This is a genomic window from Xylanibacter brevis P6B11, from assembly GCF_000621825.1.
GTDB classification, from domain to species: Bacteria; Bacteroidota; Bacteroidia; order Bacteroidales; family Bacteroidaceae; genus Prevotella; species Prevotella brevis.
The window spans coordinates 173,014-230,684 of the sequence record NZ_KK211352.1; the positions used below are offsets into that span (position 1 = coordinate 173,014).

The window sequence follows — 57,671 nt, forward strand, 5'->3', positions numbered from 1 at the left end:
GTTGCCCATGGAGACAAAGAGACCCACCCCCTGCCCCTCCCTGTGAGGGAGGGGTGTTGATAGATTTGGGGTGAATAATTTATCGTCCTCTAAAACCGGTTCGCCCATATCCACCGTGACGCTCTCCACGCTCTCGTTGACAATGTGGAGATGGAGCCGCTTGATACCCGACAGCGTGAGCAATCGAATCTCGGCCTCCAGGTATCCATCCGCCTCTCTTACAGGGAGGGACCAGGGGTTGGCCTTCTCATAAAGATATTTGCCGATGCACCTCGAGGCATTGCCACACATCATCGCCTCGCTGCCGTCGGCATTGAAGATGCGCATGGTGAAATCGGCTTCGGGGATGGGCGACTTGCCTATCAGCACCAGTCCGTCGGAACCGATGCCCTTATGACGGTCGCTCCACTGGATGGCAGCTGTCACGGGGTCGGCAATGGGATACTGCGTGGTGTCAACATAGATGTAGTCGTTGCCACAACCGTGCATCTTGGTGAATTTGATCTTGCGCATAGGATAAACGGGGGATTAATGGGTGTTCTGAGCGAGGAAGTCATGCACCTTCTGTGCTGTCTGTCGGCCGCTGGCCAGCGCACGCACCACGAGCGAGGCACCATTGGCTGAGTCGCCACAGACGAAGACATTCTTGGGATATTCGGGATGCTCGGGTTTGAGGAATCCCATGGCCAGCAGGCAGAGCTCGGCCTTGATAATCTCGGGTTTGCCCTTCTCCACCATGATGGGGCGACCACCCTCGGGATTGGGTTTCCAGTCAATCTCCTGCACCTTGACGCCCGTCAGTTTGCCGTCCTTACCCAGGAACTCCAGCGTGTTGATGTTCCAGCGGCGCGTACATCCTTCTTCGTGCGAAGAGGTGGTCTTCAGCGTGCGGGGCCAGTTGGGCCAGGGGTTCTGTGGGTCTTCAGGACCTTCCACGGGGCGAGGCATAATCTCAATCTGGGTGACACTCTTGCAACCCTGACGGTGGGCCGTACCGATGCAGTCGCTACCGGTGTCGCCACCACCAATCACCAGCACATCCTTACCCTTGGCGCTGATGCGCTCGTCTTTCGAGAACTCGATGCCAGCCAGCACACGGTTCTGCTGCGCCAGCAGTTCGAGGGCATAGTGCACGCCCTTCAATTCGCGGCCGGGGGCTTTCAGATCGCGGGCGGTGGGGGTGCCTGATGCGATGACAATGGCGTCGAAGGCCTCCCCAAGCCCCTCCGAAGGAGGGGATGTTTGATTACCTGAAGCATCGGAATTGTTCCCTGAAACATTGGATAAATGTATCTCAACACCCCCTCCTTCGGAGGGGCTTGGGGAGGCTTCAACGTTGTACTTAAACTCGATGCCCTCCTGCTCCAGCAGGGCGATGCGGCGGTCGATCACTGCCTTGTTCAGCTTAAAGTTAGGGATACCGTAGCGCAGCAATCCGCCTGCAGCTTCGTTTTTCTCAAATACGGTGACGGTATATCCCATGTGGTTCAGGTCGTTGGCGGCAGCCAGTCCGGCAGGACCAGCACCAATCACAGCCACCTTTTTTCCGTTGCGAACGATATCGGTCTTGGGCTGGATAAAACCCTCCTGGAAAGCCATCTCGATGATGGCACACTCATCTTCGCGGTTGGTGGTTGGCTCGTGGTTAAAGCGGTTCAGCACGCAAGCCTTCTCGCAGAGGGCCGGACAGATGCGGCCGGTGAACTCGGGGAAGGGGTTGGTGCTGCTCAACAGCTTGTAGGCCAGTTCCCAGTCGCCCTTATACAGAGCCTCATTCCACTCGGGCGCCTTGTTGCCCAGCGGACAGGCCCAGTGGCAGAAGGGCACACCACAGTCCATGCAGCGTGAAGCCTGCAACTTACGTTCGCGGACGCTGAGCGTCTGTTCCACTTCACCAAAGTCGTGTATTCTATCGTTGATAGGACGGTAGCCCGCCTCCTGGCGATGTATCTCTAAGAATGCTTTTGGATTTCCCATTTTTTTAAAATTTAAAAGTTGAAAGATTGAAAAATTGAAATTCTCTTTAATTCTTCCATTCTTTAATTCTTCAATTTTTTTTTGGATTTCCCATTTTTTTAAAATTTAAAAGTTGAAAAATTGAAAAATTGAAATTCTCTTTAATTCTTCCATTCTTTAATTCTTCAATTTTTAGTAGTCGCGCTGGATGTCGGCAATCTTTTCGTGCAGACGTGCCATCTTCTCCTCTTCGAGCACACGCTTATACTCGATGGGCACCACCTGAATGAAGTCCTCGATGTGGCGATGCCAGTCGTCGAGCATGCGTCCGGCCAAGGCCGAACCCGTGTGCAGGTAGTGCTGACGAATCAGCTCGAGCAGTTCTTTGCGCGACACAGAGTCCTCTACCAGCGAGAGTTCCACCATATCCATGTTGCAGAAGTAGTCGAACGTATGGTCGGGGTCATAGACATAGGCCACACCGCCACTCATACCTGCAGCGAAGTTGCGACCGGTCTTGCCCAGCACCACCACGCGACCGCCAGTCATATACTCACAGCAGTGGTCGCCGGCACCCTCGATAACAGCGATAGCTCCCGAGTTGCGCACGCCAAAGCGCTCGCCCACCTTACCGTTGACGTAGAGTTCGCCGCTGGTGGCTCCGTAGAGACCGGTGTTACCTGCGATGATATTGTCTTCGGCCTTGAAGTCGTTGCTGCGACGGGCGGGTGGCAGGATAGAGATACGTCCGCCAGAAAGGCCCTTACCGAAATAGTCGTTACATTCTCCCTCGAGTTTCAGGTTCACGCCATGAACGGCAAACGCGCCGAAGCTCTGACCGGCCGAGCCTTTGAACTTGATGTTGATCGTGCTGTCGGGCAGCCCGGCTTCGCCATATTTCTGGGCGATGACACCAGAGAGCATCGTGGAAACGGCACGGTCGGTATTCTTGATGGCGTAATCGAGTGTTATCTCCTCGCCATCGTTGATAGCCTTCTCTGCAGCCTTGATAATCTCCTCATCCTTCACACCGGTAACCTTGGTATATGCGCCACGGTCCCAATAGAGGGCCTTGTCTGTGTCGGGCTTATGCAGCAATCGGGCAAAGTCGATAGACTTCTGCTTGTCGGTAGCGTTCTCGGTGTTCACCTCTATCAGTTCGGTGTGTCCGATAATCTCCTTCAGCGAGCGAACACCGATCTCAGCGAGGTACTCGCGCACCTGCTCGGCCAGGAAGGTGAAGTAGTTCACCACATACTCTGCACGACCCTCAAAGTGCTTGCGCAGCTCTGGGTTCTGGGTGGCCACACCCATCGGACAGGTGTTGGTGTTGCACTTACGCATCATCACACAGCCCAGCACAATGAGCGGCAGTGTGCCGAACGAGAACTCGTCGGCACCGAGCATCGCCATGATAATCACATCCTTGGCGGTCTTCAACTGGCCGTCGGTCTGCAGGCGCACCTGGTTGCGCAGACCATTGACCACCAGCGTCTGCTGGGTCTCGGCCAGACCAATCTCGGGCGAGATACCTGCAAAGCGCATACTTGATGCGGGCGAAGCACCCGTGCCGCCCTCGGCACCACTGATCACGATGAGGTCGGCCTTTGCCTTAGCCACACCAGCGGCAATAGTTCCTACGCCACTCTCGGCTACTAACTTCACACTAACGGCAGCCGTGGGATTGATGTTCTTCAGGTCGAAGATGAGCTGTGCCAGGTCTTCAATCGAATAGATATCGTGATGAGGTGGTGGCGAGATGAGCGAGATGCCGGGAATGGCATTACGGGTCTTGGCAATGATGTCGTTCACCTTGAAGCCGGGCAACTGTCCGCCCTCACCAGGCTTAGCGCCCTGTGCCACCTTGATCTGTATTTCTTCTGCATTCACCAGGTATTCAGCAGTCACGCCAAAGCGTCCTGATGCGATCTGCTTGGTCTTTGAACTGAGGCTCACGCCGTCCACCTCCGTGTGGTAGCGGGCGTTGTCCTCACCACCCTCACCGGTGTTAGAGCGGGCGCCCAACTTGTTCATAGCCAGTGCCAGCGCCTCGTGGGCCTCGATGCTCAAGGCACCAAACGACATGGCACCCGTCACGAAGTGCTTCACGATGCTCTCTACGGATTCCACCTCGTCGAGGGAGACGGAAGGCCCTCCCCCCTGCCCCTCCCTGTCATGGAGGGGAGTAGTAACTTTCTTGAATCGAAGGAAGTCACGCAAGAAGATGGGAGATTCTTTCTCGTCAACCAATTTTGACCACTCTTTAAACTTCTCGTACGAGCCTTGTCGACAGGCCAGTTGCAGTTTGGCGATAGTCTCTGGGTTCCAGGCGTGCTTGATACCATCCTTGCGCCATGCAAAGAGGCCCTGGTTCTGCAGCATGGTCTGCTCCTTGGCAGCCTCGTGCAGCGCAATGGCGTCGCGGGCAATCTCCTTCAGGCCCACACCACCGATGGTGCTCACCTCTGTACCGAAGTAGCGGCGCAGCAGGTCTTCGCCCAGTCCGATGCTCTCGAAGATCTTGGCTCCACGATAAGAGCGGATGGTAGAGATACCCATCTTCGACATGATCTTCTTCAGACCCTTATCCACAGCCTTGATGTAGTTCTTCTCGGCAGTAGCATACTCCTCTTGAATCTTGTGTTTCTTCACCAGATCGTCGAGCACGGCAAAGGTCATGTAAGGACACAGGGCGCTGGCACCATAGCCCAGCAACAGGGCTGCGTGCATCACCTCGCGAATCTCGCCGCTCTCCACAATCAGAGCTGTCTGCACGCGCTTACCCACGCTAATCAGGTAGTGGTGAACAGCGCTGACGGCTAGGAGGGAGGGGATGTAGAAACCTCCCCCCTGCCCCTCCGAAGGAGGGGTGATTTCAACCTTGTCAGTTAGGATGATGTAGTTTACGCCCTCATCCACGCTTGCCTCCGCGTCCTTGCACAATTTGTCAAGCGCATTGCGCAGCCGCTCCCCTCCTTCGGAGGGGCCGGGGGAGGTGACCATTGGCAATTTCTTGGTCTTGAATCCCTTATACCTTATATTACATAATATATCGAGTTGTGTGTTGGTCAAAACGGGCTGGGGCAGGCGCACCATCTTACAGTTAGAGGCATCGGGCGTGAGGATGTTGGTACCTACGGCACCGATGTATTCCGTCAGACTCATTACCAGCTCCTCGCGGATGGGGTCGATGGCGGGGTTGGTGACTTGCGCAAACTGCTGACGGAAGTAGTTGAACAGCACCTGCGGACGGTCGGAGATGACTGCCAGCGGCGTGTCGTTACCCATCGCAGCCACGGGCTCTTGGCCGGCAGTGGCCATGGGGATGATGGTCTTGTCGATATCCTCCTGTCCGAAGCCAAACTGCACCAGCTTAGCGTTCAGATGATCCACACCGTTGTCCACCTTGCGTCCGCTCTTCAGCTTCTCCAGCTGCACGCGGTTCTCGTTCAGCCACTCGCGATAAGGATGGGCCTTGGCGAGTTGTTCCTTGATCTCGCCATCGTAGTATATCTTGCCTTCCTGGGTGTCGATGAGCAGGATCTTACCTGGCTGCAGACGACCTTTCGATACCACGTCGCCGGGCTCGAAGTCCATCACGCCTACCTCACTGGCCACTACCATCATGCCTTGTTTGGTGATGGTGTAGCGACTGGGGCGCAAGCCGTTGCGATCCAGCATACCGCCTGCATAGCGACCGTCGCTGAACAGCAGGGCGGCAGGACCGTCCCAGGGCTCCATCAGGATAGAGTGATATTCATAGAAGGCTTTCAAGTCTTCAGAAATGGGGTTCTTGTCGTTGAAGCTCTCGGGCACCAGGATAGCCATGGCCTGAGGCAACGAGAGTCCGCTCATCATCAGGAACTCAAACACGTTGTCGAGACTGGCAGAGTCGCTCATGCCGTCCTGCACAATGGGGCGCAGGTCCTTGATGTCACCCAGCGCCTCGCTCGAGAGCACACTCTCGCGGGCCTTCATCCAACCGCGGTTACCACGGATGGTGTTGATCTCACCATTGTGGGCCAGCAGGCGGAAGGGCTGTGCCAACTTCCATTTGGGGAAGGTGTTGGTAGAGAAGCGCGAGTGAACCAGTGCCAGTCCGCTCGTGAAGTAATCGTTAGACAAATCGGGGAAGTAGCGACGCAGCTGTCCGCTGGTGAGCATACCCTTGTAGATGATATTCTTAGAAGAGAGGGAGCAAATGTAGAAATCGGACTCTCCCCCCTGCCCCTCCCTGTGAGGGAGGGGAGTAGATAGTTCTTCCATTTTGGCTACCCTATTCTCGATTCTCTTCCTTATTATATATAATGTGCGCTCGAATGTCTTCTCCTCTTCGTCTGGAGTGTAATCACTCCCCTCCATTACAGGGAGGGGATGGAGGGTGGGTCCCCTCTTCACGAAAATCTGCTTGATGTCTGGTTCCACCTCACGTGCAGCCACACCCAGCACCTCGGGGTTGGTGGGCACCGTGCGCAGATGCATCAGTGTGAGTCCCTCGCGCTCAATCTCCTCGATCATCACGCTCAGTATCTGCTGCTGTGCCTGCGCATCCTTAGGCAGGAACACCAGTCCTGTGCCATACTTTCCTTTCTCGGGCACGGGGATGCCCTGAAGCAGAATAAACTCGTGGGGGATCTGCACCATAATACCAGCACCATCGCCGGTCTTATCGCGTGTCTCAGCACCGCGATGCTCCATGTTCTCCAACACCTTCAGTGCATTGTCCACCAACTCATGACTCTTACCGCCATGAATATTAACCACCATGCCTACACCACAGGCATCGTGCTCGTATTCACTTTGATAGAGACCTTGATTGTTTAGTTTTCGTTGTGTCATATTATCCTCTATTAATCTTACACTTTTTAAAAATTTGCGTGCAAAGATATTACATTTGTCAACAAACTAGCCAATACTGCTGACGTTTTTATCTACTTTTTACCCAAAAGTAACAATCTGTAAGTATTCGGCGTTATAAACTAACAATTTGTAATTTACCCAACAAAACGACCTTCTATTTGTCTTTTTCTGCCGTTTTAAGACGGTTAAAAGCCGATAAAAAGGGGATTTGTATATAGTTTTTTTAGCACTCTGACGCAGTATTATCATTACATCATGATAATATTTCAATCCGAAAGAAAATCATATAATTTCCTTTCGAATTATCAGTTTGGGCAAAAAAGTAGATAAAAAGTTGGGCACCTCGCGGGACTAATCGCATGAGAAAGCGTAATTTTGCAGTCCATAAAATAGATAAGTTTTATGGAAACAAAGTACATTTTCGTAACAGGAGGCGTGGTGTCTTCATTAGGTAAAGGCATCATTTCAGCCAGTATTGGAAAACTGCTGCAAGCACGCGGCTATAAGGTAACCATCCAGAAGTTCGACCCCTACATCAACATAGACCCAGGCACACTGAATCCCTATGAGCACGGCGAGTGCTACGTGACTGAAGACGGATTCGAGACCGACCTGGACCTGGGACACTACGAACGCTTTACCGGCATTCACACCACGCGAAACAATTCTATCACAACAGGACGTATCTACAAGACGGTCATCGACCGCGAACGCCACGGCGACTATCTGGGCAAGACAATTCAGGTAGTGCCACATATCACCGATGAGATTAAGAGGAGGATGCTGAGGACCTCCCCCGACCCCTCCGAAGGAGGGGAGAATGGTTCCTCCCCTTCGGGGAGGTTAGGAGAGCCCTTCGACTTCGTCATCACCGAGGTGGGCGGCACCATTGGCGACATTGAGAGTGCTCCTTTCATGGAGGCCATTCGCCAGTTGCGCTACCAACTGGGACGCAATGCCGTATGCGTACACCTGACGTACGTGCCCTATCTGAAAGCGGCCGACGAGCTGAAGACCAAGCCTACACAGCATAGTGTGAAGGAGCTGCAGGGCATGGGCATCCAACCCGACATTCTGGTGCTGCGCACCGAGCGCCATCTGGACGACGGCATGCGCATGAAGGTGGCCTCGTTCTGCAATGTGGACCTGGAGTGTGTGATACAGAGCGAAGACCTGTCGTCTATCTATGAGGTGCCTGTGAACATGCAGCACCAGGGACTAGACGCCGCCATCATGCGTAAGATAGGTATCCCCGTGGGCGAGACACCGGCCATGAAGCCTTGGCACGCCTTCCTCGACAAGCAACGCAACGCCACCACCGAGGTACACATCGCACTGGTGGGCAAGTACGACCTGCAGGATGCCTACAAGAGTATCCGCGAGAGCTTGAACCTGGCGGGCATCTACAACGACGTGAAGGCGCGCCTGCACTTTGTAAACAGTGAGGAGATCACACAACAAAACATCGCTCAGAAGTTGAAGGGCATGCAGGGAGTCATCATCTGTCCGGGGTTCGGCAGTCGCGGTATTGAGGGCAAGATCATTGCTGCCGAGTACACGCGCACCAACGACATACCCACCTTCGGCATTTGTCTGGGCATGCAGATGATGGTCATCGAGTTTGCTCGCAACGTGCTGGGCTATAAGGATGCCAACAGTGCCGAGATGGACACCGAGACACCACACAACGTGATCGACATGATGGAGGAGCAGAAGACCATCACACAGATGGGCGGTACCATGCGACTGGGTGCCTACGGCTGCGAACTGGTGAAGGGCAGTCGCACCTACGAAGCTTATGGCGAGGAGACACTCATCAAGGAGCGCCACCGCCACCGCTATGAGTTCAACAATGCCTATCAGGAGGAGTATGAGGCTGCGGGCATGAAGTGCGTGGGCATCAACCCCGATGCCAATCTGGTGGAGATCGTCGAGATACCCGAGAAGCGCTGGTACATCGGCACACAGTTCCACCCCGAATACACCTCTACGGTGCTGAATCCACACCCCCTGTTTTTGTCATTCATTAAGGCATGCCTTTGAGAATTCTTTTAGTCGGCCTATGGCCTTTGTAAAAGCGTCACAAGTGCTGAGCGGAGAATTGATAATTGATAATTGACAACTGATAATTAATGGAGCAACTGAAGCATGAATGCGGCGTGGCGATGATTCGCCTGCTGAAGCCGCTGGATTATTACGAGAAGAAATATGGCACCTGGGCCTACGGATTCAATAAGCTCTACCTGATGATGGAGAAACAGCACAACCGCGGACAGGAGGGTGCTGGATTTGCCACCGTGAGCATGAGCAAGGAGGCAGGAACAGAATATATGTTCCGCGAGAAGGCCGAAGGCAAGAATGCCATCACTGAGATATTTGGCAGAGTGACCGAAGAGATGGCGGGCGAGCTTTATATGGGTCATTTGCGCTACTCTACCACGGGCAAGAGCGGACTGCAATACGTGCATCCTTTCTTGCGCCGCAACAACTGGCGAGCCAAGAACCTGTGTCTGTGTGGCAACTTCAACATGACCAACATCGACGAGGTCTTTGACTATATCACAGCGCAAGGTCAGTCGCCACGTATCTACAGCGACTCGTACATCACACTCGAGCTGATGGGACACCGACTGGACCGCGAGGTGGAGAAATGCTTCGACGAGGCAAAGGCTCAGGGACTGGAGGGACTGGACATCACCAATTATATAGAGGATCACATGAAGATGGCCAACGTGCTGCGCACCACCATGAAGCACTATGATGGTGGCTTCGTGATGTGCGGACTGACGGGCAGCGGCGAGATGTTCTCGGTGCGCGACCCGTGGGGCATACGTCCAGCCTTTTACTATCGCGACGATGAGATCATCGCACTGGCCAGCGAGCGACCCGTGCTGCAGACCACCTTCGACCTGCAGGCTGAAGACATCCACGAGCTGATGCCGGGCGAAGCGCTTATCGTGAGAAAGAATGGCGAGAGCCACTTGGAACAGATCATGCCGGCACAGCAGTTGAGTGCCTGCTCATTTGAGCGCATCTACTTCAGCCGTGGTTCCGACTGCGACATCTATCAGGAGCGCAAGCGCCTGGGCGTACAGCTCACGCCGGCCATCCTGAAGGCCATCGATAGCGATGTGGAGAACACGGTGTTCTCGTATATCCCCAACACGGCCGAGGTGGCCTACTATGGCATGACCGACGGTTTCCGTCAGCAGGGCTATAATGTGCGCACCGAGAAGGTGGTGTGGAAAGACATTAAGTTGCGCACCTTTATCTCTACCAACAACGAGCGCAACGACCTGGCTGCCCACGTCTATGACGTCAGCTATGGTTCGCTCAAGGCGCATGTGGACAACCTCGTGATCATCGACGACTCCATCGTGCGCGGCACCACGCTGAAAGAGAGTATCTTCAAGATTCTGGACCGCCTGCACCCCAAGAAGATTGTGATGGTGTCCAGCTCGCCACAGATTCGCTACCCCGACTACTACGGCATCGACATGGCCCGCCTGGAGGAGTTCTGCGTCTTCCGCGCCACCATGGCACTACTCGAGGAAACCACCCGCATCGACGGACAAGCACTGATACAGGAGGTATATAAGGCCTGCAAGGAGCGCCCCATGGAGGCCAACCACGTGAGAAAGCTCTACGAGCCCTTCACGGTGGACGAAATCAACCAGAAGATTGTAGAGATGCTGCGCCCGAAAGATATGCAGGCACCCATCGAACTGGTGTTCCAGAGCATCGAAGGTCTGCACGAGGCATGCCCCAATCATCCGGGCGACTGGTACTTCACGGGCCACTACCCCACTCCGGGTGGCATGCGACTCTGCAACAAGGCCTTTGTGAACTACATCGACAGCCTACAGAAATAGCTTATAACAACAAAAACAACCAAAATAAACTAGAAAAAAGACTATGTGTGGAATCGTTGGAATATTCCGCTCGGCAACGCCAGAAGGGGTTTGCCAGAGCAACAGTGAACAGGAACAGACGCCAGCGCTGCGCGAAAAGGCGCTGAGAATGAGTCAGAAGATACGTCACCGCGGACCCGATTGGAGCGGCATCTACTGTGGCGGTTCGGCCATCTTGGCCCACGAGCGTCTGAGCATCGTCGATCCCGAGAGTGGCGGTCAACCGCTCTTCTCGCCCGACCGCAAGCAGGTGCTGGCCGTCAACGGCGAGATATACAACCATCAGGAGATTCGTCGCCGCTATGCGGGCCAGTACGAGTTTCAGACGGGTAGCGACTGCGAGGTGATCCTGGCGCTCTACCGCGAAAAGGGCATCGACTTCCTGGAAGACCTGAGTGGCATCTTCGCCTTTGCGCTCTACGACGAGGAGAAGGATGCGTTCCTCATTGCCCGCGATCCCATTGGCGTGATTCCTCTTTATATCGGTTACGATGCCGACGGCACCGTGTATGTGGCCTCAGAGCTGAAAGCCCTCGAGGGCCAGTGCGAGCGCTACGAGCCTTTCCTGCCCGGCCACTACTACTGGAGCTGTGACCCTGGCATGAAGCGCTACTACCAGCGCGACTGGTTCGACTATGACGCAGTGAAGGACAATGGCGCCAGCGTAGAGGCTATCCACGATGCACTCGAGAGTGCTGTGAAGCGCCAGCTGATGAGCGATGTACCCTACGGCGTGCTGCTCTCGGGCGGACTCGACTCAAGCGTCATCTCGGCCATCGCTGAGAAGTTTGCTGCCCACCGCATCGAGGACAACTCGCAGACCAAGGCCTACTGGCCCCGCCTGCACTCGTTTGCCGTAGGACTGAAGGGCGCCCCCGACCTGGCTAAGGCGAAGATGGTGGCCGACCACATCGGCACCGTACACCACGAGATCAACTACACCATACAGGAAGGCCTCGATGCCATCCGCGACGTCATCTACTTCATCGAGACCTACGACGTCACCACCGTACGCGCCTCTACACCTATGTATCTCTTGGCACGCGTCATCAAGTCGATGGGCATCAAGATGGTGCTCAGTGGCGAGGGCGCCGACGAGATCTTTGGTGGCTACCTCTACTTCCACAAAGCGCCCAACGCCAAGGAGTTTCACGAGGAGACTGTTCGTAAGCTCTCCAAGTTGCACCTCTACGACTGTCTGCGTGCCAACAAGAGTCTCTCGGCCTGGGGCGTAGAGGGCCGTGTGCCCTTCCTCGACAAGGAGTTCCTCGATGTGGCCATGCGCACCAACCCCGAGGCCAAGATGTGTCCAGGCTCGGTTGTTGAAAAAAAGATTGTCCGCGAAGCCTTTGCCGACATGTTGCCCGAAGCGGTGGTCTGGCGCCAGAAAGAGCAGTTCAGCGATGGTGTGGGCTATTCGTGGATTGACACGCTGAAGGCCGTCACCGCTGCTGCCGTGAGCGACGAGCAGATGGCGCACGCCGCCGAGCGATTCCCCATCAACCCTCCCAAGAACAAGGAGGAGTACTACTATCGCTCCATCTTCGCCGAGCACTTCCCCAGCGACTCTGCTGCACTTAGCGTGCCCAGCGAGGCTTCCGTAGCCTGTTCTACGGCCAAAGCCCTGGAGTGGGACGAGGCTTTCAAAAACATGAACGACCCCTCGGGTCGTGCCGTTAAAGGCGTGCATGAGCAGGCCTATTAACGGAATGTCCACACATTGCAAAGGCGTGCATGAGCAGGCCTATTAACGGAATGTCCTCACATTGCAAAGGCGTGCATGAACAAGCATATTGATATTCACTTTTTATAGGTTTTATTATTGCTACGGCGGCAGAGGCTTGTGAAAAGCATCTGCCGCCATTTGCTTTCTCTCATAGTCAATCGTTACGCTCGCTAACGGGCATTGACAGGAAGGCTGCATGCTTTTCCTTGTGCTCGTAACTCACTGCTTTTTGCGCAACAAAAGGGGCGGAATGGTGATGCTATATGAGCCCAAAAGAGGGGGAATATGGCAGCTTTCAGAATGTAATACGGGAAGTATGGGATTTATTCTAGACTCTGGAATGAACGATTCTAGAGTCTGGAAGAGGGGAATCTAGACTCTGGAATGGAGCGGTCTAGACTTTAGATCTGGGTGTTCTAGAGTCTAGAACGGATGCAAAAGTGGCACTATTGCATGGTAAAAGTGGCACTATTGGGAGATCATACGGGCACTATTAGGGCACTAAAGTGATGTTTGGGGATGGTCCTTGCGACATTATGACTGGCCGCCAGACTTCAGTTGTTGAAGATACTCGGACGGCGAACAGCCTTTGTGCTTCTTGAAGTAGCGCGAGAGGTGGGCCTGCGACGAGAAGCCCAGGCGCTGGGCAATGTCTTTGAGGGGACGATGGGTGGAGGTGAGCAGCGAGGTGATCTCGCTGATGATGCGCTCGTCGATGATGGCTTTGGGCGAGCGGTTGGCGGTGCGACGCGTCACCTGCCCCAGGTAGCGGGCGCTGACATTAAGCTGTTCGGCATAGAAAGCCACGTCGGCATAGCGGTGGAAGTAGCGCTCGACGGTGGCTAGGAACTGATTGTAGAGTTCGTCGCTGCGGGTGTTGCCCTCGGCATAGTCGGCAGGCAGCGTACGGAGATAGGTCTGAGCATGGAGCATGGCGTCTGCCTCTGTTTCGCCCAGACTGAGATAGTAGGCCAGGGCCGAGGCCAACTGGTTGGCATGTCCGTGACGACGAGGGCCAGGGGGCAGGTCGGAAGGCGAGAGGATGATGGTGCACAGGGGCATCAGCAGGCGCTGGATGACCTCATAGACACGCGGCAGCACCAGCAGTTCGCCCTTGGCCGAATGCAGCACTGGGGCGTAGATGACGTGCTGGGGGCGGTATTTGCTCAGCACGCCGGCCAGCACTTCTACCACGTCTGTGCGGCGCAGCAGACCGATCTTGACGATTTGAGGCTGAAGGTCATTGACGATGGCCTCTACCTGCTGCTGAACGACAGCTGCGGGCAGGTCGTAGAACTCCTGAATACCCAGCGTGTTCTGCACCGTGATCGACGTGATGACTGATGCCGCCTTGCCTCCCAGCGCATGTATCAGCTGAATGTCGGCCTGTACGCCCGACCAGCCAGTGCCGTCGCTACCGGTGATGGTCAGTATGGTCTGTCTGTTGTTCATCTCATTTTCCTTTTCTTGGTTAAAATGAAAAGTGCCGCAAAGTTTCCCTTGCAGCACTCCATGCTTCTTGAGCTTTTGTACCCAGACCCGGGGTCGAACCGGGACGGGTTGCCCCACTGGTGTTTGAGACCAGCGCGTCTACCGATTCCGCCATCTGGGCTCTTAAAGCGGGTGCAAAGATACAACATTTTTTTCATTCCCGCAAAATATTCTGAAAAAATCTGCATTTTACTTGGTGCTATCATGATTATTTCGTATCTTAGCACCCAGGAATCATAAACTTTCTAATCTGATGTATGGAAAAAAACAGCAATAATTATTGTGTCATCTTAGCAGGAGGCCGCGGCAAGCGCCTATGGCCATCGAGTAGGACCGACCGTCCGAAGCAGTTTATCGACTTTTTTGGCACCGGAAAAACACTCTTACAGACCACCTTCGACCGCATGGCAGCCCTACTGCCGAAAGAGAATATCTACGTATGTACGTGCAGGGAGTTTGACACGCTGGTGCACGAGCAGCTGGGCGAGCTGGACGATGAACACATACTCTATGAACCCGTGAACCGCAACACGGCGCCTGCCGTGGCGTGGGCTGGCGTCACCATCCACCGACGTTGTCCGGAGGCACGCATCGTGGTGGTGCCTGCCGACCAGATCATCTTCAACGAAGAAGCTTTCTGCAAGGACATCACCGACGGACTGGAGTTTGCCGCCGGCAAGGACTTCATACTGACCATGGGCATCAAGCCGTCGCGCCCCGAACCGGGCTACGGCTATATTCAGATGGGCGACCACACGCTGAAGGACAACATCTACAAGGTGCAGTCGTTCACCGAGAAGCCCGAACGCGAGTTTGCTCAGATGTTTATGGACAGTGGTGAGTTTCTGTGGAACACGGGTATCTACATAGCCGACGTGAACCACCTGCGCAAGTTTTTCATCGAAGTGATCAAAGACCTGCCCCACCGCCTGGCCGACCTGCTGGAAATGCAGTCGAAAGAGGAGGTCGATGCCTACGTGAACATGCACTATCCGGCCTATCCCAACCTGTCGATGGACAAGGCCGCACTGGAAATGTCTGAGGATGTGTTTGTGATGTGCTGCAGCTTCGGTTGGGCCGACATCGGAACGTGGCACGCCATCTACGAATGTATGCAGAAACAGGAGAATGACAACGTGGTCATCGACTCGGAGGTCATTCTCGAAGAGTGCAAGGACAACATCATCAAGTTGCCCAAAGGGCATATCGGCGTGATCAACGGACTGGAAGGCTACATCGTGGCCGAGCAGGGCGACGTACTGCTGATATGCAAAAAGAGCGACTCATCGTCGCTCATTCGCAAGTATGTCAACGAGGTTGGCATACGCTATGGTGAAGAATATGTTTAGAAGTTCTTTCTAATCTCCTCTGCAATATGCTGCATCTCTTCTTCCGAGAGGTGCAGTTTTTCTTTGCGGAAGTCCACATCGGCCTCGGTGTTCATGGGGATGAGGTGGATATGTGCGTGGGGCACTTCAAGACCCAGCACCACCTGAGCCACCTTCTTGCAGGGGAATGCCTTCTTCAGGGCAGCGGCCACGCGCTTGGCAAACACCTGATACTCGGCCAGTTCATCGTCGTCCATGTCGAAGATGTAGTCCACCTCGCGACGTGGAATGACCAGTGTGTGGCCCTTAGCCACCGGACTAATGTCGAGGAAAGCATAGAACTTCTCGTTCTCGGCACACTTGTAGCTGGGAATCTCGCCAGCAGCAATCTTACTGAATATATCCATATTCCTTATTTATATATATAAGATAAAAAAAAAAGAAATGAGGGATATGACGACTCTCAGCATTGATTCAACGCAAATAAAATCTAATCATATCTCTCAGTTCTCAACTCTCAGTTCTCAACTCACAGTTTATCCGATTGTGATTTTCTCGATGCGCAGTCTGATGGTACCACGTGGAATCTGCACCTCTACCTCGTCGCCCACCTTGTGGTTCAGCAGTCCCTGCGCGATAGGCGTGGTGATAGAGATCTTGCCTTCCTTCAGGTTGGCCTCGCTCTCGCTCACGATGGTATAGGTCATGCGGGCCTTGTTGGCCAGGTTGGTCATCTCCACCTTCGACAGGATCTGCACTGAGTCGGTGCTCAGACGAGAGGTGTCCACAATCTTAGCCTCGGTGATGGCCTGCTTCAACTGGTTAATTTTCGACTCCAGATGAGCCTGAGCCTCCTTGGCGGCTTCATACTCACTGTTCTCACTCAGGTCGCCCTTGTCGCGTGCTTCAGCGATGGCGGCCGATGCCTTAGGGCGCTCAACACCCTCCAAACGTTTTAACTCGGCTATGAGCTTATCATAGCCCTCTTGTGACATGTATGACATATTTACAATTTTTGGTTCATTAATATAGAAAAATCAAAAAACAAAGAATCCCGACTATCTCGTAAAGTCGGAATCCTCGTTATCTCTAATTTTCTTCTTTTACCTTTTCTTATTCGCAGGCAAAGTTAGGCATTTTTCCCGAATCCGCCAAATTTTTTTAGCACAAAGTTTTTTTGGTCCGACGGGGGCGTTTGGAAAATATCGTGTCAAGCAAGGCCACTATTTGGTCAAAAGCACCTCTGAAGAATGCATTAACAGGAGAAAAGACGTTGAAAACGGATTAAATTTTGTAATTTTGGACCCATGTATAATCAAAATTCACCAATATTATGTTAATACAAAACCAGCGTCAGCAAAATTTTAACCAGTTAGAAATCAGTCTATTACAATTTGTATAATTCAAAAACCACTTATACAAATCGGTTTCTCCATAGAAAATAGGAAGAAAATGCCGAACTTTGCCGGAGAAAAAGTTAGTAATAGTTTTAGTTAGGTTTTTATTGTTAGAATGAAGAAAATTGTTTCTTTGTTGACGCTGTTGGTCGGCTGCGTGGTGCAGCTGGCCGCAGCAGTAGAAAGTCCCAATCCGCAGGCAGACCCAGAGGCCATCGTCACCTCGGGCCGTGCACGATTCACTGTGTTGACACCCGAGATGATTCGCATCCAGTTCAGCAGCACTTCAAAATTTGAAGACCGTGCTACCTTTGCAGTCATCAATCGTCGTCTTGCGGTACCAAAATATACCACCCGCGAAGAGGGTGGCTATCTCTACATCGAGACCGACAAGCTCACCCTGCGCTACAAGGTGGGCTCGGCTATCAATCCCGCGATGAAGTCGCCCAACAATCTCAGCATCACCATGAAGGTGAACGGCGTGAACGTGACCTGGTATCCTGGCAAAGAGGATGCGCTTAACCTAAAAGGTACGCGTAGAACACTGGACGGCGGCAGCGGCGACAACTACCGCAACGACCTGGAAGACGGTATCATCTCGCGCGGCGGATGGGCCATCATCGACGAGTCGCCCCGCACCACACGCGGCGACGGCTCCACCACCTTTGCCTTCGACAAGCAGGTGGACGGCATCGACTGGGTGGCAAAACCCGTAGATGCCAATGCCTACGACTGGTACTTCATGGGCTATGGTCACGACTATAAGAAGGCCATCGGCGACTATATCAAAATTGCCGGCCGACAGCCGCTCCCACCAATCTATGCGCTGGGCTACTGGTACAGCAAGTATCAGCGCTATACACAGTCTGACTTTCTCAGTCTGGTCAACGAGATCCAGAAGAACAAGATACCCATCGACGTGATGATCATGGACATGGACTGGCACCTGGACGGATGGACCGGATGGACCTGGAACAAGGATATCATCCCCAACCCCACAGGACTGATCCGCTGGATGCACGACCAGGGACTGAAGGTATCACTGAACCTGCACCCCGCCGATGGCGTGGCCAGCTATGAGGAGCACTTCTCGGAGATGAGAGACGACATGGGACTGAGCACCAGTGTGGACCGAATCCCCTGGGAACTGGAAGACTCTACGTTCTATCGCGCCATGTTCGACCGCATCATTCGTGACCGCGAGAAACAAGGTGTTGACTTCTGGTGGCTTGACTGGCAACAGAACCTGACCAGCGATGCCACCCCCGGACTGAGCGAGACCTTCTGGTGTAACCACGTGTTCTTCAACGACATGCGTCTGAACCGCAAAGACCGTCGCCCCATGATCTTCCACCGTTGGGGCGGCATGGGTAGCCACCGCTATCCCATCGGCTTCTCGGGCGACACCTATGGCACCTACGGTTCGCTGACCTTCCAGCCCTACTTCACCGCCACCGCCTCGAATGTATGCTTCGGCTACTGGGGCCACGACATTGGCGGTCATCTGCAGATTGGCGAGACCAACCCCGAACTGATGCTGCGCTGGCTGCAGTTTGGTGTATTCAGCCCCATCTTCCGCACCCACGGAGCCAGTCAGGCAGGCAACGAGCGCCGCATCTGGAAGTACGACAACTTCCCCTTGCTGCTGGAGTGCGTGAACCTGCGCTACGAGCTGATGCCCTATATCTATACAGCGGCCCGTCAGGCCTACGACACCGGTATCTCTATCTGTCGCCCACTGTACTACGAGTGGCCCGAGGAGAACGAGTCCTATCGTCAGGAAGGCGAATATATGTTTGGCGACGACATCCTGGTATCGCCCGTCACCACTGCAGCAGAAGATGCTGAGAAGACGTTCCGCCGCACATGGCTCCCCAAGGGCACATGGTACGACGTGTGTCGCCACCGCCTCATCGAAGGCGAGCAGACCATCAGCGACTTCTATGCCATGAACGAGATACCTTATTTCATCAAGGCTGGTGCCATCATCCCTTGCAATCCCCACATGGACAACCTGAAGACGCAGGCCGAGGAACTGGTGCTGAAGGTAGTGCCTGGTGCTGAAGGCAGTACCGTGCTCTACGAGGACGAGGGCGACACGCAGGGCTATATGGAGGATGCCTATACGAACACCACCATCACCCAGACCATGGGCACGGACCGTCGCATCGTGAGCATCAGTCCGCGCGAAGGCGCCTACAAGGGCATGATCGAGGCACGCAAATACACCGTGATGTTCCTGGGCGAGACAATGCCCGACTGTGTGAAGGTTGACGGACAGGTGGTTGACACCTGGACCTTCGACGAGACGACCGGAACAGTCACCGTCACCATCGACAAGCGCGACTGCAACCAGCCGGTAAACATCGACGTGCAGCACTGGACCGAGCAGATACAGGACGCCACCACACGCAACATGCAGAGCGAGCGCTTCTTCGACATGCAGGGTCGCGAACTGGCACGCCCCGAGATCGGTCATCCCTACATCGTACGTCGCACCTGGAGCGATGGCAACATTACAACGCAGAAAGTTATCCAATAAGCAAGGACCCCTATGAAGAAGATACAAACCATCCTACTGCTCATCACGTTACTACTGCCCGCAAGCCTGGCAGCACAAGGCTTCACCGCCCTTTGGGCCACAGGAAGTGCCGTGCCCAACGATACGCAACAACTGGCAAAACTGCCCAACGGCAACTTTGCTTTCAAAGGTGCGCTGAACGTGGGCGAGGTGAAAGTGATGACCACCGAGACCTACCAGGAGGGTGTCACCCAGTTTCTGAAACCTCAGTTGACAGACTCATACCTGATCAACAAGGGCCTCAACTATGTCACCACCAAGGATGCCAGCCAGCCCGGATGGGTGGTGTCGTTTCAGGAAGACTACTATCATTTTGTGATCACGCCCAACGACAAGAAGTTGCAGGGCGAACTCTTCTTGCCTTGGAACGAGTTGCTGATAGCTGGTAGCGCTTTTCGCAACGGTGCCGACAACACTGAATGGAAACGAGACAACATGCTGCCCTTTGTGCGCGACCATGAGGACCCCTACCTCTTTACATGGGAAGGTGAGCTGGGCATCTATAATAATGTGGTGGAACCCGGTTACTTCAAACTGGAAGGTCAGATGACCTGGGGACCACGCGAACTTCACCCCTATCAGCATGGTGAAGACATCCTGGATGCCCAACAGGTGTGCATCGGGGGTAATGACAACAAGTGGAAGGTGACCAAGAACGGCAGATACCGCATCACCGTGAACCTCTACAGCGAGACCATCCACGCAGAACTGCTACCTGCCAGCAGTTATCAGACACAGGAGGTGCTGGGCATCAGCACAACAGAAGGTGAGGCAGGCACACCGGCATCGGTCTATGACCTGAACGGCATGAAACGAGCGTCGCTCGGTCCGGGACTGAACATCATACGTAGAACTGACGGACGAATCATTAAAGTCGCGAAAAGAAAAATATAATAAATAGTATTAAGTAATAATGAGTAAACTGATAGCAACATTGCTTATCACCCTTTTGTGGGCTGCCGATATGGCAGCCCAATCGGGTATCTATGTGGGTGGTCATATCAGACGTGAGCGCCCTAACACCGTAACTAAACTAAAAAACTCTGGTTTCACGTATGCCATCCTGTTTAATGTCAACGTAGAAACCGACGGTACACTAACCACCGACGGCGAGACCATCTGTAAGGATGGCGTCTATGTCTTTGCCAACCAACAGCCTCACTACGTGGAGGATGTGGAGGCCCTGAAGACCTGGCCCACAGGCATCCAGCGCCTGGAGATTTGTATTGGCGGTTGGGGCAACGAGTCGTATTATCGCATCAAGGATCTGATCAACGCTCAAGGCACTGGCTCAAACACCATTCTCTACAAGAACTTCAAGGCTCTGAAAGAGGCTCTTCCCTGGGTTGAGGCCGTCAACAACGACGATGAACACTGCTATGATGTCGCCACCGCTGTGAAGTTCCACACCATGATGTACGACCTGGGCTACAAGACCACCGTGGCTCCCTATATGAACAAGTCGTTCTGGCAGAGCCTTGTGTCACAGCTGAACAACAAGCGTGCCGGTGCATGCGACTGTGTGCTGATTCAGTGCTATGGCGGCGGTACGAACAACAACCCAAGCGATTGGCACCTGGGCAATATCCCCTTGCATGCCGGTCGTGAGAACTACCAGGATGGCTCAAGCCTGGACATCTGCATAGAGAAGATGCAGTCTTGGCACGACAACAACAACGTGACGGGCGGTTTCCTCTGGGTGTATAATGATGAAACCTGGAACCTGAACAAATGGGCCTCGTCCATCAACCGTGTGTTCCCTCCAAAGCAGGAAGAAGAGCCCGTGGTCACGGTCTTCAGCCGAAACAACTATGCTGGTTATGCCGTTAGTCTGGCACCTGGCACCTATTGCGCCGGTGAGCTGTCTAACCACGGCATCGGCATGAAGGAGATTATGTCTATGAAATTGGCCGAAGGCTATCGACTGACTGCCTATCAGGAGGCCGACCTGACCGGCACCAGCAACAGCTGGACTGGCGGTGATTACTCACGTTTGGCAGCCTGGACACTGCGTATCAGTTCGCTGAAAATCGAAAAGATAGACGACACCGAAGGTATCAAGACCGTGAGCCAAGCAAGCAAGGACGATACGGTCTTCAACCTGCAAGGACAACCCGTACAGCAGCCTCAACACAAAGGCATCTACGTGAAAGACCAACATAAATTCGTAGTGAGATAAAAGCAATAATATAACCAAACTAAATAACCAAAACGTAATAATGATTAAGCACAAAATTACAACTGCTATGGCTCTGCTCATGGGCCTTTCTTTGCAAGCAGCAACAGTATCTGTCAACCAAGCACGCCAGCAGGCTCGTCAGTTCTTGAGCGAGCGCGGCATCAACCTTTCGGAAAAGACACCCGCCAAAGCTCCACGTCTGGGGCAAGGCACTGCCGACGAGGCTTCCTATTATATCTTCAATGCCGACGCTAACCGTGGCTTTGTGATCATCTCAGGCGACGACCGCACACCGTCTGTGCTCGGTTATACCGACCAGGGACATTTCGATGCCGACAATATGCCCGAAGGATTGAAATGGCTGTTGAACAGCTATGAGTCACAGATCAATGCCATTGGCACGACTACCGTTAAAAGGGCGCCTGCCAAGGCTGGCGACGCCAAACCTATGGCGCAGCCTGCCAAGCACAACATTGCGCCACTGATGACCACCACCTGGAACCAAGGCAGTCCCTACAACGACCTCTGTCCCAGATATATCAGGGAAGACGGCACCGAAGGCGACCGCAGTGCTACGGGTTGTGTGGCTACAGCCATTGCTCAGGTTATCAACTACTATCGTCAGCCTGAGGCGCTGTTGCGCACCATTCCAAACTATACGGTAGATTACAAAACCACCAGCGGCACGCGCACCGTTACCATTCAGGGCATCAAGAAGGGTGCCGTGATCGACTGGGACAACATGCTCGACAACTATAACGGCAGCGAGACGCAAGCTCAGAAGACCGCCATTGCTCAGCTGATGCTCTATGTGGGCGTGGGCTGCAAGATGGGCTACGGTCCTTCATCGGGCGCTGGTTTCCCCGAAGGTGTCAAGACACTGATCAACAACTTCGGCTTTGACGACGGTGCTCACATCGAGAACCGCAGCAATCACAGCATCGACAGTTGGAACAACCTGCTCTACAACGAGCTGGCCACGGGCCATCCCATTGCCTTTGCAGCTTCCAACTCGGGCGGTGCACACGCTTTCGTGCTCGACGGCTACGACATTCAGGGTCTCTATCACGTGAACTGGGGCTGGGGAAGTCTTGACGACGGCTACTTCCGCATCGACGTGATGGCTCCCGACAACAACAGCGGTATCGGTGCTAGCGCTACCCCCGACGGCTACAACATGGGACAGGATGCTATCATCGGCCTGCGTCTGTCCGACAATATCGTTGCTCCACGCGAGCAGCCTAAACTGACTGTCAACGACTGGGAACTACGTGACGGCAATAAGTTCTTTGCCAACTACGTCAACTGGTCGGGCACAAGTGGCCAGTGGGACATGGGTATTGGCTATATCAACGAAGCTGGCAAGCTCATACCTATTGCCAGCCAGACGAACAGGGAACTCGGCGCAAACTACTATTTTGGTTTGGAGTTCCAGATTACCAATCTGCAGCCAGGCACCTATCACCTAGTGCCCATCAGCAAACGCAGCGCCAGCTCTGATTGGCAGACGCACGTGAACCCTGCCATCCGCTATATCCTGGCAGAGGTTGACGGTGAAAACAACATCACACTCAGCATGCATCCCGTTGAGGACGTCACCGTGACGGGCATCACCTTCCCCGGCAACCATAAGGTCAACGAGAACCAGCCCATCAGCGTGAACTTCAAGAACAATGCCGACGAGTACTATCGCGAAATTCATATCTTAGTCAGCCAGACCGAAGATAAAGGTACTAGCATCGGACGCACGGCTGTCACCATGACCGAAGGCGGTGAGACCACCAGCTCGTTCATCTTCAAACCCGAGAAGACCGGCACATGGAACATCTGGCTCTCTACAGACAACCGCGGCAACAACGTCATTGCACACGCCACCGTTGACATCACCGAAGAGGGTATCACCCGCAATCGCAACCTGCGCTATGTTTCACACACCATCAACAACAAAAGCAGCAACACCGTTTATGGCGACCGCATGCAGGGCACGGTAACCGTTCGCAACAATGCTAACGAGACTTACGACGACAACATCCGCCTCTGGCTGTTCAAACTGGAAAGCAATGGCTATTTCTATGGTGCCAACAGCATCATGGTGCCTGCACACATTGAACCAGGCGAGACTGCCGAGCTGAGTTTCAACTTCGACAACCTTGCCTTAGGTGCTAAATACAATATGAGCATTATCTATGGCGACAGCCAGGGTGGAGACATCAACGATGGTGGTTTGAAGGACATGGGTACCACTCAGAAAGGTGTTATGTACTGGACCATCGACAACGAGTTGAAGGGAACTGCTGGAAAGGCAACCTACACCATTCCTTCCGAAGCCGTGGCTGTGGATATGACCAGCATCAACAGCCTCATCAGATCGGTGCGTCCTAACAACAACCCCAACACACTCTACTTCCTGACTAAGGAGACCAAGGGTCTGGAGAACGCCAATACCATCATCAACGGCGAGGCTGCGCGCATCACCCTGATTGACGGCAAGAACTTCATGTCGCCCAAGCGCTTCAAAGCTAAGGAGATTAATTATAAGCGTCCTGCCAACACCGCAAAATGGGAGACCATCACCCTGCCTTTCGAAGTTTCTCAGCTTCCTTCGCACACCGTTGTGAAGGCATTCGACCGCGAGGAAGACGGCATTGCCCACTTCGAGGCTGTAGAGAAGATGGAAGCTGGTGTGCCTCACATCTTCTACACAACAAAACAGGACACAATTACGTTTTATAGTAAAGACGCCACCGTGCTGAACTCTGCATCGGTCATGAAGGCCATGACCGACAACTACCAGTTTGTTGGTACTACAAACGCTAGCAACACAGGCGCAGATGCAATGGTTATCAACGAAGCTGGCACTGCCTTTGTTCATGCCGAGGCTGCCACATCGGTAGATGCTTTCCGTGCATGGCTCGTTGCGCCCACAGAGGCTGAGGACATCGTCATCGGCATGGAAGAGGTGCTAGGCATCACCACCACCCCACGCCAGCAGTCTTCTGACGTCATCTACGACCTGCAGGGCCGCCGCTCTTCGGGCAAGCAGAAAGGAATCTACATTCTTAACAATAAAAAATATATCAAACACTAAAAAAAACTATGCGAAAATTATTCCTTAACCTGGCCATTCTAGCCATGATGCCACTGAGCATGATGGCCCAGAAAGCCTTGACTCTCACATCACCCAGTGGTGAAATCCGTGTAAATATAGCAATCGGCGACAGCCTGTCGTTCGCTGTCGAGAAAGGCGCCGAACAGCTGCTCAGCCCCAGTGGTATCTCGCTGCAAAACGGCAAAAAGCTGCTGGGCGTCAAGCCACGCCTGCGTCAAGCCAAGCGTTCATCTATCAACGAACAGATTAAAAACCTGGTTCCCTTGAAGAATGCCGTGACCCCCAACGTGGCCAACGTGCTGACACTGAAGTTCGCCGACAACTACGACGTGGAGTTCCGCGCTTACGATAATGGTGTGGCCTATCGTTTCATCCTGAAAGGCAAAGGCACCACCGATATTGTCAACGAAGGCATGACCCTCAACCTGGCTCAGAACATGACAGCCCACCTCTCACAGTGCGGCGAGTTCATGACGTCCTATGAAGAGGAATACTCACATCTTCAGACCAATGCCTACAAGGCCAACGACAAAATGACCCACCTGCCCATCCTGCTGGAGACGCAGAAGGGTACCAAGCTGCTCTTCTCTGAGAGTGATCTGCGCGACTATCCTGCCATGTTCCTCAAGAGCACGGGCAATAATGGTCTTACAGCTATTCATCCTCGTTCGCCCGAGAAGTGGGAGCCACGAGGCGACCGCAGCGAGACCATCACACAGGAGGGCAACTACATTGCCCGCACATCGGCCAACCGCAGTCTGCCCTGGCGTTTCCTTGTTATCGGTGACGATGCTACCATTGCTGCCAACGAGATGGAACGCATCCTGGGAGGCAAGAGCCAACTGGCCGATACCTCATGGATTCGTCCGGGAAAGGTAAGCTGGGACTGGTGGAACCATTGGACCGTATGGGACGTGGACTTCGTCACTGGCATCAACAACCAAACTTATAAGTACTTCATCGACTTCTCGTCGAAGTACGGCATCGAGTATATCCTGCTGGACGAGGGCTGGAACAAGGACGTTCGCAACCCCTTCGTCACCATCGACGACATCAATGTGAAAGAACTGGTGGACTACGGTCGCGAGAAAGGTGTCGGCGTGTGGCTCTGGCTGTCATGGCTCACCGTAGAGCAGAACATGGACCTGATCCCCTACTATGCTAAGATGGGTGTCAAGGGTCTGAAGGTTGACTTCATGGACCACAGCGACCAATGGATGGTGAACTTCTACGAGCGTGTGGCTAAGGCTTGTGCAGACAACAAGCTGATGGTTGACTTCCACGGATCGTTCAAGCCTGCAGGTCTTGAGATGCGCTATCCAAACATCGTCTCTTACGAGGGCGTTCGCGGCATGGAGAACAACCAGTGGTGCCGCACCGAGAACACCATCTGGCAGCCATTCATGCGTAATGCCGTGGGCGGCATGGACTTCACCCCCGGTTCTATGCAGTCTGCACAGCCCGAAGACAACCATAGCTGTGTCTCGCTGCCTCAGGGCACTGGCACCCGCGCCTATCAGATGGCCATGTATGTGGTCTTCGAGAGCGCCTTCCAGATGCTGGCCGACAGTCCTACCCGCTATCTGCGCGAGGACGAATGCACCCGTTTCATTGCCTCTGTTCCCACCACCTGGGACGAGACCCGCGTGCTGGCAGCCAAGGCCGGCAGCTACTATGCCGTAGCTAAGCGCAAGGGCAACAAGTGGTATCTGGGTGCTATCACTGCCAACAATGCTCAGGAGCTCAAGCTGAACCTCAACTTCCTGAAGACCAGCGGTCAGCTGACCTCGTTCGAAGACGGTAAGAACGCCTATCGCATTGCCGTTGACTACAAGAAGCGCCAGCAGCCCGTATCGCCTGCTACCACCATGACCATCAAGCTGACACGCAACGGTGGTTGGTGTGGTGTCATCGAGTAAGGCATCCTTTCCAATACTTATAAACTAAAACATCCATTAACCATGAACAAGAAAATACTGATTATCGCTTTATCACTTCTTTCCCTGGGCGCCACCGCTCAGGAAAAGAAGATGAAAGCATATATGGTCTCTGACGCTCACCTCGACACCCAGTGGAACTGGGATGTTCAGGCCACCATCCGCGACCACATCCGCAAGACTCTGACTCAGAACCTCTACCTTCTGAAGACCTATCCTGACTACATCTTCAACTTCGAAGGTGCTGTGAAGTATGCCTGGATGAAGGAGTACTACCCCAGCCTTTATGAAGAGATGAAGAAATATGTGGCCGACGGTCGTTGGCACATCACAGGCAGCAGTTGGGATGCCAACGAAGCCGTGGTTTGTTCGCCCGAGTCGTTCATGCGCAACATCATGCTGGGTCAGAACTTCTACCGTAAGGAGTTCAACACCGAGGGCACCGACATCTTCCTGCCCGACTGCTTCGGCTTCAGCTACACGTTGCCCACCCTGGCCAGCCACTGCGGCCTGATTGGTTTCTCGTCGCAGAAGTTGGCTTGGCGCGTAAAACCCTTCTATGAGGGCAACCGCCGCTACCCGTTCACTGTAGGACTGTGGCAGGGCATCGACGGCAGTCGCATCATGATGACCCACGGCTTTGGCTATGGTCAGCGCTATAAGGATGAAGACCTGTCGAAGAACGAGCAGCTGCAGCGCGAGGTCAAGGAGAGTCCGCTGAACACCGTCTATCGCTACTATGGCACCGGCGACACCGGTGGCTCACCCAACATTCCCTCGGTCCGCGCCTTGGAGAAAGGTCTTAAAGGCGATGGTCCCATCGAGATTATCAGCGCCACCAGCGACCAACTGTACAAGGACTACCTGCCCTACGAAGACCATCCCGAGTTGCCCGTGTTCGACGGCGAACTGCCCATGGACGTGCACGGCAATGGCTGCTACACCTCACAGGCAGCCATGAAACTCTATAACCGCCAGAACGAACACCTTGGCGATGCCGCTGAGCGTACGGCTGTTGTGGCCGACTGGCTGGGTGTCAACCAATACCCCGCCAAGCAACTGACCGACACCTGGCAGCGTTTCATCTGGCACCAGTTCCACGACGATCTGACTGGCACCAGCATACCTCGTGCCTACGAGTTTTCATGGAACGACGAGTTGCTGAGTCTGAAAGGTTTCTCCGATGTAATGACGCACAGCATCAACGGTATCGCCTCCAGACTGGACACCAAAGTGGCTGGACAGCCCATCGTGGTGTACAACAACGAGACCTTCCCCGTTGACGGCATCGCACAGGTAGTTATCAACGACGGTAAGAGCTACCAGGTCAGCGGTCCCGACGGCAAGCGCGTAGCCTCACAGATTATTGAGAAGAATGGCCAGCGACTGCTGCTGTTCCACGCCACCGTACCGTCTACCGGTTACGCCGTTTATAGCCTCAAGGCCGGCGGCAAGACAAGCACCGTCAGCCAGCAGGGCACCGTCATCGAGAATGCAGCCTATCGTCTGCAGGTAGATAAGTATGGCGACATCACCTCACTGCTCGACAAGCGCGCCAACAAAGAGTTGGTGGCTGGCGGCAAGAGCCTCCGCCTGGTGGTCTTCGACGACTGTCTCTCTGAAGTATGGCCCGCATGGGAAATCCAGAAAGCCACCCTCGACCGCGAGCCCGTGGCCGTTCACGACAATGTCAGCATTGCCTTAGAGAAAGGAGCCATGCGCCAAACACTCATCATCCGCAAGAAGTATGGAACGTCTGACATCGTTCAGCGCATCCACCTTTATAATCATGGTCCCATCGACCGCATCGACTTCGAGAACGAGGTTGACTGGCGTTCCGAGAATGCGCTGTTGAAGGCTGAGTTCCCACTCAGCGTCAGCAACAAGGAAGCCACCTACGACATCGGTCTAGGCAGCGTGAAGCGCCCCAGCAACCAAGACCACCTCTTTGAAGTCTATGCACACGAATGGGCCGACCTCACCGACCGTTCCGACAACTATGGCGTCAGCCTGTTGACCGACTCTCGCTATGGCTGGGACAAGCCCTGCGACAATACCATGCGTCTGTCGCTGCTCTACTCTCCAAAGGTAAAGAAGAACTATGCCTATCAGGCTCGTCAGGACATGGGCTACCATGTCTTCACCTACAGCCTCATCGGTCACCAAGGCGCACTCAACATGGCAGCAGTCAACCAGCAGTCGAAAGCCCTGAACAGTCCGTTGAAGACCTTCCGCACCACCCGTCATCAAGGCACCCTCGGCCGCTCTTTCTCTTTTGTCAGCTCCGACAACGACCAAGTGATGGTTCGTGCCCTGAAACGTGCAGAGCGCAGCAACGAGTATGTGGTTCGTGTTTACGAGTTGAGCGGCAAGCAAAATCAGAAAGCCAACATCACCTTCGCTGCTGACGTCACCTTGGCTGTCGAGGCCGACGGTACCGAGCGCACCATTGGTGCAGCACAGTTCGATGGTCGTTCGCTGCAAGTAGAACTGAAGCCCTTCAGCGTGAAGACCTATAAGGTCACCCTGAAGCGCCCCGCACAGCGTCAGACTGTAGATTGTCAGCAGCTGGCTCTCGACTTCGACCGCCACTGCTTCAGCAGCAATGCCTTCACCGGTTCATCCAATTTCGAAAGCGGCTACAGCTATGCTGCAGAACTGTTGCCTACAGAAGGTCTGACTGTCAACGACATCCCCTTCACCTTCGGCGATACAGACGCAGCCAACGGTCACACCTGTCATGGCGACACCCTGCTGTTGCCCACCGACAAGCACTACCGTCACCTCTACCTCCTGGCAGCTTCCGACAAGAACGACCGTCAGGCACAGTTCAAGGTGACAGGTCGCAAGCAGACGTTCAATCAGCAGCTCACCGTGCCCAACTACACCGGTTTCATCGGACAGTGGGGTCATGACGGTCAGACCGAAGCCTATCTGAAAGATGCTCAGGTAGCCTACGTAGGCACTCACCGCCACTCTTCTGCCGGCGACGAGCCCTACGAGTTCACCTATATGTATCTGCTGAGAATTGATCTCCCTGCCGAGGCTACCCAGGTGATCCTGCCCGCTGACCAGCACATCGTCCTCTTTGCCGCCACACTGGCCAACGACAACAGCAGCACCACAGCTGCCGCACCCCTGTTCCAGACCTCTATGAAGAGTACCGAACAGAAAGGTGATGCCAGCAAGGACAGTCTCAAGGACAACCTGCTGAAAAAGGCCAAGGTAGTGGCTGTCTCTGGCGAGTGCAAGGACGACGAGCGTGCCGTCAACCTGACCGATGATAATGCAGAGACAAAATGGTGCGACGTGACCGATGCCCCCAACTATGTGGTGTACGACTTCGGTCAGCCCACCACCATCAGTCGATGGTATCTGCTCAACGCTGGCGCAGAAGACCAGTCGTGCATCACGCGCACCTGTCTGCTGCAAGGTCGCAACAGTGCCACCGAGGAATGGCAGACACTCGACATGTTTGACAACAACCGCAACGACATCGTTGACCGTCGTTTCAAACCAGCCAGTGTTCGCTACGTACGTCTGTACGTTGTCAGTCCCGCACAACGCCCTAACGATGCTACCCGTATCTATGAATTTGGACTCTATGAATAAGTTTTTCGCAGCCTTGTATGTCAGTTCGCATTTTTTTAGTACCTTTGTTCCCAAATTAATAAAGTAATAAGGAGTATGAGCATGACATACAAGGCTGACGAACACCGCTATGATGAAGGCGGTATGACATTCAAGAGATGTGGTAACAGTGGTGTACTGCTGCCACAGGTATCATTGGGCTTCTGGCATAACTTCGGAAGCGTGGATTCCTATGAGCGTTCACGCGAGATCACGCGCTATGCCTTCGACCATGGCGTCACCCATTTCGACCTGGCCAACAACTACGGTCCTGTCTATGGATCGGCCGAGGAGACCATGGGACGACTGATGGACGACACCTTCCGTCCCTATCGCGACGAACTGTTCATCGCCACCAAGGCCGGCTACGACATGTGGCCTGGACCTTACGGCAACTGGGGATCCAGAAAGTACCTCATGGCATCACTCGACCAGAGTCTGAAGCGCATGCACCTGGACTACGTGGACCTGTTCTATAGCCACCGCTACGACCCCAGCACCCCGCTTGAAGAGACCCTCCAGGCACTGGTGGATATCGTGCGCAGCGGCAAGGCCCTCTACGTCGGCATCTCGCGCTGGCCTCTCGAAGCCACTCGCTTTGCCTACAACTACCTGAAGCAGCGCGATGTGCCCCTGCTCATCTATCAGGGTCGCCTGAACATGCTGGACCGCGAGCCACAAGAGTCGGGCATCATGGACTTCTGTGCAGAGCACGGTGTGGGCTTCATCTCGTTCTCGCCACTGGCCCAGGGACTGCTCACCGACCGCTATCTCAACGGCATTCCCGAGGACTCGCGCATGTCGAAGGGCAAGTTCCTGAAGGAGAGCGCCCTCACCCCCGAACTGCTGGAGCGCCTGCGCGGCTATAATGCCAAGGCTCAGCAGGAAGGCATGACACTGGCCGAATATGCCCTGCGCTGGATTCTCCAGCAGCGCGGTGTCACCTCTGTCCTCGTTGGCGCCAGCAGCACCGCCCAGTTAGAGAAGAACCTGAAGTGCGTGAAGTAACCCTATGAAACAAGTTCTTCTGGTCAACGATATCGCCGGTTATGGAAAGGTAGGCATGGCAGCCATGCTCCCCATCCTTAACTATATGGGTATCCCCGCTTTCAACCTTCCCACTGCCTTAGTATCAAACACCTTGAACTATGGCGACTTCGCACAACTTGACACAACAGAATATATGCGCCAGACGCTTCCCGTGTGGAAACGTCTGGGCTTTCGTTTTGATGCCATCTGCACCGGACTGATGTTCAGCGAGGAGCAGGCCCGCCTGGTGGCCGACTTCTGTCGCGAACAGGCCAAGACGGGCTGCACCGTGTTTGTGGATCCCGTGATGGGCGACGGCGGCAGCCTCTACCACGGCATCGGCCAACAACAGGTAGAGCTGATGCGCGAGATGGTCAGCGTGGCCCACGTCATCTTCCCCAACTACACCGAGGCTTGCTATCTGGCTGGCGTGCCGTTCCGGGAGGAAGGTCTCACGCGCCGCGAGGCCTGTCAACTGCTCGACCGCTTGGTGGCTTTGGGCGCCCATTCAGCCCTCATCACCAGTTGCATCATCGACGACAAGAACCAAGTGGCGGGCTACGATGCCGCCACAGGCAAGTACTTCCTTCACGAGTACAACGAGATTCCCGGCCTGTTTCATGGCACCGGCGACATCTTCTCGGCCGTGCTGATCGGCCACATGATGAAAGGCGAGTCACTCTCGGCCAGCACCCGCCAGGCCATGGATGTGGTTCGCGAGATGATCTATCGCAACCGCGATGTTGAAGACCGCATGTGCGGCATCTACATAGAACGCTGTCTGGACTTGCTCTAGACAGCTTCTATCCCCACATACAGTATAGTAAGTAAGTAATAATAACTAAAATTCTAAACACAAATGATGAAAAAAGCTTTAGTAGCACTCCTGCTACTCGTTTCACTAGTGGGCTATGCCCAGACCAAACTATATCTGAAAGGAAACATCGTCACGTCCCCCATTCTCTTGGAACAGGTTGAAGACCAGGTGTGGCAGTCGGAGGTCACCCTCGACGACTCACGCGTGTTCCTGTTCAGCGACAAGTATGTTTTCTTCGAGGCCGACGAGCCTTCTTACAAGTCCAACAATATCCGCATCAATGGCGGCACCTACACCGTGCGCTTCGACATGAAGAACAAGGCATGGAGCTTCACCGCCCCCGTCGATGCCAACCGCATCTCAGCCTTCGGCTCGTCGGTGTGCAACGGCACGGGTGCCTCGGGCAACAAAGGCTATGCCTACCTCTATGGCGAACAGCTGAAGAGTCGCTTCAACAGCAACGACAGCCAGACACCCTTCTACGTATCGGGCATCGCCATTGGCGGCAACACCACCAACGACTTGCTCAACCGCTATGCCGAGATGACCCGCGACCACGCCCGCTACGTCATCATCGGTCTGTCGATGGGTAACGAGGGCATCCATGGTGCTGCCGACCAGCAGAAGATCTTCAATCAGTTTGCCAACAACATGCAGTTGCTCATCCGCAAGATCAAGGCCGACGGCAAGATCCCCGTGGTGATGAACAACTACACCCGCGCCGACTATACCGACCAGGACTACAGCTATATCAAACAGATGAACCTGCTCATCCACAGCTGGGACGTGTCTTCTGTCAACACGCTGGGAGCCATCGACGATGGCAAAGGCCACTGGGCCACTGGCTATAAGGACGACGACTTCCACCCCACCACCGCCGGTCACCAGGAGTTCCTCTATGCCATGACACCATCACTCTTTGATGCCATCGCCAGCGGCAAGTCACAGCCCGTGCGCAACACCACCGCAGCCATGCAGCTGGGCCAGGGCGACGTGGTTAGCTTCCAGGGCGAAGGCACCGTGCATCCCTTCACCATCAGTCTGCGTGTGAAAGGCGGCAACGCTGGTCGTCTGCTCACGCTGAAGGCCACCAGAGGTACCCGCGAGGCCAACCTGTCGGTCAATGCCGATGGTAAGGTTGTTTACACCAGCATGTACAACGACCAGATGACGGTTGATGCCCCCATCAACGACGATCAGTGGCACACCATCACGCTGACCCACTACTACGCACAGCGCCGTGTGCTGCTCTATGTGGACAACAAGTCGGTAGAGGCCACAGAGCGCATCAACACACAGTTTGCTGCCATCGTGGGCGATTCTACCAGTCAGGTGTCACGCCAGTTCAGCGAACTGTTCTTCTGGCGTTCAGCCTTCTGTCCTGAAGAGGTCGAGCAGTTGACTGCCGGCAAGATGCTGAAGTCCAGCCTCGAACTCTATGTGCCCATGGTAGCCGCCGACCAGTTGGAGAACAAGGCCATGAGCCTCAACACCGTCAACTTCGTGTCAAAGCAGACCACAGGCATCCGTCCTGCGGTAAAAACAATCGCCCCAACAAGACGTTATGACTTGTCGGGGCGTGCCGTAAATACTAAACAAAAAGGTATTATCGTGCAGAACGGTCGTAAGTACGTGCTGTAAGCATCACTTCACGACGACCTTACGTCCGTTGATAATATACAGACCTCGTGGCAAATTGCTATCCAGCGATTTGCCATTTTTTATGGCTCGGCCTTGCAGGTCATAGACGGTGGTGGCCTGTTGGGCGGGCTGCTGTGTCATGTCGGCAATGCCGGTGGGGTTCAGCGTCCAGAAGTCAAACACGCGGTTTTCCATCGTGTTCAGCGCCAGTGCCTCGGCAAACGACAGCGAACGGTCGTACACGATGAGGTCGTCGTAGCGTGCATCTGCCGAGCCCCAGAAGCCACCATTGCCCAGATACAGATACTGGCAGGCCGACAGATGGTCGAGCACGAGACTATAGTCGAAGTCTGCCACCTTACTGATGGCCACACCCTTCAGTTTGCCGTTGGCGGTGCTGAACGTCTTCTGACCGCCCGAGACATAGAGCTTGATGCCATCCTTGGCGAAGCTCAGCGTCACGAGTTGCCATTTGTTCTCCGACAGCCACTTGCTCTCGATGGCATCGGGGTGGTTCAGGTCCACCCAGTTGTTCCACACCTCACTGCCGGCATCCTCTGTCTTGCCATCGTTGTAGCCCAGATAGGCATTACCCGTGAAGAACAGGCGTGCCGCACCGTCGATGGCGCCCAGCAGTGTGCCATAGAGGTTGCTGTTGCTGCGATTCACCCACACCGAGATGGCAGCACCATTCTCCAGGTTCTTGCCATAGAGCGGGTTGGGCACAGCCACGTAGCTCTCGCTCTTGTTCACCGATGGGAAGGTGTGTACCACGCGCCCGGTGCGCATCGGGTCGCCGTCTTCCAGTGCGGGCTTGGTGCCACTGCCGTTCTTGCCCAGCGTGGCCTCCTGCGTGGCGTCAAACGAGTTGCTGAGCTGCGAATGGTCGAAGCCATAGTGTGCCAGCATGCTGCCCTGCCAGTTGGCAGTGGGAATGCTCTCCTTGTTGGCATACACCTTGTAGTTCTGCGTCCAGAAGTAGTTGGCCACATCCAGGCGTGCCGTGAGTGTCAGCGGCGTGTCTTGCGTCAGTCCGCTGGGGTTATACTTTCCATATTCCGAGATCACCTCGGGCTGTTCGCTCTGCCAGCTCAGCACCGAGTTGGGCGAGGTGCAACCGATGTTGTGCAGATACACATCCTTGCTGACGTATTGGTTCTGCTTCACGGGCACCGTCATGTTGTTCAGCATCCATGCCAGCTCGTACTTAGGCATCAGCTTGTAGGCCCAGATGTTTGCACCCGTCGTGCCACAGGCCGTGATGGCCAGCGCATGCAGCGACTGGTTGTCCATGGTCTCTTCGACGACCACACCCTGATACTCTATCTTGTTCAGCGTCAGCGTGATATAGCTCGTACCCTCTGTCATGCGCCACGTGCCCGTGTACTTACCCGTCACGGTGCTGTCGGCATTCAGGTTCACCGTCACAGGCTCCACCTGTTCCAGCTGTGTGCGGTTGTTTGTGAACTTATGCATCAGCAGATTGTAGGTGCCCACCATCTCCTCCTGTGTGAAGGGCTGTTTGGTGGCAATATCCTGATCGGTGGTTTGCTCGCCATTATACTCGAAGGGAGCAGCCACAAGCCAACCGTCCTGCGTCTGGAACACCTGGTGCACGCGCACCTGATGGCCCTCGTCACCATCTTTGTTGTCATTGCAGAAGCGCGTGTGATACACCAGATAGGTACGTCCGTCGGGCGCAGCGATGATCGAGTTGTGACCTTGTGAGCGTTCGCCCTGCGACATGTAGCCCCAATGACTGTAGGGGCCCAACAGTTTCTCGCCGCGGGCGGGCGCATTATTGCCGAAGTTCAAGACATAACTCGAATATATAGGCGAGCGCTTGCCGGGATCGGAATAGGGGCCGTCTGGATTTTCCGAGCGATACACGCGCATGTTGTAGTCGCCGTTCTGCTGCAGTTCGCCATAGGTCACAAACAGATAGTAGTAGCCACCGATATATTCTATATAGGGTGCCTCACCCGACGAGTAGTAGCCGCCGGCTATCTTCTTGCCGAAGTAGGCATCGCTGGTGTCGCTGTTCTCATACTCCACGTCATAGTCGCGCAGTCCCGTCTGCTCGTTCAGCTCCAGAATGAAGATACCACCCGACCACGAGCCGTAGGCCATCCACAGCTTGCCCTCCTCGTCGTAGAACACACAGGGGTCGATATTGTTTGGGAAGCTGGGCTTCGTAATGCTGGCCCAGGTGCCGCTATAGCGCGTGGGCAGCGAAGGCTGTGGGCCCAGCACCAGTTCCAGGTCGGTCTTCTTATAGTCCGTGTTGGCGTTCAGGCCAAAGCCGCTGATCACCACCGGACCCTGATATTCGTAAGGTCCCTCGATATTATCAGACGTCAGCAGGATGATGCTCGAGTTCCACTTCGGTCCGTTGATGCTCAGATACTGGCACCACTTCTGCATACTGGGGTTCCAGATTACGTCCGGCGCCCACATGTTGCCATTGATGTGCCATGGATTGCCGTTGCCGTCTCTCCACGAAGGATAGGCAGCCGCCCACTCATAGGCGTTGAAAGCGGGGAAGTCCACCTCCTGACCACCCTTCGTCACCTTCGTCACCTTGGGTGTCACGAAGGCATCGGTATTCGAGGCGTTGTTGTTGGAGCCCACCTTCCAGGGCGAGCTAAACCACGTCCAGTTCTGCAGGTCTTGCGTCCAGGCCTGCGCACGGTGTGAGCCAAAGATGTAATATCGCTTGGAATTAGGTTCCCAGACCACAGAAGGGTCGTGCACGCTGATCCAGCGCTTGCTTGTAGTCTTGTACAAGGTCTTCGCCTCCGTCTGTGTCAACTCTGTCTGGGCGGTGCTGTTCAGTGCCAGCAATCCCATAGTTAACAGTGTAAAGATTCTCCTCATAATTATCTGCAGATTAGTTGTTTCTTGCTTGCAAAGATAAACATTGTTTTCTGTATAGCCAAACTTTTGATACAAAAAACAATCCAATCTCGGTCATATAGCGGTACAACAGAGCCACTTTTCTAACCTAAAAGTGCTTTTTCTGCCGTTGTGAAAAAGAACAGCTCCCATCCTGGCCGACAGGCGGTAGGATGGGAGCTGTTGTTATGTTGACAGGAGTCCTGCTTAATCATCACTGTCCAGTTGCCAGCCCTTGTCTTCGAAATAGGTGTAGTGCAGTGTTGGCGAAACGAAGCGCTGACCGTCGTACACGCCCATCATGACACGACCCACGGGAGTCACGTCTTCATACTCCATCAGGATCTGGGCCTTCGCGGTATTGTCGCTCGTCTTGCACACGTTGCGTGCCTTAATCACGTCCAGCTCAAAGGCTTTAAGCATCACATCCTCGTACTTTTCCTTGGCTTTAGCCTTGTCGTAGGCACTGGCTTTAGAGTCCACGGCCTCTGTAGCTGGCTCATCGGGCTGGAAAGCTTCCTCGCTCTCTTCGTAGGCAGCCACCGTGTCGGGAGTCTCTACGACAGCCGGTGCTTCGGCCTGTGCTGCAGGCTTTGAAAACTCCTCAGCTTCCACCTTGTACTCGGGATACTTGCTCAGGTCTATCTCCTGATCGAGCTTCAGCTCCTTGGTGTCCTCATCGAGTTCGGCTTCCTGGGGTTCATAGAGCAGAGCACGACCTTTCTCGGTCAGCTCGACGGTCACGAAATAGGTGTCCACCTCTTCGTTGACATAGTAGCTCTCGGTGGTCCAATATCTGTAATAGTAGCCTGCCTGCACGCGGCGCTTCTTCCTAACGCGCTCTGTCTTTTTCACCACGTCGCACTTGTAGGTCACGATGTCGTTGGCAGCCAACTGGCGCAGTTTGTAGCGATCCTCGTTGTCGTTGCACTCGTAATAACCAGTGCGAACATTTGCAAAACCTTCAAGACGATGCGTACGCGCCATCTCTTTCTTAAATAGCTTCTTAGCTTTTGATGCACCCAGACTGTCGGGACTGTCACTGCAAGCCGTCAAACACAGGGCGGCCACCAGAATCAATAACAATGACGATAGTTTCTTCATAACGTAGTAATATTAAAAGGTTAGTATAAAAGTAGTTATTGGTATGCAGTAGGATTAATCTTCATAGACAGTACGGTCGTCGATGCCTGCCAGCTCAAACGCCTCACGGCGCTCTACGCAGGTGCCACAACGACCACAGTGGTGCTCGCCACCACGATAGCACGACCACGTCTCGCTGTAGTCGATGCCCAGCTCCTTGCCGCGGGCGGCAATCTGTGCCTTGGTCAGGTTGGTATAGGGCGACAACAGGCGCACGCCATTGTACGTGCCGGCCTGCGCCGTGGCATCGAAAGCATCCACAAACTCGGGGCGGCAGTCGGGATAGATGGTGTGGTCGCCGCCGTGGTTGGCCATCATCACATACTGCAGGTTGTTGCTCTCAGCCATGCCCACAGCGATAGACAGCATGATGCCGTTGCGGAAAGGCACCACCGTTGACTTCATGTTCTCGTCAGCATAGTGGCCCTCGGGGATGGCATCAGCGCCCGACAGCAGCGAACTGCGGAAATAGGTGGCCATAAACTGCAGGGGGATGGTGATATGACGGATGCCCAGTCGCTCGCAGTGCATGCGGGCAAAGGGAATCTCGCGGGCATTATGATTAGAGCCATAATCAAACGAGATGGCCATGGCGATACGGTCTTTGTAATCGTAGAGCATGGTGGTGGAATCTACGCCACCGCTCAAAATCAAAATGCTGTCTTTCATATTCTTTCTCTGCTATTCGGTTGCAAATATATGCAATTTATTTTAATTGGAGCACATTCAAAAGGAAAAAATGTATATCTTTGCACTATGAAACTAAAAACCATACTACTATTTACAAGTCTTCTGAGTCTTTTTTCGGAACTGTCGGCCCAGTGCTGGCAATATGTGGATCCGCGCATCGGCAGCGTGGGCGTGGGACGCACGTTCCCTGGCCCTTGCATGCCCTTTGGCATGGTGAAACCAGGTCCCGACTGCGGGGTGCTGCCCAATGCGGGATGGGCCGAGATGCCTGCCAAGGTGACGGGCTTCTCGCAGACGCACGTCAGCGGAACGGGTGGCGGACAGAAGTATGGCAACATCCTGATACAACCATGCCTCACGGACAGTGACTGCAGGGAGCAGGCACGCCGTGAGGAGCATTTTGCGCTGGGCTACTATGCCACCACCTTCGACAACGGCATCCGCACGGAGATCACCACCGACGAGCGCTGCGCCTACTATCGTTTCCACTATCCTGCCAAGGGGGCACTACTACTGGACGTGACCCACTTCCTGGGCAAGGACCCAGTGCCCAACCAGCGCGAACGACAGCAGTTTGTGGGTGCGGCCTATAAGGTGGTGTCCGACCGTGAGGTGCTGGGACATTCATGTATCAGGGGCGGCTGGAACAATGGCGGTCCATACACGGTGTTCTTCTCGCTACAGACCGACCGTCGCTTCAAGGCCGATGGCAACCTGTTGTGTTTCGACGATACCGTGGCCAACGTGAAAATAGGCATCTCTTATGTCAGTGAGCAGCAGGCGCAGCGGAATGTGGGCAAACGCCACTTCGACCAGCAACTGAACCACCTGCGTACCACGTGGGAACGGTACCTGTCGAAGGTCTCCATCGACGGCACCGACCAACAGAAACGTATGTTCTATACAGCCCTCTATCACACCATGCTGATGCCGGTGGACAAGACGGGCGAGAACCCACGATGGAAAGAGGGCGATTACTATGATGACTACTACGCCATCTGGGACACCTACCGCACGTCGTCGCCTCTGCTCACGCTGCTTTGCCCCGAGCGCCAGGTAGCTATGGTCAACGCGCTGCTCAACATCTACAAGCACGAGGGATATATGCCCGACGCACGCAGTGGCGACTGCAACGGCAGGACACAGGGCGGCTCAAATGCCGACGTGGTGATTGCCGATGCAATGGCTAAAGGCCTAAAAGGCATTGACTACCAATTGGCGCTGGAGGCCATGCTGAAAGACGGCGAGGTGGATGCCGGCAGCGACCACGAGAAGCACGGGCGCGGCGGACTGAACGAATATATCTCGCTGGGATACATCCCCTATGGCATTCCGCGAGCCGGCACCCGCACCGTGGAATATGCCTTCAACGACTGGTGCATCGCTCAGGTGGCCAAACATTTAGGCCAGACAGAGGTGTATCAGCGCTACATGAAACGCTCGGAGAACTGGAAGAACCTGTGGCGAAAGGATTATACCTACGACGGCATGCATGGGTTCATCATGCCCAAAGACGCACAGGGACAGTGGCTCGACTCCGTACCCTGGGGCCACTCCAAGGTGTTCCACCCCACCATCCTCTATACACCCACGACCAAGGTGGCACCGTGGTACCTGCCATGGTGGGACACGTTCTTCTACGAGGCCACCAGCGAAGAGTACTCACTCAGCATCCCGCACGACGTGGAAGGACTCATCGAGGCCTGCGGCGGTCAGGAGGCTTTCCAACAGCGACTGGACCTGTTCTTCCAAAAGGGGTATTACAACGTGCAGAACGAGCCCTCGTTCCTCTCGCCCTGCCTCTATCACTGGATCGGGCGCCCCGACCTGAGCACCCAGCGCATCCACCAGATCATCAACGACCACTACACCGACAGCCCCGACGGACTGCCCGGCAACGATGACTCGGGCGCCATGTCGTCGTGGCTGGCCTTCCACATGATGGGCCTCTACCCACTGGCAGGCACCGACACCTACCTGCTCAACCTCCCGCTCCTGCCCCACTACTGCTTCACCCTGCCCAACGGCCAGCAGCTGGAGGTAGAAAGAACGGGCGACGGCCCCCACTTCGCCGCCGTCACCTGGAACGGCCGCCCACTCCCCGCCGCCCGCATCACCCACCAATCGCTCCTGCAAGGCGGCAAGCTCCATTTCACCGCCGCCCCTGCTCCCGCAGCCTCGAAGCCCGAGCCCGCTCTCTCCGAGCCAGGCCAAGCTCTTTCCGCCCCCGGCGTCGCCCTCTCAAAGTCCGGGCCCGCCGCTCCTGCAGCCCTTCTCCGTAGGCCAGCCGTTTCGGCTGGCACTCCCGCCTCCCCCAGCGCCCATATCGCCTTCACCCTGAACCGCCAGTACCGCAGCTGGCCCCTGGCCTACAGCTGGCGCGCTGACACGCTGGTACTCACCTGCAAGCAGACCACCTACCACATCCCGCGCCAGGAGGTAGAGCAAGCCACCACCTTCTGCTGGCTCACCCCGCAGCAAGACGGCACCACCTACCACGTCGTCAAGGGCACCTTCGCCTTCATTTCGCAAAAGGCCTATGCCAAGCTAAGGGCAAAGGGCGCCTTCGTTTACGACGCCATCACCTGGCGCAAGGTCGATGAAACGCCCGACGTGGTGCACGTGAAGGCCGACATCGACGCCACGGAGATGTGGATCGTGAAGAACGAGACACTGCCGCTGGTGCTGGAGATGAGACACAACCCACTTGGTATTGACTGGACAATCAGATAGCAATGAGAAGACTAAGCATCCTAACAACGTGCCTGCTATGGGCACTGACAAACCTGGCGCAAGCGCTGTCGCCCGAACAGACGGGCGGCGTGTATTATGCCTACCCCGTGACAGAGGCAGAGAAATGTACCTTTCCCGATGGATTCGACGTTTTTTATATCTCGCACTACGGCCGCCACGGCTCCCGCTGGTTGCCCGACGAGCAGCGCTACACATGGGTGCTGCAGCAGTTTGAAGACGATGACAGGCTGACACCGCTGGGCCGCGATGTTAAAAAACGCCTGCAACGGGTGTGGAAGAACGCCAAAGGAAACGCGGGCCAACTGACACCACTGGGCGCCAGGCAGCACCGACAGATAGCTCAGCGAATGGCGAGAAACTACCCACTGGTCTTTGCTAAAGGGGCCATGCTGCAGGCACGTTCGAGCACGGTGACGCGCTGCAGGGCGTCGATGCTGGCTTTCTGCAGCCAACTGCCCAACAAGGACATCCGCCCCGAGACAGATGCACGCTTCATGGCGTATATCAACTACGAGTCTGACGAGCTGAAAGCGCTCTCAAAGAGGACCAAGAGTCTGCTCAACGTGCCAACGAAGCGCTTCATCGCCCAACTATTCGAAGCGCCACTGGCCGACGCGACGACCGAGAGGCGCCTGCTGTCTGAGCTGCACACCATCGCTGCCGACATGCAGGACATCCCTATGAGACTGAAGTTTTGGGACCTTTTCACCGAGGAGGAGATGCTGGCTGTGCACCAGGCAAACGACGAACGAATGACGATGATCAACGGACAGACACCCCTGAACGATGGCATCCCTGCCCGTTCGAGCATCCCCCTATGGGAGAACATCGAGCAGGAGGCCGACGCCATGATAGCCAGTGGTGGCCATGGAGCCTCACTGCGCTTCGGTCATGACACGGCCCTGTTCCGCCTGTTGACACTGCTGCAGTTGTCATTACCCGGCAGCGGCATGGAGGACATCGTGCCGATGGCGGCCAACCTGCAGATGGTCTTTGCCCGAAATGCGGAAGGGCGGGTGCTGGTGCAGTTGCTGCACAACGAAAAGCGCCAAAAACTGCCCATTTTATCGGTGGGAGACAGCTACCGCTGGGAGGACGTGAAGGCCTACATGCACCAGCGCATTCACATGCTGAGCCACGTCAAACAACTGGCCGCCCTGAACACGATGGTGGGCACTGCACCCGCCAACACACAGTCGGCAGGCTTGTTTGGAAAAGGATCCGAGGAACACGGACAGACGTTGCCCGCCGTGCTGGTGCCTCACGGCCAGACGTTCTGGACACCACAGACGCGCGACACGGAAAAAAAATGTGTGGCGCCTTATTACTATACCGACTCACTATTTCAGGGCATACGGGCCAGTCACTGGCTGGTGGGTGGCTGCACGCAGGACTACGGGTCGTTTACGGTGGCAGCCCTGAGCGGCAAAGCACGCCTTACGGCAGCGCAACGAGCCACACGCTTCTCGCATGCTGACGAGGTGTCGCACCCTTATTATTATAAGGTATATCTGCCCGACGAGCGACTGACCATCGAGATGACGGCACTGAGCCACAGCGCCATCATGCGCGTCACACCATTGCAAGATGGTCCTGTACATATCGTGGTGAGCACCAATAGCGATGAGAACGAGGGATGGATAGGCCACGACAGCACGAGTCAGGCGGTAGAGGCATACAACCCCGTGCACCGCATCTATCAGGGATGGGGCGAACGGGCAGGCTTTAGCGGATATTTGAGGATGACCTACAGCGATGAAATGGCCGCTATTTCGTCATTTCATCAGGGTGCTTGCCTCACCTTCAACGGCCAAAAGGGGCGCCCCATGGAGTTCCGGTTGGCCACCTCGTTTACTGGAAGAGAAGGGGCAGAAAGGAACCTGAACGAACAGCTATCGTTTGAGGAAATGATGGAGGCAAACATCAAGCTATGGAACGAACGGATGCACACCATCGACGTGAGCGACAGCGATGAAGACAAAGTGAGCCAGTTTTACGGTGCGCTGTATCGGACCTCGTTTCTGCCGCGCGAGATGAGCGATGTGGATGGATCATATCCCACCTTTGCGGGAACAACAAATCAAAAAGGGAATGGTAGAACGCACTATGGCGACTTCTCCATGTGGGACACCTACAGGGCCGTTCACCCGCTGCTGAACCTGATAGACCCACAGCGCTCGGCCGACATGATGCAGTCGCTGGTGGACATGTACGAAGAGGGCGGCTGGCTGCCCATCTTCCCGTGCTGGAACAGCTATACGGCGGCGATGATTGGCGACCACTGCGCATCGGTTCTGGCAGACGCCTACCTCAAGGGTATCAGGAATTTCGACGCGACGAAAGCCTACGAAGGCATGCGGAAAAATGCGATGGAATGGCCAAAAACGGAAGCTGAATACAAGGATGGACTGGGCCGCAGGGCACTGAAATCGTACATGAAATATGGCTATATTCCCATGGAAGACCATGTGGAGGAGGCTTTTCATACGGATGAACAGACCTCGCGCACCCTGGAATATGCCTATGACGACTTCTGCGTGGCGCAGATGGCCAAGGCTTTGGGCCATGAGGCCGACTATCAGAAGCTGATGGCACGCAGCGAGAACTGGCGCAACGTGATCAATCCGCTGACGGGCTATGCCGACGGGCGCCATGCCGATGGCCGCTGGGAGAACAACAGCGACCTGACTCACCGCAAGCAGTACATCACCGAGGGCGCCACTTGCCACTACACATGGTACGTGCCACAGAACATGCCCGGACTAATACAACTGATGGGTGGGCGCCAGGCTTTTGTGGCTAAGCTCGACTCGATGTTCAGCGAAGGGCGGTACTGGCATGGCAACGAACCCTGTCATCAGGTGGCATGGCTCTATGCCATGGCGGGTGAACGCGAGAAGACGTACCAACAGGTGAGCCATATCCTGAAGACTGAATACAACAACACGCCTGGCGGACTGAGCGGCAACGACGATGCCGGACAGATGTCGGCCTGGCAGGTGTTTGCCATGATGGGCTTCTATCCCGTATGTCCGGCCACCACGGCGTATGTGGTGGGGGCACCGGCCTTTGAACACGTCACACTGAACCTCAGCAACGGACAGAAATTCACGATTTCATCGGCAGGAGACAGCGGCAAACCGATATTAAACAACCACCCCTTACAACGCAACAGCATACAGCATGAAGACATTGTAAGGGGCGGCAGTCTGGAATATTTGCCTTAACAGCAATCTGACCTCTTATTATTTATAGACATCCTCCGTGGTAGGATATTTATACCAGTCGGTGGCTTGCTTCTGATCGCGGGCCCACTCTACGAAGGAGTGGCCTGGCGTTCTGTAGGCACCAATCACCTCACCACTCTTGTCGTTACCAATGGTGGTCCACTCATAAGGATACTTGAAGTTGCCCGGTACGCAGATGGCCCATGGGAAGTTGTCGCCATAGAGCTCCTTCTTGCGGTTGGTGGCATAGTCTCTCATCACCTCGTCAGTTTTGTAAGGCACGGTGTGCACCTCCCAATAGGCCGAGTTGTAAGGCTCAAGGATGAACACATCGAGATCCTTCTCAGAGAAATGAGCGGCAGCCTCAGCACTGTTCAGCTCGAAGGTGAAGGTCACCTCGGCAGGTGTCACGCCATTCTTCTTGCCAGCATAACCGCTGGTGGGGTTGACGGTGTTATAGAACCAGTTCTGCACCGAACCGATATTGGCGATGGTACGGCCGATAGACCAATGGGCATTGTTGAAGAGAGCAATCACCACATCGGTGGTGTTGTTCTTGGCATTATTACTGACCAGTCCATTCTCGCCCATGCCATTGATGATCACGCGAGAGGTGTTGGGATAGTTATCGTCGAGGTTACCCGTACGAACACAACTCTTAATATCGCTGTCTTTCAGACCAACCACGCGGATGGCTGCAGCCAACTGCTTGGTAGCACCCACGGCATCAAGCGTCACTTTCAGCGTGACGTTTTTGCCATTGACGGTAGGTGTGACGGTGAGCACGACGTCGTTGAAGTCGTAGTCGCCCAACTGTGGGAAGTTATCCTCGAAGCAATAGCGGAATCCCAGAGGACCTGCCTGAGGCTCTTCCTCCTGAGGTTGACCGCCATAGCCAGGCGAGCACTGACCGGCTTCAATCTTCACATCGGCACCATTATACGATGACATCTTAGCACCCGATCTGCTGTCCAGGCGGTAGAAGGGCTGGTTGCCTATTTCGCCATTGGCAATCTGTTCGTCGCTCTTGTCGCTATAGCCGAAGTTGAAGTGCTTGTCGGTGGCCACATAGACACGGTTGAAATAGTTAGCTACAAAGCCCTGACGAGGATTGATATTGCTACGACGGGTTATCTCTTTGGCCTGGAACACGGCATAGCCGCCTCGGGTGGGACCGTAGATGCCATAGACATCCTTGGTAATGGCCATATAAGCCTTGCCAGTGACATGGAACAGCGAGCCTGAACCCATCTTGATGAAGCCAGGACCAGAGAATTCAAAGTCCTTTGTGACCACAGAAGCGCCACCATTCAGTTGGAAGCTATTCTCGTAACTATCGCCCAGACCGATGTAGAAGCGGTCGGTGACAATCATCTTACAGTTGTTGATCACGTCGGTACTACCGGCTGTGTAGGTAAACTTCTGAGTTGTATAGGTACCGTCGTTGTGCCAGGTAGCCTGGTTACTGCTGACGGTGGTCTCGCCTGTGACGGTCATATTACCATCGTTGTAGAGATCGGCACTGCCAGCCACACCGACAGTTCCTGCTGTACAGGTGCCCTCGTTGATAAACAGCGATTCGGTGTTCTCGACACCCAGGTGCCCACTCACGGTCATGGTGCCCTTGTTTAGGATCTGACCGGTCTCTGCCACATTAATCGCAGCGGTGGTGATTGTGCCGGCATTGACCAACTGAGAATGGCTATTGACATTGATAGTGCCAGAAACCCTCACGGTTCCTTCATTATACAAGGTTCCATCAGAAGCATTAGGATCATTCCACCATGGATTATACGAACTATAGAGGGTCAGGACAGAAACATTCATAGTACCCCTGTTATAGATATGCACATTGGTATTAATACTGCTCGTCAACGTAGCGCCCTGAGCCACATAGACATTGACATTGCCATATTTCATACCAACATCCATCGTGACCACTGCACCAGACAGCAAGTAGATATTTGTATTGTTGTTAACACCCGTGAGCTTCACATTGTAAGTACCTGCTCCGAAATACAAATTACAGTTACCGTTCCACACGTTCACCTGTGTATCACTGGTTCTCACATAGTAGTTACCGCTCTGTGTCTCATAGTACCTGTCAACCGTCTTTGCGCCATTTGGAATAGAGGTAGCGAAAAGCGATGCGCTGGGTGCGTCGGGGAAGTTGACATTATGCGCCTTTTGACGCTGAGGAGCCATCTTTCGCGATTCCTCAGTAGGCTCATCACTGATGACGCCCTCTATCTTACCGTCGGTGATGCCGAAGGGATAGACGCTCATATAGCGGTCTTTGTCGAACAAGGCCACAAAGACATAGTTCTTGTCCAAGGTATAGCTGAGCACGGTGGAAAGCACCTCACCGTCGTTGACGATACCCTGTGCCAGCAAAGTGAGTGAGTCAGGGTTACCGATAGGGTTCTCATCGTAAATTCTCACGTCGTACGCCTCGCCTGTACCCATGTTCACACCGAGTTCCACGCTGGCCGTACCGATAGTTGTCCATGTATGTTCTGGGTCCACATTCATCACTGGAAATGCGGCAGCCACGGTTTGTCTATACTTCTCTAAGTCGAATAAATCCCTCTCGCAAGAGGTGAAAACCAACGATAATAAAACAAAACTGAAAATAGATTTTCCGTTCATCATAAATCTTCTAAAATTATATACCTTTACCAATTCGGATGCAAAATTATATATTTTTTTTCAGTTGACAATCATTACATTTCTCTTTTTATCTATAATTATGTACGCAGGCGTACATTATTAACATAGCTTAACTTATCATTTCTTTTGCATATTCCAATATTTTACACTACCTTTGCATTTTGTATGGTACTGAATTATATTTGGATTGCATTCTTTATCATCGCCTTTGTGGTTGCATTGGTGCGATTGATATTCCTGGGAGATTTCGATGTCTTCCCAGACATGATGGACTCTACGTTTTCATCTTCGAAGACGGCGTTTGAGATTTCGCTCGGATTGACAGGCGTGTTGTCCCTGTGGTTGGGCGTGATGAAGATAGGTGAGCGCGGTGGTGTGGTCAACGTGCTGGCGCGCCTGCTGAGTCCTGTGTTTGTAAAGCTGTTTCCGGATGTACCTAAAGGTCATCCCGTGACGGGCAGCATCTTCATGAACATCGCTGCCAACATGCTGGGACTGGACAATGCGGCCACGCCCTTAGGTCTGAAGGCCATGGAGCAACTGCAGGAGATCAATCCAAAGAAAGACACGGCTTCTAACCCCATGATTATGTTCCTGGTGCTGAACACCAGCGGACTGACGCTGATACCCGTCAGCATCTTGGTTTACCGTGCACAGATGGGCGCTGCCCAACCCACCGATATCTTTATTCCCATCCTTCTGGCTACCTTCTTTTCCACGATGATGGGCGTACTGATCACGTCTCTTTTCCAGCGCATCAACCTTTTCAACGTGCCCGTACTGGCCACATTAGGCGGTGCCTGTCTGCTGGTGTCGGCCATTATCTGGGGCTTCAACCAGTTGGACAGTTCACAGATGAACCTGGTGAGCACCTCGGCAGCCAACATCATCCTGATGAGTATCATCATCTGCTTCATCACTGCAGGACTGCTGAAGAAAATCAATGTCTATGATGCCTTTGTGGAAGGCGCCAAAGATGGCTTCACCACAGCCGTGCGCATCATCCCCTATCTGGTAGCCATCCTCGTTGGAATCGGCGTTTTTCGCGCCTCGGGAGCCATGGACTTCCTGATAGACGGCATCCGCTACGGCATTGAGTCGATGGGCATCGACGCCCAGTTTGTAGGCGCCTTGCCTACTGCCCTGATGAAACCGCTCAGCGGCAGTGGTGCCCGTGGCATGATGATCGACGCTATGACGACCTATGGTGCCGACTCGTTCGTAGGCCGCCTGTCGTGTGTGTTCCAAGGTTCCACAGACACCACGTTCTATATCCTGGCCGTTTACTTCGGTTCGGTGGGCATCCGCTATACGCGTCATGCCGTAGCCTGCGGCCTGCTGGCCGACCTTGCCGGCATCATTGCCGCCATCTTGATAGCATACATGTTCTTTGGATAAAAGAAAACCCATGGCAAATCTTAAATCACTAGTAAAAGACACGGCCATCTATGGCCTTTCGAGCATTGTTGCCCGCTTTATTAATTACCTGTTAGTGCCCATCCAGACCGCACGCTTTGCGGCCTCGGGCGGCGAGTATGGTGTCATCACCAACGTCTATGCCTACGTGTCCATACTCATCATCCTGCTCACCTTTGGCATGGAGACCACCTTCTTCCGCTTTATGAACCGCGAGGGCGAGCAGCCGGAACGCATCTACTCCACCACCCTGCGCATGCTGGCCACCACATCACTGCTGTCCATCGTGCTGGTGTTGTTGCTGCTTGACCCCATAGCCAGTGCTGTGGGCTATGCCGACCATCCGGAGTATGTAGCAGTGATGTACGTCACCGTGGCCATCGACGCCTTTATGGCAGTGCCCTTTGCCTATCTGCGCTATCAGCATAAGCCCGTGAAGTTTGCTGCGCTGAAGATTATCAACATCCTGTTGAACATCACGCTCAACCTGCTATACCTGATCATTCTGCCGGCCCTGAAGCTGAATCCTTTCGGTATCTACGACGAACAGTTCACGCTCGACGTGGCCTTTGTGTTCTATATCAACCTGATATGCACGCTCTGTTCGCTGCTGCTGCTTTGGAAAGAGTTGCGCGGCTTCCGCTTTGGCTTCGACGGTGCAGCTTGTCGGCGTATGCTCAGCTACACATGGCCACTGCTCATCATGGGTGTGGCAGGACAGCTCAACCAGGCCGCCTCACAGATTCTGTTCCCCTATCTCTACGACGGTTCCGTCGAGGAGGCGCGTGCCCAGCTGGGCATCTATGGTGCCTGCATCAAGATAGCCATGATCATGGTCATGATTACCCAGGCCTTCCGCTTTGCCTACGAGCCCTTTGTCTTTGGCAAGTCTAAGGACAAAGACAACCGTGAGACCTATGCCCAGGCCATGAAGTTCTACGTGATATTCACGCTACTGGCCTTCCTCTGCGTCATGGGTTTCATCGACGTACTGAAGTTCATCATCGGCGAGAGCTACTGGGAGGGTCTGAAGGTGGTGCCCATCGTGATGGCCGCCGAGATCATGTTTGGCGTGTTCTTCAACCTGTCGTTCTGGTATAAGCTGACCGACCGCACCATCTGGGGCGCCTATTTCTCGGGCTTTGGTGCACTGATACTGATCAGTATCGACATACTGTTTATTCCCCGCTTCAGCTATATAGCTTGCGCATGGGCGGGCTTTGTTGCCTATGCAGCATCGATGTTGCTGTCGTACTTCATCGGTCAGCACTATTATAAGATCAACTATCCACTGAAAGACATCGCCCTCTACGTCGGTGCCGCAATGATGCTCTTCGTATTCATGCGCAACACCAGCAGTTGGCCACTCTTAGGCTCGCTGTTGTTCAACGCACTGCTCATCCTGCTGTTTGTGGCACTCATCGTGAAGCGCGACCTGCCCCTGGCTGGTCTTCCCGTCGTTGGCAAATACTTCAAGAAATAATATAAAAAAACACACACAAGTTATTTACACAACAACAATGAAAAAACTATTATTCTCATTCCTCACCATGCTGGTCGCCCTTGGAGCAAAGGCCGACGAAGGCATGTGGACACTCTATGATCTGCCCCAGGCCGTCTATGAACAGATGCAGGGCTACGGTTACCAGCTCCCCTACGACCAACTCTATAAAGGCGACGATGCCATCATGAAGTCGGTGGTTTGCTTCTCGGGCTACTGCTCGGGCGTGGTTGTCAGCCCCGACGGCCTGGTGTTCACCAACCACCACTGCGGCTTCGAAGCCATCCGCTCGCACTCCACCGTTGAGCACGACTATATGCTGAATGGCTTCTGCGCCAAGTCGTTTGAGGAAGAACTGCCCAACGAGAATATGTTCGTGGCATTTATGGTTGACCAGAAGGACGTCACCGACGAGCTGATGAAGCAGGGACTGGGCGCCATGAGCGAGAAAGAACGCAGCATTTTCCTCGATTCCATCGAGAACGAGATGTCTAAGCAGCTCAAAGCCAAGGACTCTACGCTGCGCCTTGAATTAAAACCCTTCTACGAGGGCAACCGCTACTTTGCCACCACCTATCGCGACTTCACCGACCTGCGTCTGGTGTTTACTATTCCGAAGTCTATGGGTAAGTTTGGCGGCGAAACCGACAACTGGATGTGGCCACGCCAAACGTGCGATTTCTCGGTGTTCCGCATCTATGCCGACCCCAAGACCAATGGTCCTGCGGCCTATTCAAAAGATAATGTGCCCTATCATCCCGAACACTGGGCCCGCATCTCTGACGAGGGCTACAAGGAGGGCGACTTCTCAATGACTATTGGTTATCCCGGCAGCACCAGCCGCTACCTGTCGAGCTATGGCATCGAAGAGCGCTATGTGCAGAACGCCATTCGTGCTCAGGTGCGCGGCGTCAAACAGGAGGTCATGAAGCGCCATATGGACGCCTCTGAGGCTGTACGTATCAAGTACGACTCAAAGTATGCTCAGTCGTCCAACTACTGGAAGAACTCTATCGGCATGAACAAGTGCATAGACAGCATCCAGCTGATACAGCAGAAGCGCGACTTCGAGAAGACGCTGCAACAATGGCAGAAAAACAGCGGTTTCCTGGCTGGAAAGTTGTGCTTCGACAAGATGCAGGCACTCTACAGCCAGCGCATCCAACTGATGGAGGCATTCATGTACTGGTCAGAGACATTCCGCCGCACCGACGAACTGTCTTCTCGCGCCATGTTCGTCCACAACGGGGCATCGCCCGTGGGCAAAGGCAAGCGCCAGCGCATCACGCTGAAAGACAACAGCGAGACCTTCGACCAGTCTACCGACTGCGAGATACTGGGCACGCTGCTCAGCAATTTCCGTCAGCAGATGACCCAAAAGGAATATCTCGCTGCCGTTTACAACCTCATCGACAAGCAGTTCGATGGCGACTGCCAGAAATATGCCGACTACCTCTATGCCAAGTCAAAGCTCATGAAGAAGGGTGCACGCCTCTATCCCAACAAGAAGTCGTTCATGAAAGATCCCGGCGTGTGGTTCGGTTTCGAACTGACCGACATGATGAACCAACTGCGCGAGGGCATGCAGAAAATCAACGATTCCATCGCTATCCAGGAGCGCTACCTCTGCGATGCCAAGATACGCATGGAGCAAGACCTGCCCCACTACAGCGATGCCAACATGACCATGCGTTTGAGCTATGGTCAGGTAAAGGAATACAACCTGGGTGGCAAGCCCTCCGGCTACTTCACGGCTGCACCCAGCATCGTGGAGAAGATGAAGACCGGCGACCGCATCGAGGACTACAAGGTGGAACCCGAGATGATTCCCCTGATGGAGAGCGCCGGCAATATGAACCTCTGCTTCCTCACCACCAACGACATCACCGGTGGCAACAGCGGCTCGCCTATGTTCGACGGCAAGAACCGCCTCATCGGTCTGGCCTTCGATGGCAACTGGGACAGCCTTTCCAGTGACATCTTCTTCGATAGCCACCTGGCCCGTTGCATCGGTGTGGACATCCGCTATGTGCTCTTCATGATGGACAAGTGGGGACATGCCGACCGCCTCATCAACGAGATGAAACGATAAGATCTACAAACAATTACTAACACTAACAACTATGAAAAAAACGAATCTTTACCAGCCATCCGTCATGTCAGTATGGGTTTTGTGGTTTCTGGGACTCCTTTGTCCCTCAACCGCAAAAGCCCAATCACTGGCAAAAGAACCTTTCGACGTAAACATCCAATACATCCTTGATGCTGCAGAATTCAAGCGTTGTAATCCTGGTGTTGACTTCTCATATGCCGATATAAGCAAAGCTGACTCCGGCTTTGTGGTCGTTGTTCATCCACGCCCCTACTATGCGTGGAACATTCCCGATATAGCTACAGTCAATCCCGACCACTTTCGTGTCTGGGTGGAAGCAGGTATCAAGAACGAGAACGATCGTTTCAAGAAACTCCCATTACTAACTGACGGCAAGCAGACGTTCACACATATGGACCTCGAACGCAGGAACGACCAACCTTTTGCACTCTTCTTCAATAAGAATATCATTGAAGAGCTGGTACCGAAGAACGAACGCGGCAACAGACAGACAAGTTTGCGTTTCTACTTTGCTAAAAGTATAGATGCCGTCTATCCCATGGATAAAGCAGAGCCCTTGAACCACCGCAAGACAGTCATCAACTATTTTCTGAACTATTATTCAGACAAGACACTTTTTCTGAATGTCGAAGGAACCTATGCGGCAGCGGCCGATGAGTATTTAGAACAGAATCCAGACCTTCAGAACTGTTTCAACAGTAATGAAATATCGCAAGGCGGCGGATGGTTTATGAAGATGCAATACGAGCGCAAACATGTCCTTACCCACGTTATTGACAGGTATATCAATAAAAAACATTACGTCATCTTATCCTTATGGAAAGACGAAGACCACACGATTCCACTTAACTTCGCTTACATGAAGGATAACCTTCTGTTCGCAGATAATATCTATACCGATGAGTCACGCATAGAGTCACGCATAGAAAGACGTTACAACTATGTTGCCTATCCACGCTCTGACTTCGAGGACTGGACCCTTTTCATTCCTTTGGAAACCATCAACTATTGGTGGAAAGATAATATCGAGCCAACCAAGTATAACCACACGTGTTATGTCTTTTACACCTTGACGCTGAGCAATGACGGCAAGACACCTGCCACAGGCCTACCTTATGAATCATCTGGATGGTTTGCTTTGGATCTACCATTTAGTGAGGAAAGTAATACTTCGAAGTGCGAACACGACTGGATTTACGAGAAAGGAAACAGATACACCCATAGTGTTCCACTGTCTGGCGGCTGTACCCGCGATTATGACAAGTATTCCGTATGGATGAGATGTCAGAAGTGTGGTGCGACCACAGACTATTGGAGCGTTATGCAGCCAATAGGCGACCGTTGTGTTCGTCATAACTTGCAAGAAGTGAACCGTCGCGAAGGGAGCCCTTTTAAGCTGATTGATGGCAACATCATCCATACGATAACACCCATCTTCATCACCTCGGCCTGTCAGAATGACTGCTGTAACTACAAGGAACATAAAACGACTTATGAAGAAAAGACCGAATACATACACAAGCCAGAGGAAGAAACTTGTCCACCCCACGAATGGATATGGGAGCCCGCGAGAAAAGTAGATGAATACCGAGAGCTGAAGATTATTAATGGCAAGAGGTGGATATACTATTATGATGTCCTGGAGCAACAGTCAAAATGCGCTCGATGCAAGCAGACTAATTCTTTAAAACACTGGTCCAAGTTTAACCACAGAGAAAAGATTGAGCCACCTACTCCCCCTACTCCACCTACTCCACCTACTCGCCATGAGCATGTATGGTATTACTTTGATAAGAAATTCAGGGAAAACAGCACCGTGACGACCAAGGAGGTTCCATCCTACCAAGAGGACTCACTGATCATTGATTTCAAGCCCACGCCTTTGACGATGACCAAATGGAAAAACTGCTATATCTCTACCCGCCCGTTACTACGTCAGCAATGGAAGGCACTGTATCAGGGCAGTGATGACTACATCGGTATCTCTTCAGAAGATTTTGGCGTTCTCAACGACATCACCTATCAGGAAGCCTATGACTACATAGAGCGACTCAACGACATGACACGCGACTCGCTGCATATAGACATGCTCTTCGCCCTGCCTTCCGTTAGCGAGATGAGACAGCTATTGAAGACAGGTGTCGTGAAGCCCGAGACAGACAGAGGGCAGACGATCACATCATTCTACGTTGACAGCATTGAGGTTTACGACGGTAAGGGCCGACTTGTCAGTCAAGACAAGCTTGCCACAGCTCCCGAGGGTGCCAAGGTGCGCGTCATGGTTGGCAAGATGGACAAGGATGGTCAGCTGACCATGGAAGACATCGAGAGCCACGACGTGCAGACAGCCTTCTTCCTGAAAGGTGTCCCGACGTCATCTACAACTGCAGAAAGATTATTTCAGCCCGGTCGCTTCTATCGCTTATATTTCAGACAATGCGTTGATTGTGGAAAACTGGAATTGATTCCCGAGAATGTTTTCCGTAATATGCATTATCACAACCCGATTATTAATAAATAGTTCACATCAATTACTAACTTAAAAAAACAAACATTATGAAAAAATTATTTGCAGCATTGACAATGCTCCTACTTGCAGCAGGAAATGCCTTTTCACAGGCAAACTGTCCAACATTCTATACTAACTACATGCCCGATGCAGGCATGAACTGGTTGCTGAAACATGTTGTCGAGGGCCTCGCTTTCGGCAACCATCCCGAAGCGATGGGTTTCAAGGAAGCCGGTGTGAAGACCATGCAGCTAAGAGTCATCATGGACGGTTGTCCCGACTGCGACATCATCGTGGATGGCGAGTTTTATCCTAATGGTCTCATCAAGACGCTCGAAGGCAACACTTATCATTACGACAAGCAGTGGCGCCTGCAGAACATCGTCGGCAAAGATGGAGAAATTGTCTGCAAGTACTTCTACAACAGCAAAGGACGCTTGATGCGCACCGTCATCGACGAAACGGACGAGTGGGTGTATGTTTACGATGAATCTGGCACTGTCAAATCAACATCTTGTAATGCGCTCCATATGACATGTGATATTAAGAATGGCCATGTGGCAAAAATCCAGGAGAAACAAGAATGGACAACATATCCGTTTACGTTCAACTACGACCCGCAAAGACGCTTTAAAGGCTATAACGTCATCTTGGTAGAGGGCGATGACTATGCCACCTACAGAGATGTGACATGGAACTACGCACAGGGCAACTTGCCAACCTCCATCGTTGAACGCGTGTGGGACTACAACACGGATACAAATAAAAAGACCGGTCAACCCGAGACTTGGACCTTGCGTTGTGCTTATACCAAGGACGCCAAGGACAACTGGACTTCATGGAAGGGCACGTGTGCTACTAACTCGTCTTTAAACTGGAACATGAAGCGCACCATGACCTATTATACCGATGAAGAGGTAAAGGCAGCCCTTGCCGAGAAGGACGCTGCCAAGAATCCTGCCAAGAAGGAGGAAAAGCAAGAAGACATGTGGGAGTTCTGACAGCAAACTGGCAACCATGACACGATGGATACTACTTTTAGCGAGCTGGCTGTGCATCAATGCCGATGCACAGTTAGCTCGCTACTCGTTGGATTTTACGCTGTCGCACAAAGATTTCGTCGATTCCATCGCCATTGAATGGAATCGTCAGCAAATCTATCTGCCAGTCGAAATCAATGGTCGCCAACATCGTTTTCTGTTAGATACTGGCGCCGGCCAAAGCGTTATCTTCAGCGACGCCCAACCGGAAGGCTGTCTGCCAGCAGGACTGATGATAGCCTACGATGCCAACAACCAGCGCGACACGGTCGCTGTGGTGAAGTTACCGCCACTCACGCTGGGACACCTAACGCTCACAGGGCTGCAAGCCACCGTTCAGCAACGTACAACAAACAATCAAAACATCGATGGAATCATCGGTTTTGACATCTTTTGCAAAGGTATTCTTGGCAAGATTGATGTAGCCAACCGCCGCCTCATCCTGACCGACCGAAAGAAGTTCTTCGACCGGGAAGCAGGTTTTGACGTGCGCTATCGTCTAAATTATCACGTGCCCTACATACAGGTGAAACCCTTCGAACGCTTCAAAGAACGCGTGCTCTTCGACACGGGCAGTCGCTGTTTCTACGTAATGAACAAGCAGAGCTTTGATCGAGGCAAAAAGAAGAATGCCCGCACAATCCTCACCCAGATAGAAGGATGCAGCGAGGGACGTCATGCCATGGGACATTTTGGTGTAGAACAGCGCGGCGAGGTGGTATTTCTCCATCTTCATCAGTTGTGCATGGGCGACTTCCTCTTTACCGACCTCCACGCCATCACCACCCAGGGCGGCTCACATCTTGGCGCTGCCATGCTGGACTATGGTTCGCTTATCATCAATCCCTTGAAACACCGTCTGCGCTTCCTGCCCTATGACGGTCAGCCCTTTGCACAGATCAGCAATCCCCAATTAGAGATTGCCTTCATCGAAAAAGACGGTCTTCCCACCGTAGGCTTGGTGTGGGAAGGCGGCACACCCTATCAGCAAGGCTTTCGCGAGGGCGACGTTATCCTGCAGATAGACCACCGCCCAGTGCGCAGTTTCCAGCAGTTCCTACGCTGGGCTTTCGAACCGGGCCGTGAATATCGTTTCACCCTTCGCGATGCCCTCGGCACTCAGCGCGAGGTACACTGGGTGAGAATCAGCAAATAGTTACTCTTTCGTCTGCTCCGGATCCCATGTCACGGGTACATTCTGCAAATAGATGTAGCCAGAATGGTCACCACCATCCAACTTCACGCAGAACCTCATCACGCCCATGCTCCGTATGGCCTTTGACATGTTCTTATAGCGGGTATTATCATTGAGCACCACGCGCAGCGGTTTTCCCGGCTCAAACGTAAATGCATCCGACAGGTTCTTATAAGGCATATACAGGTTGGCATCTTGGTCAATGGCCAGTGTGGGAGCACTACTACCCCAGTTGCTGCCTATTGCCACACGCTTGAATGGCTTCTTAGGCTTCAGCGTGAGCACCGTATAGATGGTACCAAAACCCTCTTCCGTTGTTTGACCATATACACCTTCCAACTGAATATCCAGCACATCGCGCAGCGGATTTATAATCAGAGGAGCGCCAACAGGCGGCTGGCTACTCATCTCCAAGTGCACCTTCGGCTCCACATCCCACTGGATGGGCACATCTCTCAGTTTCACCACCTTCCATTTCGTGTCCTGCGTAGAGAACATATAGTCCACCAGGGCCAGGTGCGTCAACGATCTAGGCACATCCACAAAGCGGCGACTGTCGTCCAACTTGATACGCACAAAGAAACCTTCCTGCACATCATAGTTACCAATAATATTCATTTTCTGCTTGTAAGCAGTACCCTTTGCATCATAAGCAAACGTATTGCCGGCGTTGCCGTGGTCACCACCAATACCAAGATTCGTCTGTGGCACCTTCATCCTAACCTTCAGTACGGCATACACCTCACCAAACGATGGCGATGTGGTGCGACCATACACGCCTTCGCACTCCACATCCATATAGTCAGCCAGCGGATTCTCCAGCATACCGCCGCCTTCAATATTCACCTGCACGGTTCCCTCCGGCAGCTTTGTCGCCTCCGTATTATTCTCACCCACGATAGCATTAGTCACCTCGCTAGCCTTGT

Annotated in this window: 32 protein-coding genes and 1 tRNA gene (2 of these 33 only partly in view); 21 read left to right on the forward strand and 12 right to left on the reverse strand. The window is 53.8% G+C overall.

Going from position 1 to position 57,671, the window contains the following annotated elements; genetic code table 11:
* The 3 genes from dapF to gltB all read right to left on the reverse strand — a co-directional run.
* On the reverse strand, nucleotides 1–513 hold the 5' portion of the coding sequence (gene dapF / locus T496_RS0110495; RefSeq protein WP_027450716.1) for a diaminopimelate epimerase. 366 nt of this gene lie to the left of the window's left edge; only the first 513 of its 879 coding nucleotides appear in the window; its start codon is at nucleotides 511–513; its stop codon lies off the left edge, out of view.
* Nucleotides 514–528: 15 nt separating this feature from the next.
* Nucleotides 529–1,977, reverse strand: a complete 1,449-nt coding sequence (locus T496_RS0110500; RefSeq protein ID WP_027450717.1) for a glutamate synthase subunit beta — start codon at nucleotides 1,975–1,977, stop codon at nucleotides 529–531.
* 171 nt (nucleotides 1,978–2,148) lie between these two features.
* On the reverse strand, nucleotides 2,149–6,795 hold the full coding sequence (gene gltB / locus T496_RS0110505; RefSeq protein ID WP_027450718.1) for a glutamate synthase large subunit: 4,647 nt from the start codon (nucleotides 6,793–6,795) through the stop codon (nucleotides 2,149–2,151).
* 423 nt (nucleotides 6,796–7,218) lie between these two features.
* Here gltB and T496_RS0110510 point away from each other — a divergent pair, with 423 nt between their 5' ends.
* The 3 genes from T496_RS0110510 to asnB all read left to right on the forward strand — a co-directional run bounded on the left by T496_RS0110510 (nucleotide 7,219) and on the right by asnB (nucleotide 12,432).
* A complete protein-coding gene (locus T496_RS0110510; RefSeq protein WP_027450719.1) occupies nucleotides 7,219–8,859 on the forward strand; it encodes a CTP synthase in 1,641 nt (546 codons plus the stop codon).
* An 89-nt stretch (nucleotides 8,860–8,948) separates the two neighbouring features.
* Nucleotides 8,949–10,688 carry an amidophosphoribosyltransferase gene (locus T496_RS0110515; RefSeq protein ID WP_027450720.1) on the forward strand — a complete coding sequence of 580 codons (1,740 nt, stop codon included), beginning with the start codon at nucleotides 8,949–8,951 and terminating at the stop codon, nucleotides 10,686–10,688.
* A gap of 43 nt (nucleotides 10,689–10,731) precedes the next feature.
* A complete protein-coding gene (gene asnB, locus T496_RS0110520; protein WP_027450721.1) occupies nucleotides 10,732–12,432 on the forward strand; it encodes an asparagine synthase B in 1,701 nt (566 codons plus the stop codon).
* A 555-nt stretch (nucleotides 12,433–12,987) separates the two neighbouring features.
* Here the strand turns inward: asnB and T496_RS13975 are convergent.
* Nucleotides 12,988–13,905 carry a bifunctional hydroxymethylpyrimidine kinase/phosphomethylpyrimidine kinase gene (locus tag T496_RS13975; protein WP_044111101.1) on the reverse strand — a complete coding sequence of 306 codons (918 nt, stop codon included), beginning with the start codon at nucleotides 13,903–13,905 and terminating at the stop codon, nucleotides 12,988–12,990.
* A gap of 78 nt (nucleotides 13,906–13,983) precedes the next feature.
* A tRNA-Leu gene (locus tag T496_RS0110530) sits at nucleotides 13,984–14,065 on the reverse strand.
* A gap of 136 nt (nucleotides 14,066–14,201) precedes the next feature.
* Between T496_RS0110530 and T496_RS0110535 the strand changes: the two genes are divergently transcribed.
* Nucleotides 14,202–15,293, forward strand: coding sequence for a mannose-1-phosphate guanylyltransferase (locus T496_RS0110535; protein WP_027450722.1), 1,092 nt, complete (start codon nucleotides 14,202–14,204; stop codon nucleotides 15,291–15,293).
* Here the strand turns inward: T496_RS0110535 and T496_RS0110540 are convergent.
* Complete coding sequence (locus T496_RS0110540) at nucleotides 15,290–15,679, reverse strand: HIT family protein (protein ID WP_027450723.1); 390 nt, start codon at nucleotides 15,677–15,679, stop codon at nucleotides 15,290–15,292. The two genes, T496_RS0110535 and T496_RS0110540, sit on opposite strands and share 4 nt — an antisense overlap.
* Nucleotides 15,680–15,808: 129 nt before the next feature.
* Nucleotides 15,809–16,276, reverse strand: a complete 468-nt coding sequence (gene greA, locus T496_RS0110545; RefSeq protein WP_027450724.1) for a transcription elongation factor GreA — start codon at nucleotides 16,274–16,276, stop codon at nucleotides 15,809–15,811.
* Between the two features lie 508 nt (nucleotides 16,277–16,784).
* On the opposite strand from greA, the gene T496_RS13980 reads away from it, so the two are divergent.
* The 9 genes from T496_RS13980 (at nucleotide 16,785) to T496_RS13985 (ending at nucleotide 33,592) form a co-directional block, all read left to right on the forward strand.
* Nucleotides 16,785–19,211: a glycoside hydrolase family 31 protein gene (locus T496_RS13980; protein WP_081783622.1), complete on the forward strand. Its 2,427-nt coding sequence runs from the start codon at nucleotides 16,785–16,787 to the stop codon at nucleotides 19,209–19,211.
* A 12-nt stretch (nucleotides 19,212–19,223) separates the two neighbouring features.
* Nucleotides 19,224–20,144, forward strand: a complete 921-nt coding sequence (locus T496_RS0110555) for a SusF/SusE family outer membrane protein (protein WP_027450725.1) — start codon at nucleotides 19,224–19,226, stop codon at nucleotides 20,142–20,144.
* Between the two features lie 19 nt (nucleotides 20,145–20,163).
* The gene (locus T496_RS0110560; protein ID WP_155808866.1) at nucleotides 20,164–21,429 is read left to right on the forward strand and encodes a hypothetical protein; all 1,266 of its coding nucleotides are present in this window, start codon (nucleotides 20,164–20,166) and stop codon (nucleotides 21,427–21,429) included.
* Between the two features lie 40 nt (nucleotides 21,430–21,469).
* Nucleotides 21,470–24,517 (forward strand): C10 family peptidase, encoded by a 3,048-nt coding sequence (locus T496_RS0110565; RefSeq protein ID WP_081783623.1) that lies wholly within the window; start codon nucleotides 21,470–21,472, stop codon nucleotides 24,515–24,517.
* 8 nt (nucleotides 24,518–24,525) lie between these two features.
* The gene (locus T496_RS0110570) at nucleotides 24,526–26,457 is read left to right on the forward strand and encodes a glycoside hydrolase family 97 protein (protein ID WP_044111106.1); all 1,932 of its coding nucleotides are present in this window, start codon (nucleotides 24,526–24,528) and stop codon (nucleotides 26,455–26,457) included.
* Between the two features lie 42 nt (nucleotides 26,458–26,499).
* A complete protein-coding gene (locus tag T496_RS0110575; protein ID WP_027450729.1) occupies nucleotides 26,500–30,087 on the forward strand; it encodes a glycoside hydrolase family 38 C-terminal domain-containing protein in 3,588 nt (1,195 codons plus the stop codon).
* Between the two features lie 75 nt (nucleotides 30,088–30,162).
* Nucleotides 30,163–31,113: an aldo/keto reductase gene (locus T496_RS0110580; protein ID WP_027450730.1), complete on the forward strand. Its 951-nt coding sequence runs from the start codon at nucleotides 30,163–30,165 to the stop codon at nucleotides 31,111–31,113.
* 4 nt (nucleotides 31,114–31,117) lie between these two features.
* Nucleotides 31,118–31,930, forward strand: a complete 813-nt coding sequence (locus T496_RS0110585) for a bifunctional hydroxymethylpyrimidine kinase/phosphomethylpyrimidine kinase (protein ID WP_027450731.1) — start codon at nucleotides 31,118–31,120, stop codon at nucleotides 31,928–31,930.
* A gap of 63 nt (nucleotides 31,931–31,993) precedes the next feature.
* On the forward strand, nucleotides 31,994–33,592 hold the full coding sequence (locus tag T496_RS13985) for a GDSL-type esterase/lipase family protein (protein WP_081783624.1): 1,599 nt from the start codon (nucleotides 31,994–31,996) through the stop codon (nucleotides 33,590–33,592).
* 3 nt (nucleotides 33,593–33,595) lie between these two features.
* Here T496_RS13985 and T496_RS0110595 read toward each other — a convergent pair whose 3' ends face one another.
* The 3 genes from T496_RS0110595 to queC form a co-directional block, all read right to left on the reverse strand.
* Entirely contained in the window at nucleotides 33,596–36,469 is a 2,874-nt protein-coding gene (locus tag T496_RS0110595) for a family 43 glycosylhydrolase (RefSeq protein WP_027450732.1), read from the reverse strand.
* 225 nt (nucleotides 36,470–36,694) lie between these two features.
* Nucleotides 36,695–37,591, reverse strand: coding sequence for a hypothetical protein (locus tag T496_RS0110600; RefSeq protein ID WP_027450733.1), 897 nt, complete (start codon nucleotides 37,589–37,591; stop codon nucleotides 36,695–36,697).
* 54 nt (nucleotides 37,592–37,645) lie between these two features.
* Complete coding sequence (gene queC / locus T496_RS0110605) at nucleotides 37,646–38,299, reverse strand: 7-cyano-7-deazaguanine synthase QueC (RefSeq protein ID WP_027450734.1); 654 nt, start codon at nucleotides 38,297–38,299, stop codon at nucleotides 37,646–37,648.
* Between the two features lie 87 nt (nucleotides 38,300–38,386).
* Between queC and T496_RS0110610 the strand changes: the two genes are divergently transcribed.
* Together T496_RS0110610 and T496_RS0110615 are read left to right on the forward strand one after the other, a co-directional pair.
* Entirely contained in the window at nucleotides 38,387–41,053 is a 2,667-nt protein-coding gene (locus tag T496_RS0110610) for a GH92 family glycosyl hydrolase (protein WP_027450735.1), read from the forward strand.
* 2 nt (nucleotides 41,054–41,055) lie between these two features.
* Nucleotides 41,056–44,301 carry a GH92 family glycosyl hydrolase gene (locus tag T496_RS0110615; RefSeq protein ID WP_027450736.1) on the forward strand — a complete coding sequence of 1,082 codons (3,246 nt, stop codon included), beginning with the start codon at nucleotides 41,056–41,058 and terminating at the stop codon, nucleotides 44,299–44,301.
* A gap of 18 nt (nucleotides 44,302–44,319) precedes the next feature.
* On the opposite strand, the gene T496_RS0110620 is transcribed toward T496_RS0110615, so the two are convergent.
* Nucleotides 44,320–46,854: an LruC domain-containing protein gene (locus tag T496_RS0110620; protein ID WP_197018953.1), complete on the reverse strand. Its 2,535-nt coding sequence runs from the start codon at nucleotides 46,852–46,854 to the stop codon at nucleotides 44,320–44,322.
* Between the two features lie 282 nt (nucleotides 46,855–47,136).
* Between T496_RS0110620 and T496_RS0110625 the strand changes: the two genes are divergently transcribed.
* The 6 genes from T496_RS0110625 to T496_RS0110650 are packed head-to-tail and all read left to right on the forward strand — an operon-like array spanning nucleotide 47,137 to nucleotide 56,706.
* Nucleotides 47,137–48,369, forward strand: a complete 1,233-nt coding sequence (locus T496_RS0110625) for a nucleoside recognition domain-containing protein (RefSeq protein WP_027450738.1) — start codon at nucleotides 47,137–47,139, stop codon at nucleotides 48,367–48,369.
* A 10-nt stretch (nucleotides 48,370–48,379) separates the two neighbouring features.
* Complete coding sequence (locus T496_RS0110630) at nucleotides 48,380–49,870, forward strand: lipopolysaccharide biosynthesis protein (RefSeq protein WP_027450739.1); 1,491 nt, start codon at nucleotides 48,380–48,382, stop codon at nucleotides 49,868–49,870.
* 37 nt (nucleotides 49,871–49,907) lie between these two features.
* The gene (locus tag T496_RS0110635; protein WP_027450740.1) at nucleotides 49,908–51,980 is read left to right on the forward strand and encodes a S46 family peptidase; all 2,073 of its coding nucleotides are present in this window, start codon (nucleotides 49,908–49,910) and stop codon (nucleotides 51,978–51,980) included.
* A gap of 31 nt (nucleotides 51,981–52,011) precedes the next feature.
* Nucleotides 52,012–54,522: a hypothetical protein gene (locus T496_RS0110640; RefSeq protein WP_155808867.1), complete on the forward strand. Its 2,511-nt coding sequence runs from the start codon at nucleotides 52,012–52,014 to the stop codon at nucleotides 54,520–54,522.
* A gap of 35 nt (nucleotides 54,523–54,557) precedes the next feature.
* Nucleotides 54,558–55,511 carry a hypothetical protein gene (locus tag T496_RS0110645; RefSeq protein ID WP_155808868.1) on the forward strand — a complete coding sequence of 318 codons (954 nt, stop codon included), beginning with the start codon at nucleotides 54,558–54,560 and terminating at the stop codon, nucleotides 55,509–55,511.
* A gap of 16 nt (nucleotides 55,512–55,527) precedes the next feature.
* The gene (locus T496_RS0110650) at nucleotides 55,528–56,706 is read left to right on the forward strand and encodes an aspartyl protease family protein (protein WP_027450743.1); all 1,179 of its coding nucleotides are present in this window, start codon (nucleotides 55,528–55,530) and stop codon (nucleotides 56,704–56,706) included.
* Here T496_RS0110650 and T496_RS0110655 read toward each other — a convergent pair whose 3' ends face one another.
* Nucleotides 56,707–57,671, reverse strand: partial view of a hypothetical protein gene (locus T496_RS0110655; RefSeq protein ID WP_155808869.1) — the 3' portion only. 97 nt of this gene lie beyond the right edge of the window; the window shows 965 of its 1,062 coding nt (coding positions 98–1,062); the start codon falls outside the window, past its right edge; the stop codon is at nucleotides 56,707–56,709.

Bases quoted from the DNA above. Each gene is read 5' to 3' on its own strand.
- T496_RS0110500 (WP_027450717.1), bottom strand. From the start codon at position 1,977: ATGGGAAATCCAAAAGCATTCTTAGAGATACATCGCCAGGAGGCGGGC.
- gltB (WP_027450718.1), bottom strand. From the start codon at position 6,795: ATGACACAACGAAAACTAAACAATCAAGGTCTCTATCAAAGTGAATAC.
- T496_RS0110510 (WP_027450719.1), top strand. From the start codon at position 7,219: ATGGAAACAAAGTACATTTTCGTAACAGGAGGCGTGGTGTCTTCATTA.
- T496_RS0110515 (WP_027450720.1), top strand. From the start codon at position 8,949: ATGGAGCAACTGAAGCATGAATGCGGCGTGGCGATGATTCGCCTGCTG.
- asnB (WP_027450721.1), top strand. From the start codon at position 10,732: ATGTGTGGAATCGTTGGAATATTCCGCTCGGCAACGCCAGAAGGGGTT.
- T496_RS13975 (WP_044111101.1), bottom strand. From the start codon at position 13,905: ATGAACAACAGACAGACCATACTGACCATCACCGGTAGCGACGGCACT.
- T496_RS0110535 (WP_027450722.1), top strand. From the start codon at position 14,202: ATGGAAAAAAACAGCAATAATTATTGTGTCATCTTAGCAGGAGGCCGC.
- T496_RS0110540 (WP_027450723.1), bottom strand. From the start codon at position 15,679: ATGGATATATTCAGTAAGATTGCTGCTGGCGAGATTCCCAGCTACAAG.
- greA (WP_027450724.1), bottom strand. From the start codon at position 16,276: ATGTCATACATGTCACAAGAGGGCTATGATAAGCTCATAGCCGAGTTA.
- T496_RS13980 (WP_081783622.1), top strand. From the start codon at position 16,785: ATGAAGAAAATTGTTTCTTTGTTGACGCTGTTGGTCGGCTGCGTGGTG.
- T496_RS0110555 (WP_027450725.1), top strand. From the start codon at position 19,224: ATGAAGAAGATACAAACCATCCTACTGCTCATCACGTTACTACTGCCC.
- T496_RS0110560 (WP_155808866.1), top strand. From the start codon at position 20,164: ATGAGTAAACTGATAGCAACATTGCTTATCACCCTTTTGTGGGCTGCC.
- T496_RS0110565 (WP_081783623.1), top strand. From the start codon at position 21,470: ATGATTAAGCACAAAATTACAACTGCTATGGCTCTGCTCATGGGCCTT.
- T496_RS0110570 (WP_044111106.1), top strand. From the start codon at position 24,526: ATGCGAAAATTATTCCTTAACCTGGCCATTCTAGCCATGATGCCACTG.
- T496_RS0110575 (WP_027450729.1), top strand. From the start codon at position 26,500: ATGAACAAGAAAATACTGATTATCGCTTTATCACTTCTTTCCCTGGGC.
- T496_RS0110580 (WP_027450730.1), top strand. From the start codon at position 30,163: ATGAGCATGACATACAAGGCTGACGAACACCGCTATGATGAAGGCGGT.
- T496_RS0110585 (WP_027450731.1), top strand. From the start codon at position 31,118: ATGAAACAAGTTCTTCTGGTCAACGATATCGCCGGTTATGGAAAGGTA.
- T496_RS13985 (WP_081783624.1), top strand. From the start codon at position 31,994: ATGATGAAAAAAGCTTTAGTAGCACTCCTGCTACTCGTTTCACTAGTG.
- T496_RS0110595 (WP_027450732.1), bottom strand. From the start codon at position 36,469: ATGAGGAGAATCTTTACACTGTTAACTATGGGATTGCTGGCACTGAAC.
- T496_RS0110600 (WP_027450733.1), bottom strand. From the start codon at position 37,591: ATGAAGAAACTATCGTCATTGTTATTGATTCTGGTGGCCGCCCTGTGT.
- queC (WP_027450734.1), bottom strand. From the start codon at position 38,299: ATGAAAGACAGCATTTTGATTTTGAGCGGTGGCGTAGATTCCACCACC.
- T496_RS0110610 (WP_027450735.1), top strand. From the start codon at position 38,387: ATGAAACTAAAAACCATACTACTATTTACAAGTCTTCTGAGTCTTTTT.
- T496_RS0110615 (WP_027450736.1), top strand. From the start codon at position 41,056: ATGAGAAGACTAAGCATCCTAACAACGTGCCTGCTATGGGCACTGACA.
- T496_RS0110625 (WP_027450738.1), top strand. From the start codon at position 47,137: ATGGTACTGAATTATATTTGGATTGCATTCTTTATCATCGCCTTTGTG.
- T496_RS0110630 (WP_027450739.1), top strand. From the start codon at position 48,380: ATGGCAAATCTTAAATCACTAGTAAAAGACACGGCCATCTATGGCCTT.
- T496_RS0110635 (WP_027450740.1), top strand. From the start codon at position 49,908: ATGAAAAAACTATTATTCTCATTCCTCACCATGCTGGTCGCCCTTGGA.
- T496_RS0110640 (WP_155808867.1), top strand. From the start codon at position 52,012: ATGAAAAAAACGAATCTTTACCAGCCATCCGTCATGTCAGTATGGGTT.
- T496_RS0110645 (WP_155808868.1), top strand. From the start codon at position 54,558: ATGAAAAAATTATTTGCAGCATTGACAATGCTCCTACTTGCAGCAGGA.
- T496_RS0110650 (WP_027450743.1), top strand. From the start codon at position 55,528: ATGACACGATGGATACTACTTTTAGCGAGCTGGCTGTGCATCAATGCC.